General features: G+C 60.6%; 49 protein-coding genes, 1 other RNA gene and 1 riboswitch (1 of these 51 running past the window's edge). Of the genes, 13 read left to right on the forward strand and 37 right to left on the reverse strand.

Annotated elements, in window-relative coordinates; all coding sequences use genetic code 11:
- Positions 1-129: 129 nt before the first annotated feature.
- The 18 genes from lpxC to rsmI form a co-directional block, all read right to left on the reverse strand.
- The gene (lpxC, locus tag AC1RT4_RS27805; protein ID WP_007956752.1) at positions 130-1,041 is read right to left on the reverse strand and encodes a UDP-3-O-acyl-N-acetylglucosamine deacetylase; all 912 of its coding nucleotides are present in this window, start codon (positions 1,039-1,041) and stop codon (positions 130-132) included.
- 112 nt (positions 1,042-1,153) lie between these two features.
- The gene (gene ftsZ / locus AC1RT4_RS27810) at positions 1,154-2,350 is read right to left on the reverse strand and encodes a cell division protein FtsZ (protein ID WP_025109282.1); all 1,197 of its coding nucleotides are present in this window, start codon (positions 2,348-2,350) and stop codon (positions 1,154-1,156) included.
- Between the two features lie 67 nt (positions 2,351-2,417).
- Positions 2,418-3,677 carry a cell division protein FtsA gene (gene ftsA, locus AC1RT4_RS27815; RefSeq protein ID WP_127799830.1) on the reverse strand — a complete coding sequence of 420 codons (1,260 nt, stop codon included), beginning with the start codon at positions 3,675-3,677 and terminating at the stop codon, positions 2,418-2,420.
- Between the two features lie 15 nt (positions 3,678-3,692).
- The gene (locus AC1RT4_RS27820; RefSeq protein ID WP_007956757.1) at positions 3,693-4,559 is read right to left on the reverse strand and encodes a cell division protein FtsQ/DivIB; all 867 of its coding nucleotides are present in this window, start codon (positions 4,557-4,559) and stop codon (positions 3,693-3,695) included.
- Between the two features lie 4 nt (positions 4,560-4,563).
- The gene (locus AC1RT4_RS27825) at positions 4,564-5,538 is read right to left on the reverse strand and encodes a D-alanine--D-alanine ligase (RefSeq protein ID WP_493089311.1); all 975 of its coding nucleotides are present in this window, start codon (positions 5,536-5,538) and stop codon (positions 4,564-4,566) included.
- The gene (gene murC / locus AC1RT4_RS27830) at positions 5,535-6,995 is read right to left on the reverse strand and encodes a UDP-N-acetylmuramate--L-alanine ligase (RefSeq protein ID WP_085606920.1); all 1,461 of its coding nucleotides are present in this window, start codon (positions 6,993-6,995) and stop codon (positions 5,535-5,537) included. The genes AC1RT4_RS27825 and murC overlap by 4 nt, the downstream gene beginning before the upstream one ends.
- Entirely contained in the window at positions 6,988-8,058 is a 1,071-nt protein-coding gene (gene murG / locus AC1RT4_RS27835) for an undecaprenyldiphospho-muramoylpentapeptide beta-N-acetylglucosaminyltransferase (protein ID WP_011335863.1), read from the reverse strand. The genes murC and murG overlap by 8 nt, the downstream gene beginning before the upstream one ends.
- A complete protein-coding gene (ftsW, locus tag AC1RT4_RS27840) occupies positions 8,048-9,265 on the reverse strand; it encodes a putative lipid II flippase FtsW (RefSeq protein WP_007956765.1) in 1,218 nt (405 codons plus the stop codon). The genes murG and ftsW overlap by 11 nt, the downstream gene beginning before the upstream one ends.
- Positions 9,262-10,608, reverse strand: a complete 1,347-nt coding sequence (gene murD, locus AC1RT4_RS27845; protein WP_493089316.1) for a UDP-N-acetylmuramoyl-L-alanine--D-glutamate ligase — start codon at positions 10,606-10,608, stop codon at positions 9,262-9,264. Before murD ends, ftsW begins: the two co-directional genes overlap by 4 nt.
- A 5-nt stretch (positions 10,609-10,613) precedes the next feature.
- Positions 10,614-11,696 (reverse strand): phospho-N-acetylmuramoyl-pentapeptide-transferase, encoded by a 1,083-nt coding sequence (gene mraY / locus AC1RT4_RS27850; protein ID WP_007956769.1) that lies wholly within the window; start codon positions 11,694-11,696, stop codon positions 10,614-10,616.
- Positions 11,696-13,063, reverse strand: coding sequence for a UDP-N-acetylmuramoyl-tripeptide--D-alanyl-D-alanine ligase (locus AC1RT4_RS27855; protein ID WP_493089318.1), 1,368 nt, complete (start codon positions 13,061-13,063; stop codon positions 11,696-11,698). The genes mraY and AC1RT4_RS27855 overlap by 1 nt, the downstream gene beginning before the upstream one ends.
- Positions 13,056-14,519: a UDP-N-acetylmuramoyl-L-alanyl-D-glutamate--2,6-diaminopimelate ligase gene (locus AC1RT4_RS27860; RefSeq protein ID WP_085684701.1), complete on the reverse strand. Its 1,464-nt coding sequence runs from the start codon at positions 14,517-14,519 to the stop codon at positions 13,056-13,058. The genes AC1RT4_RS27855 and AC1RT4_RS27860 overlap by 8 nt, the downstream gene beginning before the upstream one ends.
- Positions 14,519-16,258 carry a peptidoglycan D,D-transpeptidase FtsI family protein gene (locus tag AC1RT4_RS27865; protein ID WP_493089428.1) on the reverse strand — a complete coding sequence of 580 codons (1,740 nt, stop codon included), beginning with the start codon at positions 16,256-16,258 and terminating at the stop codon, positions 14,519-14,521. Before AC1RT4_RS27865 ends, AC1RT4_RS27860 begins: the two co-directional genes overlap by 1 nt.
- A complete protein-coding gene (ftsL, locus tag AC1RT4_RS27870; RefSeq protein ID WP_007956777.1) occupies positions 16,258-16,551 on the reverse strand; it encodes a cell division protein FtsL in 294 nt (97 codons plus the stop codon). The genes AC1RT4_RS27865 and ftsL overlap by 1 nt, the downstream gene beginning before the upstream one ends.
- Complete coding sequence (rsmH, locus tag AC1RT4_RS27875) at positions 16,548-17,495, reverse strand: 16S rRNA (cytosine(1402)-N(4))-methyltransferase RsmH (protein ID WP_039766256.1); 948 nt, start codon at positions 17,493-17,495, stop codon at positions 16,548-16,550. The genes ftsL and rsmH overlap by 4 nt, the downstream gene beginning before the upstream one ends.
- Positions 17,492-17,947 (reverse strand): division/cell wall cluster transcriptional repressor MraZ, encoded by a 456-nt coding sequence (mraZ, locus tag AC1RT4_RS27880; RefSeq protein WP_007917012.1) that lies wholly within the window; start codon positions 17,945-17,947, stop codon positions 17,492-17,494. The genes rsmH and mraZ overlap by 4 nt, the downstream gene beginning before the upstream one ends.
- A gap of 402 nt (positions 17,948-18,349) precedes the next feature.
- Positions 18,350-18,703: RNase P RNA component class A (gene rnpB / locus AC1RT4_RS27885), an RNA gene on the reverse strand.
- A gap of 73 nt (positions 18,704-18,776) precedes the next feature.
- Complete coding sequence (gene rsmI, locus AC1RT4_RS27890) at positions 18,777-19,682, reverse strand: 16S rRNA (cytidine(1402)-2'-O)-methyltransferase (RefSeq protein ID WP_080511027.1); 906 nt, start codon at positions 19,680-19,682, stop codon at positions 18,777-18,779.
- A gap of 177 nt (positions 19,683-19,859) precedes the next feature.
- On the opposite strand from rsmI, the gene AC1RT4_RS27895 reads away from it, so the two are divergent.
- The 4 genes from AC1RT4_RS27895 to AC1RT4_RS27910 all read left to right on the forward strand — a co-directional run bounded on the left by AC1RT4_RS27895 (position 19,860) and on the right by AC1RT4_RS27910 (position 23,304).
- The gene (locus AC1RT4_RS27895) at positions 19,860-21,671 is read left to right on the forward strand and encodes a penicillin-binding protein activator (RefSeq protein ID WP_064599306.1); all 1,812 of its coding nucleotides are present in this window, start codon (positions 19,860-19,862) and stop codon (positions 21,669-21,671) included.
- Positions 21,671-22,033, forward strand: a complete 363-nt coding sequence (locus tag AC1RT4_RS27900) for a YraN family protein (RefSeq protein WP_493089322.1) — start codon at positions 21,671-21,673, stop codon at positions 22,031-22,033. The genes AC1RT4_RS27895 and AC1RT4_RS27900 overlap by 1 nt, the downstream gene beginning before the upstream one ends.
- Before the next feature lie 102 nt (positions 22,034-22,135).
- Positions 22,136-22,729 carry a phosphoheptose isomerase gene (locus tag AC1RT4_RS27905; RefSeq protein WP_007928463.1) on the forward strand — a complete coding sequence of 198 codons (594 nt, stop codon included), beginning with the start codon at positions 22,136-22,138 and terminating at the stop codon, positions 22,727-22,729.
- Positions 22,726-23,304 carry a BON domain-containing protein gene (locus AC1RT4_RS27910; RefSeq protein WP_007956785.1) on the forward strand — a complete coding sequence of 193 codons (579 nt, stop codon included), beginning with the start codon at positions 22,726-22,728 and terminating at the stop codon, positions 23,302-23,304. The genes AC1RT4_RS27905 and AC1RT4_RS27910 overlap by 4 nt, the downstream gene beginning before the upstream one ends.
- Positions 23,305-23,357: 53 nt before the next feature.
- Here AC1RT4_RS27910 and AC1RT4_RS27915 read toward each other — a convergent pair whose 3' ends face one another.
- From AC1RT4_RS27915 to rplM, 7 genes are all read right to left on the reverse strand, one after another.
- The gene (locus AC1RT4_RS27915; protein ID WP_493089325.1) at positions 23,358-23,771 is read right to left on the reverse strand and encodes a ClpXP protease specificity-enhancing factor; all 414 of its coding nucleotides are present in this window, start codon (positions 23,769-23,771) and stop codon (positions 23,358-23,360) included.
- A gap of 16 nt (positions 23,772-23,787) precedes the next feature.
- On the reverse strand, positions 23,788-24,405 hold the full coding sequence (locus AC1RT4_RS27920) for a glutathione S-transferase N-terminal domain-containing protein (RefSeq protein ID WP_011335872.1): 618 nt from the start codon (positions 24,403-24,405) through the stop codon (positions 23,788-23,790).
- Positions 24,406-24,553: 148 nt separating this feature from the next.
- The gene (locus tag AC1RT4_RS27925) at positions 24,554-25,336 is read right to left on the reverse strand and encodes a cytochrome c1 (protein ID WP_007956790.1); all 783 of its coding nucleotides are present in this window, start codon (positions 25,334-25,336) and stop codon (positions 24,554-24,556) included.
- Positions 25,336-26,547, reverse strand: coding sequence for a cytochrome b (locus AC1RT4_RS27930; protein ID WP_007956792.1), 1,212 nt, complete (start codon positions 26,545-26,547; stop codon positions 25,336-25,338). The genes AC1RT4_RS27925 and AC1RT4_RS27930 overlap by 1 nt, the downstream gene beginning before the upstream one ends.
- Positions 26,547-27,140: a ubiquinol-cytochrome c reductase iron-sulfur subunit gene (gene petA, locus AC1RT4_RS27935; protein WP_007917031.1), complete on the reverse strand. Its 594-nt coding sequence runs from the start codon at positions 27,138-27,140 to the stop codon at positions 26,547-26,549. The genes AC1RT4_RS27930 and petA overlap by 1 nt, the downstream gene beginning before the upstream one ends.
- 268 nt (positions 27,141-27,408) lie before the next feature.
- Positions 27,409-27,801, reverse strand: coding sequence for a 30S ribosomal protein S9 (rpsI, locus tag AC1RT4_RS27940; protein WP_007956794.1), 393 nt, complete (start codon positions 27,799-27,801; stop codon positions 27,409-27,411).
- A 14-nt stretch (positions 27,802-27,815) separates the two neighbouring features.
- Positions 27,816-28,244: a 50S ribosomal protein L13 gene (gene rplM, locus AC1RT4_RS27945; protein WP_003228062.1), complete on the reverse strand. Its 429-nt coding sequence runs from the start codon at positions 28,242-28,244 to the stop codon at positions 27,816-27,818.
- Between the two features lie 244 nt (positions 28,245-28,488).
- On the opposite strand from rplM, the gene AC1RT4_RS27950 reads away from it, so the two are divergent.
- Positions 28,489-29,529 (forward strand): NADP(H)-dependent aldo-keto reductase, encoded by a 1,041-nt coding sequence (locus AC1RT4_RS27950; protein ID WP_493089329.1) that lies wholly within the window; start codon positions 28,489-28,491, stop codon positions 29,527-29,529.
- A 57-nt stretch (positions 29,530-29,586) separates the two neighbouring features.
- On the opposite strand, the gene AC1RT4_RS27955 is transcribed toward AC1RT4_RS27950, so the two are convergent.
- A complete protein-coding gene (locus AC1RT4_RS27955; RefSeq protein WP_207983896.1) occupies positions 29,587-30,723 on the reverse strand; it encodes an acyl-CoA dehydrogenase family protein in 1,137 nt (378 codons plus the stop codon).
- Between the two features lie 246 nt (positions 30,724-30,969).
- Here AC1RT4_RS27955 and AC1RT4_RS27960 point away from each other — a divergent pair, with 246 nt between their 5' ends.
- Positions 30,970-31,866: a GlxA family transcriptional regulator gene (locus AC1RT4_RS27960; protein WP_170929381.1), complete on the forward strand. Its 897-nt coding sequence runs from the start codon at positions 30,970-30,972 to the stop codon at positions 31,864-31,866.
- A gap of 62 nt (positions 31,867-31,928) precedes the next feature.
- On the opposite strand, the gene zapE is transcribed toward AC1RT4_RS27960, so the two are convergent.
- From zapE to AC1RT4_RS27975, 3 genes are all read right to left on the reverse strand, one after another.
- Positions 31,929-33,023 (reverse strand): cell division protein ZapE, encoded by a 1,095-nt coding sequence (gene zapE, locus AC1RT4_RS27965; protein ID WP_085606932.1) that lies wholly within the window; start codon positions 33,021-33,023, stop codon positions 31,929-31,931.
- Positions 33,024-33,113: 90 nt separating this feature from the next.
- Positions 33,114-34,469, reverse strand: a complete 1,356-nt coding sequence (locus AC1RT4_RS27970; RefSeq protein WP_493089332.1) for a tryptophan--tRNA ligase — start codon at positions 34,467-34,469, stop codon at positions 33,114-33,116.
- Between the two features lie 24 nt (positions 34,470-34,493).
- Positions 34,494-35,123: an alpha/beta hydrolase gene (locus AC1RT4_RS27975; protein ID WP_493089431.1), complete on the reverse strand. Its 630-nt coding sequence runs from the start codon at positions 35,121-35,123 to the stop codon at positions 34,494-34,496.
- 144 nt (positions 35,124-35,267) lie between these two features.
- On the opposite strand from AC1RT4_RS27975, the gene AC1RT4_RS27980 reads away from it, so the two are divergent.
- Both AC1RT4_RS27980 and AC1RT4_RS27985 read left to right on the forward strand, forming a co-directional pair.
- On the forward strand, positions 35,268-35,702 hold the full coding sequence (locus AC1RT4_RS27980; RefSeq protein ID WP_007956803.1) for a Z-ring associated ZapG family protein: 435 nt from the start codon (positions 35,268-35,270) through the stop codon (positions 35,700-35,702).
- 377 nt (positions 35,703-36,079) lie between these two features.
- A complete protein-coding gene (locus tag AC1RT4_RS27985) occupies positions 36,080-37,093 on the forward strand; it encodes an acyltransferase family protein (protein WP_493089334.1) in 1,014 nt (337 codons plus the stop codon).
- Between the two features lie 103 nt (positions 37,094-37,196).
- On the opposite strand, the gene AC1RT4_RS27990 is transcribed toward AC1RT4_RS27985, so the two are convergent.
- Entirely contained in the window at positions 37,197-37,919 is a 723-nt protein-coding gene (locus tag AC1RT4_RS27990) for a YiaD family glycine zipper/OmpA-like lipoprotein (protein WP_085649201.1), read from the reverse strand.
- Between the two features lie 114 nt (positions 37,920-38,033).
- The gene (locus AC1RT4_RS27995) at positions 38,034-38,678 is read right to left on the reverse strand and encodes an MBL fold metallo-hydrolase (protein WP_493089337.1); all 645 of its coding nucleotides are present in this window, start codon (positions 38,676-38,678) and stop codon (positions 38,034-38,036) included.
- Between the two features lie 209 nt (positions 38,679-38,887).
- Between AC1RT4_RS27995 and AC1RT4_RS28000 the strand changes: the two genes are divergently transcribed.
- Entirely contained in the window at positions 38,888-43,672 is a 4,785-nt protein-coding gene (locus AC1RT4_RS28000; protein ID WP_493089339.1) for a M10 family metallopeptidase C-terminal domain-containing protein, read from the forward strand.
- 89 nt (positions 43,673-43,761) lie between these two features.
- Here the strand turns inward: AC1RT4_RS28000 and AC1RT4_RS28005 are convergent, their stop codons facing one another.
- The 5 genes from AC1RT4_RS28005 to AC1RT4_RS28025 form a co-directional block, all read right to left on the reverse strand.
- Positions 43,762-46,497, reverse strand: coding sequence for a winged helix-turn-helix domain-containing protein (locus tag AC1RT4_RS28005; RefSeq protein WP_493089341.1), 2,736 nt, complete (start codon positions 46,495-46,497; stop codon positions 43,762-43,764).
- Between the two features lie 187 nt (positions 46,498-46,684).
- Positions 46,685-48,049, reverse strand: coding sequence for a DUF1329 domain-containing protein (locus AC1RT4_RS28010; RefSeq protein ID WP_273898703.1), 1,365 nt, complete (start codon positions 48,047-48,049; stop codon positions 46,685-46,687).
- Between the two features lie 28 nt (positions 48,050-48,077).
- The gene (locus AC1RT4_RS28015; RefSeq protein WP_493089343.1) at positions 48,078-49,967 is read right to left on the reverse strand and encodes a DUF1302 domain-containing protein; all 1,890 of its coding nucleotides are present in this window, start codon (positions 49,965-49,967) and stop codon (positions 48,078-48,080) included.
- Positions 49,968-50,303: 336 nt separating this feature from the next.
- The gene (locus AC1RT4_RS28020) at positions 50,304-51,986 is read right to left on the reverse strand and encodes a fatty acid--CoA ligase (protein WP_493089345.1); all 1,683 of its coding nucleotides are present in this window, start codon (positions 51,984-51,986) and stop codon (positions 50,304-50,306) included.
- A 147-nt stretch (positions 51,987-52,133) separates the two neighbouring features.
- Positions 52,134-53,318 (reverse strand): MFS transporter, encoded by a 1,185-nt coding sequence (locus AC1RT4_RS28025; RefSeq protein ID WP_493089347.1) that lies wholly within the window; start codon positions 53,316-53,318, stop codon positions 52,134-52,136.
- Between the two features lie 84 nt (positions 53,319-53,402).
- Here AC1RT4_RS28025 and AC1RT4_RS28030 point away from each other — a divergent pair, with 84 nt between their 5' ends.
- Complete coding sequence (locus AC1RT4_RS28030; RefSeq protein WP_085606949.1) at positions 53,403-54,176, forward strand: AraC family transcriptional regulator; 774 nt, start codon at positions 53,403-53,405, stop codon at positions 54,174-54,176.
- On the opposite strand, the gene AC1RT4_RS28035 is transcribed toward AC1RT4_RS28030, so the two are convergent.
- On the reverse strand, positions 54,160-54,789 hold the full coding sequence (locus AC1RT4_RS28035) for a LysE family translocator (protein WP_074690992.1): 630 nt from the start codon (positions 54,787-54,789) through the stop codon (positions 54,160-54,162). The two genes, AC1RT4_RS28030 and AC1RT4_RS28035, sit on opposite strands and share 17 nt — an antisense overlap.
- 91 nt (positions 54,790-54,880) lie before the next feature.
- On the opposite strand from AC1RT4_RS28035, the gene AC1RT4_RS28040 reads away from it, so the two are divergent.
- From AC1RT4_RS28040 to AC1RT4_RS28050, 3 genes are all read left to right on the forward strand, one after another.
- Positions 54,881-55,846: a 2-hydroxyacid dehydrogenase gene (locus AC1RT4_RS28040; RefSeq protein WP_493089350.1), complete on the forward strand. Its 966-nt coding sequence runs from the start codon at positions 54,881-54,883 to the stop codon at positions 55,844-55,846.
- A gap of 33 nt (positions 55,847-55,879) precedes the next feature.
- Positions 55,880-56,878 carry a methyltransferase gene (locus AC1RT4_RS28045; protein WP_493089352.1) on the forward strand — a complete coding sequence of 333 codons (999 nt, stop codon included), beginning with the start codon at positions 55,880-55,882 and terminating at the stop codon, positions 56,876-56,878.
- Between the two features lie 39 nt (positions 56,879-56,917).
- Positions 56,918-57,042: riboswitch (yybP-ykoY riboswitch) on the forward strand.
- A gap of 87 nt (positions 57,043-57,129) precedes the next feature.
- Positions 57,130-57,671 carry the 5' portion of a TMEM165/GDT1 family protein gene (locus tag AC1RT4_RS28050; protein ID WP_007956837.1) on the forward strand. 43 nt of this gene lie beyond the right edge of the window, so the window shows 542 of its 585 coding nt (coding positions 1-542); it begins with the start codon at positions 57,130-57,132; the stop codon falls past the right edge of the window.

A 57,671-nucleotide genomic window follows, 5' to 3' on the forward strand; every position in this document is an offset into this window, starting at 1 on the left:
TGTGTTTGCTCGCACGAACATCATCAATCAAATCGGCGTTCTTGTTTCTGTGTTTCCCGGGATTCCGTGAAGAACCATAAAAAAAGGCCACCCAAAGGTGGCCTTCAAAAAACTAGAGAGGTTTTTTACTTACACCGCCGCAACCGGGCGCATGTAAGAGATTGGTGCAGTGCTGGCGTCTTCGAACGTCACGACTTCCCAGGCATCTTTCTGCTCAATCAACTTGCGCAGCAGCTGGTTGTTCAGTGCGTGGCCGGACTTGAAGCCCTTGAACTCACCAATCAGGCTGTTGCCCAGCAGGTACAGGTCGCCAATCGCATCGAGGATCTTGTGCTTCACGAATTCGTCTTCATAGCGAAGGCCGTCTTCGTTCAGTACGCCATCGGCATCGACCACGATCGCGTTTTCAACGCTGCCGCCGAGTGCGAGGTTGTGCTTGCGCAGGTACTCGATGTCACTCATGAAACCGAAAGTACGGGCGCGGCTGACTTCTTTTACGAACGAAGTGCTGGAAAAATCCACGCTTGCACTTTGGGTGCGGTCCCGGAAAACCGGGTGATCGAAATCGATCTCGAAGCTCACCTTGAACCCTTCGAAAGGGACGAAAGTGGCGCGCTTGTCGCCGTCTTCCACTGTCACTTCACGCAGGATGCGGATGAATTTCTTGGCGGCGTCCTGTTCTTCCAGGCCAGCCGATTGAATCAGGAATACGAAAGGTCCTGCGCTGCCATCCATGATCGGGACTTCAGACGCGGAGAGCTCGACGTAGGCGTTATCGATGCCCAGGCCAGCCATGGCCGAGAGCAGGTGCTCCACCGTGTCTACCTTCACGTCACCGTTGACCAGCGTCGTCGACATGGTTGTCTCGCCGACGTTGGCCGCGCGAGCCGGTATCTCGACAACCGGATCGAGATCGGCACGACGAAAGACGATCCCGGTGTCGACAGGTGCAGGCTTGAGGGTCAGGTAAACCTTCTCCCCGGAGTGCAGACCTACACCGGTGGCACGGATAATATTTTTCAGTGTGCGTTGTTTAATCATGGCATGGGCCGCTTCAGCGCAAATTGCGAACTGGTATCAACAAAGGCTGGCGATGATAGCAGACCGAGCCTTTGCTGAACACCAATCACCTGAATACCCCTGATACATTTCATCAATCGGCCTGACGACGCAGGAAAGCCGGGATGTCCAGGTAGTCCAGGTCATCTTGCGGATTCATCTTCGCGGCAGTCGCAGCACCGGCCTGAGCCTGGTTGCGCATGACGGTCGGACGGTCCAGGTCACGGTAGTTCACCGCGGGCGCTTCCTGACGAGCGGGTGCCGGTTGCTGCACTTGAGCAGCCGCCATCGAGGTGTGAACGGTGTTGTCGATGACCTTCACAGGCTTCTCGATTTTCGCGCCCAGACCGGTGGCAACCACGGTCACGTGCAGTTCGTCGCGCATGTCCGGATCGATAACGGTACCGACCTTGACCATCGCGTGCTCGGAAGCGAAGGCTTCGATGATCGAACCCACGTCGGAGTACTCACCCAGGGACAGGTCAGGACCGGCAGTGATGTTCACCAGGATGCCGCGTGCGCCTTGCAGGTTCACGTCTTCCAGCAGCGGGTTGCGGATGGCCGCTTCGGTCGCTTCACGTGCACGGTTCGGACCGCTGGCGCAGCCAGTGCCCATCATTGCCATGCCCATTTCGCTCATCACGGTGCGTACGTCGGCGAAGTCGACGTTGATCATGCCCGGACGCTTGATGATGTCGGAGATACCGCGAACGGCACCGGCCAGTACATCGTCAGCCTTGGCGAAAGCCGACAGCAGGCTTGCGTCCTTGCCGAGGATGGTCAGCAGTTTTTCGTTCGGAATGGTGATCAGCGAGTCGACGCTTTCCGAGAGCATGCGGATGCCTTCGTCGGCGATCTGCATACGCTTGCGGCCTTCGAACGGGAACGGACGGGTCACGACCGCAACGGTCAGGATGCCCATTTCCTTGGCCACTTCGGCGATGATCGGCGCAGCACCGGTACCGGTACCGCCGCCCATGCCGGTGGTGATGAACACCATGTTGGTGCCGGCCAGCACTTCAGCGATGCGCTCGCGATCTTCCAGCGCAGCCTGACGGCCGACTTCCGGGTTGGCGCCGGCGCCCAGGCCTTTGGTCACGCCGGTGCCCAGTTGCAGAATGGTGCGCGCGCCGATGTTTTTCAGCGCTTGAGCATCGGTGTTGGCGCAGATGAATTCCACGCCTTCGATGTTGCTCTTGACCATGTGGTTGACAGCGTTGCCGCCGCCACCGCCAACACCGATAACTTTGATTACCGGGCTTGCGGGGATGTTGTCTACGAGTTCGAACATTTTCCCTCTCCTTACATTCTCTAGTTTTTTCGCCTACTGCTGTTTGTTGCGGTGCTGCGGTAAAGCGTTAGAAGTTGCCTTGAACCCACTTCTTCAAACGGTCCAGCAACGGCGCCTGCGGCTCATCGTTGCTGTAGCTGTCGCGGCTGCCGATGCCCGAGAACGAGATCCCGTCGGACTGCTTCTGCAGGCCGTACATCAACAAGCCAACGCCAGTGGAATAAATCGGGTTGCGTACCACGTCATCCAGACCTTTCACGCCATGCGGCACGCCCAGGCGGACCGGCATGTGGAAGATTTCTTCGGCAAGTTCCGTGGCGCCTTCCATCTTCGAGGTACCACCGGTCAGCACGATGCCGGCCGGGATCAGGTCTTCGTAGCCGCTGCGACGCAGCTCGGCCTGGATCAGGGTGAACAGTTCGTCGTAACGCGGCTCGACCACTTCGGCCAGGGCCTGGCGGGACAGTTCGCGCGGCGGACGGTCACCGACGCTCGGCACCTTGATGGTCTCGCCGGCACCGGCCAGTTTGGCCAGGGCGCAGGCGTAGCGGATCTTGATCTCTTCGGCGTACTGGGTCGGGGTGCGCAACGCCATGGCGATGTCGTTGGTCACCTGATCGCCCGCGATCGGGATCACCGCCGTGTGGCGGATAGCGCCTTCGGTGAAGATCGCGATGTCGGTGGTGCCGCCGCCGATGTCGACCAGGCACACGCCCAGCTCTTTTTCGTCGTCGGTCAGAACCGAGTAGGCCGAGGCCAGTTGCTCGAGAATGATGTCGTCGATTTCCAGACCGCAGCGACGCACGCATTTTTCAATGTTCTGTGCGGCGTTGACGGCGCAGGTGACCACGTGAACCTTGGCTTCCAGACGTACGCCGGACATGCCCAGCGGCTCGCGCACGCCTTCCTGGTTATCGATCACGTAATCCTGCGGCAGGGTGTGCAGCACACGCTGGTCGGCCGGGATCGCCACCGCCTGGGCGGCGTCGAGCACGCGCTCCAGGTCCGCCGCGCTGACTTCGCGATCACGGATCGCGACGATGCCGTGGGAGTTCAGGCTGCGGATGTGATTGCCCGCCACGCCGACGAACGCCGAGTGAATGCGGCAGCCCGCCATCAGTTGGGCTTCCTCGATCGCGCGCTGGATCGACTGCACAGTGGACTCGATGTTGACCACCACGCCTTTTTTCAGGCCGCGGGACGGATGAGTGCCGATCCCGACGATATCGAGCGTGCCGTCGTCCGCAACCTCGCCGACCAGCGCCACCACTTTGGAGGTGCCGATATCGAGACCGACGATCATTTTGCCGCTTTGCACGTTTGCCATGGGTCCTGCCTCTTCTTAATTCTTTGCGACAGCGGGTTGGGCTGTCGTCGGCGCTACTGGTTCCCGCCAGCCAACAGCGAGGCCGTTGGCATAGCGCAGATCGATGCGCGCAATGTTCGTAATCTGTTCTTTGAGCGTCTTGTCATAGATGGCAATGAAGCGGCGCATCTTTTCCACCAGGTTGCCGCGTCCCAGCAGCAGCTCGATCCCGGGGCCGGAACTGCCGGCACCGGTGGTCAGGAACCAGCTGCCACGTTCACGCAGTTCGAGCCGCGCAATCGAGAAGCCCAATGGCCGGAGCATCTGGCTCAGCACCTGGTATTGCTGCATCACTTGCTGCTGGGCCCGCTGCGGACCGAACAGCTGTGGCAAGTGTTCGTAGTTCGCCAGTTCCTTGGGCGTAAACGCCTGGCCCTGGTTGTTGAGCAACGACTCGTCGCCCCAGCGGGCCACCGGCAGTTGCTCTTCGAGGCGGATCACCACCTGGTCCGGCCACACCCGACGTACTTCGGCGTGGGCGATCCACGGCATCTGTTCCAGCTCGGTGCGCATGCTCGCCAGGTCGATGGTGAAGAAGCTCGACGCCACGTACGGGGCGATCCGCTGCTGCACCGCTTGCTGGCTGATGTAACTCAGGTCGCCCTGCACCGCGATCTTGGTGATCGGCCGGTCGGCGTACGGCAGCAAACGCTGTGCGCCTTCGTAAGTGCCGAACCCCAGGGCCACCAGCAGCACCGGCCAGAACAGACCTTTCAAAAAGCCGAAGTTGGCTTTTGGCAGGCGCGCGGACATCGGCTCTTTGGCCACCATTCGGCTGGCACCCCGCGGCACCGGCTTGCGGCCGGGTGCGGGTGGCTGATGTCTGAGCTGTGCGCCTTGCATGGTCTTAACCTCGCGCCTCTTTCTTGCCGTCGGCATCGACACTGGCGGCCAGAATGGCCAGGACCAGTTGCTGGAAATCCAGACCGGCTGCTTTCGCCGCCATCGGTACCAGGCTGTGATCGGTCATGCCGGGAGCGGTGTTGACTTCCAGGAACCAGAATTTGCCGTCGGCGTCCTGCATCACGTCCGCCCTGCCCCAACCACCAATACCCAGCGCCTCGCAGGCTTGCGCCGTGAGGTCCATGAGTTCTTTTTCCTTGGCGGTATCGAGCCCGCACGGAATCCGATACTGGGTATCGTTGGCGATGTACTTGGCGTCGTAGTCGTAGAACGTGTGTGGCGTGCCCAGGGCGATAGGAGGCAACACCTGGTCACGCAGGGTGGCGATGGTGAACTCCGGACCGTGGATCCATTGCTCGACCAACACTTGCGAATCGTAGGTACTGGCCGCTTTCCATGCGTCGATCAACTCGGACGCAGAACTCACTTTGGCCATCCCGATACTTGAACCTTCATGCGCCGGTTTGACGATCAAAGGGAAGCCCAGTTCCGTCGCAGCCGAAATACAATCGGCCTCGCTGCGCAGCACGGCGTGACGCGGCGTCGGAATCCCGAGCGTGTGCCAGACCTGCTTGGTGCGCAGTTTGTCCATCGCCAGTGCCGAAGCCAGGATGCCGCTGCCGGTGTACGGAATGCCGGCCACTTCGAGCAGGCCCTGCATGCTGCCGTCTTCACCGCCACGACCGTGGAGGATGATGAACGCGCGGTCGATCTTTTCGCTCAGCAGGCGCTGCAGAATATCGGCGCCGACGTCGATGCCGAACGCGTCCACACCCGCGCTTTGCAGCGCAGTGAGCACGGCGTTGCCTGACTTCAGCGAAACTTCACGCTCGGCACTCAGACCACCGAACAGCACGGCCACACGGCCGAAATCCTTCGGGGCGATGGTGGAGAACAGATTGGCGTAGGCAGCAGTCATTTCAACTTCCCCTCGACCGATGCCGCCACGGCACCGGCGAACAACTCGCTTTTCAACAGTTTCGGTGCGAGACCGCCGATATCACCGGCGCCCTGGCACAGCAGAATGTCGCCGGCACGCAGCAGCGGCTTGACCACCGGCGCCAGGTCGACGCCGCGCTCGATGTAGATCGGGTCGAGCTGACCGCGCTGACGGATGCTGTTGCACAGTTTGCGGCTGTCGGCACCCGGGATCGGCTCTTCGCCGGCCGGATAGACCTCCATCAGCAGCAGCACGTTGGCGTCGGCCAGTACATTGACGAAATCGTCGTACAGGTCGCGGGTGCGGCTGTAGCGGTGCGGCTGGTAGACCATCACCAGACGGCGCTCAGGCCAGCCACCGCGCACGGCTTTGATCACGGCTGCGACTTCGGTCGGGTGGTGACCGTAGTCGTCGACCAGCATCACGCTGCCGCCGTCCACCGGCAGTTCGCCATAGACCTGGAAGCGTCGGCCGACACCCTGGAACCCGGAAAGGCCCTGGACGATGGCTTCATCGCTGACGCCTTCGTCGGTGGCGATGCAGATGGTTGCCAGCGCGTTGAGCACGTTGTGGTTGCCCGGCATGTTCACGGACACATCCAATGGCTCACGCTCGGGACGCAGCACGGTGAAGAAGGTCTGCATGCCTTGCTGGCGAACATTGATCGCACGCACGTCGGCTTCTTCGCTGAAGCCATAGGTGACGACCGGACGTTTGACCTGCGGCAGGATTTCACGCACTACCGGGTCGTCCAGGCACACCACTGCCAGACCGTAGAACGGCAGGTTGTGCAGGAACTCGACGAAGGTTTTCTTCAGTTTGTTGAAGTCGCCGTCGTAGGTCGCCATGTGGTCGGCGTCGATGTTGGTGACCACGGCCACCAGCGGTTGCAGGTGCAGGAAGCTTGCGTCGCTTTCATCGGCTTCGGCGATCAGGTAACGGCTGGTGCCGAGCTGGGCATTGGTGCCCGCGGCATTCAGACGGCCACCGATGACGAAGGTCGGATCCAGGCCACCGGCCGCGAACACCGAAGCGATCAGGCTGGTGGTGGTGGTCTTGCCGTGGGTACCGGCAACGGCGATGCCGTGGCGGTAGCGCATCAGTTCGGCGAGCATTTCGGCACGCGGCACCACCGGGATGCGGCGTTCCAGCGCGGTCGCCACTTCCGGATTGGAAGTATTGACGGCGCTCGACACCACCAGCACATCGGCGGCAGCGGCGTTTTCGGCACGGTGGCCGATGAAGATCTGTGCACCGAAGGATTCCAGGCGCTCGGTCACCGGCGAAGCTTTCAGGTCCGAACCGGACACTTCATAGCCCAGGTTCAGCAGCACTTCGGCGATGCCGCACATGCCCACGCCGCCGATCCCGACGAAGTGGATGCGACGGATGCGGCGCATTTCCGGTTGCGGCATGGCTTTCTGATTCTCAACCATGGGCCACCTCCAGACAGGTATCGACCACGCTTCGGGTGGCTTCGGGTTTCGCCAGACGGCGGGCCGCTTGGGCCATTTGTTCGAGTCGTTGCGGTTGCATCAAGACCTCTGTCAGGCGCGCGGCAAGGTCCGCGGCGCCAGTCGTTCTTTGCGGCATCAGGAAGGCAGCGCCTTCGCGGGCCAAATAATCGGCGTTGCGGGTCTGGTGATCGTCGATCGCGTGGGGCAAGGGCACCAGCATCGAGGGCAGACCGGCGGCGGCCAGTTCGCTGATGGTCAATGCGCCGGCGCGGCACACCACCAGGTCAGCCCAGCCATAGGCCTGGGCCATGTCTTTGATGAACGGCTGCACCTGCGCATCCACGCCGGCGGCGCGGTAGCGCTCTGCAGTCACTTCATCGTGGTTTCTGCCAGCCTGATGGAACACTTCCGGACGCAAGTCGGCAGCGACTTGTGCCAGGGCTTCAGGCAGCAACTTGTTCAACGGCTCTGCGCCCAGGCTTCCGCCCAGGATCAGCAAACGCGCCTTGCGTCCAGCCAGGGCCGGGCGCGGTGTTTCGAGGAACAGCTCGCTGCGCACCGGGTTACCGGTGGTACGGCGGCTGTCCGACAGGGTAAAGGTGTCGGGGAAGGCTTCACACACCCGGGCGGCGAACGGCACCAGCAACCGATTGGCGGTGCCGGCCACGGCGTTCTGCTCATGAACGATCACCGGCACGCCGGCCAGTTTGGCGGCAAGACCACCGGGACCGGTCACATAGCCGCCGAATCCGACCACGCACACCGGACGCAAGCGGCGAATGATCGCCCGCGCCTGCCACACCGATTTCAGCAGCATGAACGGTGCCTTGAGCAGCGACAGCTTGCCCTTGCCACGCAGGCCAGTGGCGTTGATGCGGTGCAACTCAAGACCCGCCGCCGGCACCAGATCGTTTTCGATCCCGCGCGGTGTGCCGAGCCAGTGCACGGTGTAGCCGCGCGCCTGGAATTCGCGGGCACAGGCCAGCGCCGGGAACACGTGGCCACCGGTACCGCCGGCCATGATCAATACGTTAGCGCCCATGGTTCGGCTCCTCGGCGAAGTCGCTCTCATGGAATTCCATCTCTTCACTGCCCAGGTGGGTCCGGCTCTCCCACTCGATCCTCAGCAACAGGCCAAGGCAGGCGCAGCAGATCACCAGGGAACTGCCGCCATAACTGAGGAACGGCAAGGTCAGGCCCTTGGTCGGCAACAGGCCGACGTTCACGCCGATGTTGATCAGGAACTGGCCGATCCACAGGAACGACAGGCCGTAGGCAACATAAGCGGCAAAAAACTGTTTGGCTTTCTCGGCCCACAGACCGATGTACATCCCGCGAATACACACGAACACGAACAGCGCCACGGTGCACAGCGAACCCACGGCGCCGAGTTCTTCTGCCAGGACCGAGAACACGAAGTCGGTGTGCGCTTCCGGCAGGTAGAACTGCTTCTGCACGCTGTTACCCAGGCCAACGCCCAGCCATTCACCGCGACCGAACGCGATCAAGGCTTGCGACAATTGATAACCGGCGCCGAACTGGTCGGCCCACGGGTCGGCGAAGTTGGTCAGACGCGCCATCCGGTACGGCTGCATCTGAATCAGCAACACCACCGCACCGACGGCCAGCACCACCATCAGCGAAAAGCGGAACAGCCCGACTCCGCCGAGGAACAGCATCGCCGCCGCCGCGCCCATCATCACGACGGTGGCACCGAAGTCCGGCTCCATCAGCAGCAGGCCTGCCATCGGCAGCAGCACGATGAACGGCTTGAAGAAGCCCATCCAGCTCTCGCGCACTTCTTTCTGACGACGCACCAGATAACCGGCGAGGTAGATCACCACGAACACCTTGGCGATCTCGGACGGCTGAACGTTGAAGAAGCTGAAACCGATCCAGCGCATCGAGCCGTTCACCTCACGGCCGATCCCCGGGATGATCACCATCACCAGCAGACCGAACGCGCCGATCAGCATCAGCCAGCCCAGCCGCTGCCAGGTGGCGATCGGGATCATCATGGTGACGACACACGCGCCCAGGCCCAGCACCACGTAGATCAGGTGACGGGTCATGTAATACAGAGCACTGCCCGACTGCGCCGCGCCGACTTCTGTCGATGCCGAGGCGATCATGATCAGGCCCAGGCCGAGCAGCGCCAGGCAACCGGCGAGCATCGGGAAGTCGAGGTCGATCCCGCGTCCGGTGATCAGCGGCGACGGGTATGGCTTGATGATGTTTCTCAAGCTCATGCCAGATCCTCCACGGCGCGGACGAACTGGTGACCACGGTCTTCGTAGTTCTTGAACATGTCGAAACTGGCGCAGGCTGGCGACAGCAGCACCACGTCACCCGGCTGGGCGACGGCGCGGCACTGGGCGACCGCGTCGACCAGCGTGGTCGCGCGAATCAGCGGCACGGCATCGCCGATCGCTTCGCCAATCTTGTCGGAGTCGCGGCCCATCAGAATCACGGCGCGGCAATGGGCCGCCACCGGATCGCGCAGGTCCTTGAATTCGGCACCCTTGCCGTCGCCACCGGCGATCAGCACGACCTTGCCGTCGATGTCCGCGCCCAGGCCTTCGATGGCCGCCAGTGCGGCGCCAACGTTGGTGGCTTTGGAATCGTTGTAGTAACCGACGCCGTCCAGATCACGTACCCACTGGCAACGGTGTTCGAGACCGGCGAAGGTGCGCAGCGCTGCCAGCATGGCGTCGAACGGCAGCCCGACCGCGTGGCCGAGCGCCAGCGCCGCCAGGGCGTTGGACTGGTTATGGGCGCCGCGAATCTTCAATTCGCGCACCGGCATCAGGTTCTGGAATTCGAAAGCCAGGTATTTCTCGCCATTCTCTTCGCGCAGGCCGAATGCCTTGAAATCGGGTTTGGTCAGACCGAAGGTCCAGCACGGCTGGCCCTCGCCCATCAGCGGACGGGTCAAGGCGTCCTGACGGTTGACCACAAACTGCTTGGCGCCACGGAAGATCCGGTGCTTGGCCAGGTGATAGGCCGGCAGACCGCTGTAGCGGTCCATGTGGTCTTCGCTGATGTTGAGCACGGTCGCCACTTCGGCGTTGAGCTGGTCGGTGGTTTCCAGCTGGAAACTCGACAGCTCCATCACGTACAGCTCGACGTCATCGCGGAGCAGATCCAGCGCCGGCGTACCGAGGTTGCCGCCCACGGCCACGCGCTTGCCGGCCGCAGCCGCCATCTCGCCGACCAGGGTGGTGACGGTGCTTTTCGCGTTGGAACCGCTGATGGCCACGATCGGCGCCTTCGCGTTACGCGCGAACAGCTCGATGTCGCCGGACAGCTTCACGCCACGGGCCGCGGCGGCTTGCAGGGCCGGGGTCGCCAGTGCCAGGCCGGGGCTCACGTAGAGCTCGTCGGCACGGCACAGGAACTCGACGTCCAGCTCGCCACAACGCACTTCCACGTGCGGATAGTCACGCTGGAGCGTGGCCAGTTCCGGTGGATTTTCCCGCGTGTCCGCCACGGCAAACGCCACGCCCCGGTTCGCCAGGAAGCGAACCAGGGACATGCCGCTCTTGCCGAGGCCGACAACGATGCGGAAGTGGTCAGAAGCGATCAGAGACACTCGTTCTACCTCAGCTTCAGGGTGGCAAGGCCGATCAGCACGAGAATCACGGTGATGATCCAGAAACGGACGATCACGCGCGGCTCGGGCCAGCCCTTGAGTTCAAAGTGGTGGTGAATCGGCGCCATGCGGAACACACGGCGACCGGTCAGCTTAAAGGACGCAACCTGAATGACGACTGACAGGGTTTCCATCACGAACACGCCGCCCATGATGAACAGAACGATTTCCTGACGGACGATCACCGCGATCGTGCCCAGGGCCGCGCCCAGCGCCAGTGCGCCGACGTCACCCATGAAGACTTGCGCCGGGTAGGTGTTGAACCACAGGAAGCCCAGGCCGGCACCGATCAATGCGCCGCAGAACACGATCAGCTCGCCTGCGCCCGGTACGTAAGGGATCAGCAGGTATTCAGCGAATTTCACGTTACCCGACAGGTAGCAGAAAATGCCCAGGCCACCGCCGACCATCACCGTTGGCATGATCGCCAGACCGTCGAGGCCGTCGGTCAGGTTGACCGCGTTGCTCGAACCGACGATCACGAAGTACGTCAGCACGATGAAGCCAGCGCCCAGCGGAATGCTGTAGTCCTTGAGCATCGGCAGGATCAGGGTGGTTTCCACCGGAGTGCTGGCAGTCATATAAAGGAAGATCGCCGCACCGAGGCCGAACACCGACTGCCAGAAATATTTCCAGCGGCTTGGCAGACCACGGGAGTTCTTCTCGATCACCTTGCGGTAGTCGTCGACCCAGCCGATGGCGCCGAACAGCAGGGTCACCAGCAACACGACCCACACATAACGGTTGCTCAGGTCAGCCCACAGCAAAGTGCTGACGCCGATCGAAGACAGAATCAGCGCGCCACCCATGGTCGGCGTACCGGATTTGGACAGGTGCGATTGCGGGCCGTCGTTACGAACGGACTGACCGATCTGACGGTTCTGCAGGGTGCGGATCATCCACGGGCCGTAGCACAGCGACAGGACCAGCGCGGTCAGCACACCGAGGATCCCGCGCAGGGTCAGGTACTGGAAGACCGCGAAGCCTTTGTAGAACTGTTGCAGATACTCCGCTAGCAGCAGCAGCATTAATGTTTCTCCAGACTGGACCCGCACAGGGCCGCAACGATGTTTTCCATCGCTGCGCTGCGCGAACCCTTGATCAAAATGGTGGTGTTTGTGTCCTGCTCGGCGCCGAGGGCCTGGATCAGTTCGGCTTGTGTGCCGAAGTGATGCGCCTCGTTACCGAATGCGTTCACGGCGTGGACCATGTTCGGCCCGACGGCGTAAAGCGCGGAAACCTTGCCCCGGGCGTATTCGCCCACGTCGCGGTGCCCCTGCTCCGCCCAGTCGCCCAACTCGCCGATATCCCCGAGCACCAGGACGGTGCGGCCGGAAAAGCCGGCGAGTATATCAACGGCCGCGCACATCGAGGTGGGGTTCGCGTTGTAAGTGTCATCGATCACGCGCATGCCGTTTTTCGCCAGTTGCGCGACGGTGCGACCCTTGACCGGTTGTACCGCGCCAAGCCCGGTGGCGATGCCGAACAGAGACACGCCCAAAGCGTGAGCGGCAGCGGCGGCGGCCATGGCGTTGGCGACGTTGTGGGTGCCGAGCAGGTTCAGTTGAACCCGTTCCACACCTTCAGGACTGTGCAGGTTGAACGCCGGGCAGCCACGGGCATCGGTGGCCAGGTCGCTGGCGTAAAAATCCGCCTGAGTGTTGCTCAGGGAAAACGTCAGCACCTTGCGCGCGCCGGCGCGGGTCTTCCAGATGCCAAACGCCTTGTCATCGAGGTTCAGCACGGCGACGCCGTCGGCCGCCAGCCCTTCGATGATTTCGCCCTTGGCTTCGACAATTTTCTCTGGCCCGCCGAACTCACCGACGTGGGCGGTCCCGGCGTTGTTGAGGATCGCCACGTGCGGCTTGGTCAAACCTACGGTGTAAGCGATTTCACCCAGACGCGAGGCACCCAGTTCGATCACTGCCGCGCTGTGTTCCGGGGCGAGTTCGAGCAGGGTCAGCGGTACGCCGAGGTCGTTGTTCAGGTTGCCACGGGTCGCGTGCACCGAGCCGCGCGTGCGCAGGATGCTCGCGAGCATTTCCTTGACCGTGGTCTTGCCGCTGGAACCGGTAACGGCCGCGACCGGTTTGGTGAATGCGGCACGGTTCAAGGCACCCAACTGGCCGAGGGCCTGGCGGGTGTCCTTGACCAGCAATTGCGGCAGCGTGCTGTCGGCGACTTCGCGCTCGACCAATGCCGCAACGGCGCCTTTGGCGGCGACTTCATTCAGATAGTCATGACCGTCGAAACGCGGGCCGGTCAGGGCAATAAACAGTTGGCCAGCCTTGATCGCGCGGCTGTCGATGCTCACGCCGTCAAAACTGGCGTCGGTGCTGATCAGACGGGCATCGAGCGCGTTGGTCAGTTCGCTGAGTTTCAGGGCCTTAAGCATGGGCCACCTCCCACGCGGTCAGGGCGTGATCCGCCTCGACCAGATCAGAGAATGCGTGACGCTCGCCGTTGATTTCCTGATAGTCCTCGTGACCTTTGCCGGCCAGAACGATCACGTCATCCGCCGAAGCGCCGGCAATCAATTGCGCGATGGCCTGGCCACGACCGGCCACGAACGTCACTTTGTCCACAGCCGTGAAACCGGCGCGGATGTCATCGAAAATCACCGCCGGGTCTTCGGTGCGCGGATTGTCGTCAGTGACCAGCACACGGTCGGCCAGACGCTCGACCACTTCGGCCATCAGCGGACGTTTGCCGCGATCGCGATCACCGCCGCAGCCGAACAGGCACAGCAGTTGACCTTTGACGTGCGGGCGTAACGCGGTCAGTACTTTTTCCAGCGCGTCCGGGGTGTGGGCGTAATCGACCACCACCAGCGGCTGGGTGCCACCGCCGAGACGCTGCATGCGTCCGGCCGGGCCTTCGAGCTTCGGCAACACCTTGAGAATTTCGTCGAGCGCGTAGTCGAGACCGAGCAAGGCGCCGACGGCGGCCAGTACGTTGCTCAGGTTGAAACGACCGAGCAGCGTGCTGCGCAGATGGTGCTCGCCCTGCGGCGTGACCAGCGTGGCGCGCACGCCATGGTCGTCGAACTGCGCTTCACGCACATAGAGATAGGCGCTGCTGTCGAGCAGGCTGTAAGTGATCAGCCGCGACTCGCGTTTTTCAGCGGCAAGCTGCCGGCCGAAATCGTCGTCGAGGTTGACCACGCGGCACTTCAGGTCATTCCAGGCGAACAGCCGGGCCTTGGCCTCGGCGTAAGCTTCCATGGTGCCGTGGTAATCGAGGTGATCGCGGGACAGGTTGGTCATCACCGCCACATCGAATGCCAGCGCGGTAACCCGGCCCTGATCCAGACCGTGGGACGAGACTTCCATGGCCACGGCTTTGGCGCCGGCCTTTTTCAGGTCGCCCAGGGTCGCTTGCATGGCAATCGGATTCGGCGTGGTGTGCAGGCCGCTTTGCAGCGCGCCATGGAAACCGGAGCCGAGGGTGCCGACGATGCCGCAATGCTGACCTAGCAGGTCCAGCGCCTGCGCCACCAGTTGGGTCACGCTGGTCTTGCCGTTGGTGCCGGTCACGCCGATCAGGTTCAGGTGATGACTCGGCTCACCGTAAAAACGCCCGGCGATGTCCGACAACTGCGCCGCCAGGCCCTTGACCGGAATCAGCGGCACTTCGGTGATCGGCAGCACGGTGGCGCCTTCCACTTCATAGGCCACGGCAGCAGCACCGCGCTGCAAGGCGTCAGCAATGTGCGCACGCCCGTCGAACTTGCCGCCCGGCACCGCGAGGAACAGGTCACCCGCGCGTACGTTGCGACTGTCGAGCGCCAGTTCACGGATCAACAGATCGTGGCCGGCGTGGGGGAAAATCTTGTTCAGACTCAGAGACATCAGCCGCGCCCTCCATTGGCTTTCAGCGGAACGGCCGGGGTGGCGTTGGCCTGTTGTGTGGTCGGCAGGTTGTCCGGGGTGACGTTCATCAGGCGCAGGGTGCCCGACATCACACGGCTGAACACCGGCGCCGAGACCAGACCACCGAAGTAACCGGCCTTGGTCGGTTCATCGATCACCACGACGATTGCATAACGTGGATCGCTCATCGGGCCGAAACCGGCGAACAGCGAGCGGTAAGAGTTTTCGGCGTAGCCCTTGGTGCCGACCGACGTTTTACGCGCGGTACCGGACTTGCCGCCCACGTGATACGCCGGCACCTGCGCACGGAACACGCCGCGCGGGGCTTCGATCACTTGTTGCAGCATGCCTTGCATGGTTTTGGCGACGGCTTCCGGCAGCACCTGGGTGGTCTGCGGCGCCTTGTCGGTTTTGATCAGGGTCAGCGGTGCGAGGCGACCGTTGTTGGCCAGCGCCGAGAACGCGTGCACCAGCTGGATCGCGGTCACCGAAATACCGTAGCCGTACGACAGCGTTGCGGTCTCGGCCTTGCGCCACTCGCGGTAGTTCGGCAGGTTGCCGACACGCTCGCCCGGGAAGCCGAGACCGGTGTCCTGGCCGAGGCCGACTTTCTGTGCGAGGCGGAAAATGGTTTCGCCGCCAATGTCGAACGCGACCTTACTCATGCCGACGTTACTGGAATTGATCAGAATGCCGGTCAGGTCGAGTACCGGACCTTCGGTCTTCGATACGTCCTTGATCGTGTATTTGCCGATCTGCAGGGAGCCCGGATACACCTCGACGGTGTCGCTCGGCTTCCAGCGGCCGGTTTCGATCGCGGCGCTCATCGAGATCGCCTTCATGGTCGAACCGGGTTCGAACACGTCGATCATCGCGCGGTTACGCATCATCGCCGGTTGCAGGTTGCGACGGTTGTTCGGGTTGTAGGTCGGCTGGTTGACCATCGCGAGAATCTCGCCGGTCTTCACGTCCATGATCACCAGACTGCCGGCCTTGGCGCCGTTCTCGATGATCGCGTTGCGCAGTTCGCGGTTGGCCAGATATTGCAGCCGCAGGTCAATCGACAACGCCAAGGGCTTGCCGGCCTTGGCGTTTTTGGTGACCTGGACATCCTTGATCAGCCGTCCGCGCCGATCCTTGATGACTTGCCGCTTGCCGGGCACGCCGGCCAGCCATTCATCGTAGGCCAGTTCGACGCCTTCACGACCGTGGTCATCGATGTCGGTGAACCCGACCATGTGCGCCGTCACTTCACCGGCCGGATAGAACCGGCGGAATTCTTCGATGCCGTAGACGCCCGGCACTTTCAGGTCGAGCACGGCCTGGCCCTGCTCGGGGGTCAACCCGCGCACCAGATAAATGAACTCTTTGTTGGCCTGGGCTTCGAGACGTTCGGCCAGGGCTTTCGGATCCTGCCCCAGCGCGGCGGCCAGTGCCGGCCACTTCTCTTTGGCGGCCTGCATTTCCTTGGCGTTCGCCCACAGCGTGGTGACCGGGGTACTCACGGCCAGAGGCTCGCCGTTACGGTCGGTGATCAGACCACGGTGAGCCGGAATCGGAATATGCCGAAGACTGCGCGCGTCGCCCTGGCCTTTGAGGAAGTCACGGTCAACCACTTGCAGGTCGATGATGCGCCAGCAGATCGCCGCGACCATCACGCCGAGCAGTGCCACCATCAGACGGAAACGCCACGGGAAGAGAGCCCCTTCGAGTTTCATCATGGCGCCACCATCTTCACGTCAGCCGCGCCAGGGATGTGCATCTTCAGCTGTTCGGTGGCCAGCACTTCGATCCGGCTGTGAGCGGTCCAGGTGCTTTGCTCCAGGATCAGACGCCCCCACTCGGCCTGCGCCTTGTCGCGCACGCTCAATTCGTTGTAAAGGGTGTTGAGCAACTGCCGGTTCCAGTGGGCGCTGTAAGACACGCCGATGGCCGACACGAGCACGCCGATGAACAACAGCAGCATGAAAAAGCTGCCGCCGGGCAGTGGCTTGGCGAAAAGCTTGCTCACCGCAGCTTCTCCGCCACGCGCATGACGGCGCTACGGGAACGTGGGTTGGCTTTGAGTTCGGCGTCGGAGGCCGTCTGCGCTTTGCCATGGACTTTGATTTTCGGTTCGAATGCAACGTGGCGAACCGGCAGGTTGCGCGGCAGGTTGTCGGCTTCGCCTTTCACCAGCTTGCGCATGAACAGTTTGACGATACGGTCTTCCAGCGAGTGGAAGCTGATCACGACCAGACGACCGCCCACTTCCAGGCATTCGAGCGCGGCTTCAAGACCCGCTTCCAGATCGCCCAGTTCGTTGTTGACGTGAATGCGCAGGCCCTGGAAAGCACGGGTTGCCGGGTTCTTGCCCTTTTCCCACGCCGGGTTGGCGACTTTCAGGACTTCGGCCAGATCGGCGGTGCGCTCGAACGGCGTGATGTCACGGCGCTCGGCCACGGCACGGGCCATGCGACCGGAGAAACGTTCTTCGCCGTATTCCTTGAAAACACGGGCGATTTCTTCCACCGGCGCGGTGTTGACGAACTCGGCGGCGCTGATGCCACGGGACGGATCCATGCGCATGTCCAGCGGGCCGTCGTTGAGGAAGCTGAAGCCACGTTCGGCGTCATCGAGCTGCGGCGAAGACACGCCCAGATCCAGCAGAATGCCGCTGACCTTGCCGGCCAGACCCTGTTCGGCAACCACCGAGCCGAGCTCGGCAAAGCTGCGCTGCACAACGACAAAGCGGCCGTCTTCGGCCGCTAGCGTTTGCCCGGTGGCAATCGCTTGAGGATCCTTGTCGAATCCGATGAGCCGACCATCCGGCCCGAGCTTGCTCAGGATCAACCGGCTGTGCCCGCCGCGCCCGAACGTGCCGTCCAGATAGCAGCCATCAGGACGTACGGCGAGAGCCTCGACGGCTTCGTCAAGCAGTACGGTGATGTGGTTAAAGCCGCTATCAATAGTCACAGGATCAGATCACGCAGTTCGTCAGGCATGGCGCCCGGTTGTTGTATGGCAGCCAGGTCAGCGGCAGAAACCGCATTCCAGGCATCTTCGTCCCACAGTTGGAACTTGTTCAGTTGGCCCACCAGCATCGCGCGCTTGTCGAGCTTCGCGTATTCGCGCAGGCGCGGCGGCACCAGAAAACGACCACTGCCGTCGAGCTCGAGGTCAACGGCATTACCAATCAATAAACGCTGCAGACGACGGTTCTCTTCGCGAAGCGAAGGAAGCGCGCGCAACTTGGTTTCAATAATTTCCCACTCATCGAGCGGGTAGACACACAAACATGGATCAACGGCATCAATGGTCACGATCAATTGGCCGGAACTGCGCGAATCGAGCTCGTCACGGTACCGGCTCGGCATGGCGAGACGGCCCTTTGCGTCGAGACTGATAGCGTTAGCTCCGCGAAACACGTCTGCGTTTCTCCAATTTTTATCGTTTTGAGCTCAAAAAACCCACTTCATGCCACTTTCCGCCACTTGCGCACACTATAGGAATGCGCCCACCACACCGTCAAGGCGCGGATTAAAGGAAAACCCTTACAGAACGGAGATTTAGGAGCATAAAAGGAGGAGCAACGAGAATCTGGCGGATGCTTTTATCCAATAACTTGAAGCAGCACTGAAAGCTGCGCTCGAAAGTTAAAGTAATTTGTTAAGAGTAAGATTTTTTCGGTATTACAAAAGCGCTTCTGCTGTTGATTGAAGCAAGGTGGGAAATGGCTATTACTGCGTTTGCCGCTGCCGGTTTCCAGCGCAGGCCTGCTGATAATAAACAGCCCTGTCGCCTTTAATTCAAGCAGGGAAAAGAAAAAGGTGGAGAGTCGATCTGTAAGCCGGGTTCTGTCTTGAACAGTCATTCGTCTACGATGGCCATCACTGGACATCTTTAGCAACCTACCCGGTCCCAGCGCGGGCCACGCCTTGGGACCCTATTTGGTCTTGCTCCAAGTGGGGTTTACCTAGCCACGAACTGTTGCCAGACGTGCGGTGCGCTCTTACCGCACCTTTTCACCCTTACCGGCGCCGAAGCGCTTAGGCGGTTATTTTCTGTGGCACTTTCCGTAGGCTCACGCCTCCCAGGCATTACCTGGCACTTCGCCCTATGGAGCCCGGACTTTCCTCCCCCCCCTAATTTTCATAGAGGGCAGCGACTGTCCGATCGACTCTCCGCCGCGCAGGTTAACGGCAGAGCGGCCGAAGAACAAGCGCTAATAGCCCGCAAACCGGTCTGCGCGACGGGTTACGCGTCTTTTTGCTGGTCCAGCGCCACCTGATACAGCACGTTTTTGCGCTCACCGGTGATTTGCGCCGCCAGAGCCGCCGCACGCTTGAGCGGCATCTCTTCCAGCAACAGATTGAGGATGCGCATCGCCTCGCTGCTGACGGCATCTTCAGATTCCGGCGCGGTCCAGCCCGCCACCACCACAACGCATTCGCCACGCTGCTGATTGCTGTCCGCCTCGACGAATGCCCGCAACTCGCTCAGCGGCAATCCCTTGAGTGTTTCAAAGGTCTTGGTGATTTCACGAGCGAGCAATGCAGGACGATCAGCGCCGAAAACCGCTTCCATATCCTGCAGGCATTCCAGAATGCGATGCGGCGCCTCATAGAAAATCAGCGTGCGCGGTTCTTCCTTGATAGCTTCCAGGCGCGCCTTGCGCCCTACGGCCTTGGCCGGCAAAAAGCCTTCGAAAATAAAACGGTCGGACGGCAGGCCTGCAGCCGACAACGCTGCGATCAACGCGCATGCACCCGGCACCGGCACCACATTGATCCCGGCGGCACGGGCCTGACGCACCAGGTGATAACCGGGGTCGGAAATCAGCGGTGTACCGGCATCGGAAATCAGTGCGACGTTGTCGCCCGCCAACAGGCGGGTAATGAAGCGACTGCCTTCATCCCGCTCGTTGTGTTCGTGACAGGCTGCCAGCGGCGTGGAGATGCCGAAGTGCTGCATCAGGCGCTGGGAGTGGCGCGTATCTTCGGCGGCGATCAGCGCCACCTCGCGCAGGATCTTCAACGCCCGGGCGCTGATGTCATCCAGGTTGCCGATGGGCGTCGCCACCACATAAAGCGAGCCCGCAGCGGAATTCAAAGGACCTGGAGCAGTCAAAGCGCACACCTCATGATCGGTAAAAACCGCCATTGTAGCGCGTCGTGCGCCGGACGATGCGTCCGGGTCGGACACGGTTTGTCGCACCATTGTGAGGCTGCGCACTCTTTGTATCAGCTAAATTGACGGTTTCACGCCAGTAACATCGCGCCCCGGCCAGTGCTTGGGTACAATTCGACGCTAATTTGATCGAGTATCAGGAACACTTACATGATCGCTTGCCTGCGGCTGTTCACTGCCCTCTGCCTCGCTGCCTTGCTGGCGGCTTGCGCCAGCTCCCCTTCCTCCAGCCTTGGCGAACTTCCACGGACTCCGGATGCCACCATCGAGCAACTGCTCGAACAGGCTGCCCAGGCCAAATCGCCGGACAAGGCTGCGCTGCTGCGCCTGAGTGCGGCAGACATGGCGTACCGCCAGGGCAATGCCGGACAGTCCGCGCAAATCCTGCAGCAAGTGCCGATGGAACAACTCCAGCCGGGCCAGCAGGCATTTGCCAGCACCCTGTCTGCCGAACTGGCCATGACCCGCAATCAGCCGAAAGCCGCGCTGACTGCCCTGAGCCACCCAAGCCTGCAACGCCTGAGCGAAATGTCCGTACCGCTGCAAGTTCGCGCCGGCACCGTTCACGCCCGCGCCCTTGAAGCCGACGGTCAGACCCTGGCCGCCGCCCGCGAGCGCATCTTCATTGCGCCGATGCTGGAAGGTGAAGCTGCCAGCAAGAACCACGAAGCGATCTGGACCCTGATTGCATCGCTGCCGGCCGATCAACTGCAAGCGAACACCACCGATGACCTCGGCGGCTGGATGAGCCTGGCCCTCGCGGTGAAAACCGCCGGCACCCTGGAGCAACAGCAAGCCGCCATCGACAACTGGCGCAACCAGCATCCAAAGCATCCAGCCGCAATCAACCTGCCGCTGCCCCTGACCAAACTCAAGGAACTGGCCAGCCAGCCCCTGAGCAAGATCGCCCTGCTCCTGCCACAGGATGGCCAACTGGCCTCGGTCGGCAAGGCCCTGCGTGACGGCTTCATGGCCGCGCACTATCAGGCTCAGCAAGCCGGCCAGAAACCACCGGCCATCGAGTTCTACGACAGCTCGAAACTGACCAACCTCGACGAGTTCTACCGCAAGGCCCAGGCCGATGGCGTGCAACTGGTCGTCGGTCCGCTGGAGAAGCCGCTGGTCAAACAGTTGAGCACTCGCCCGCAACTGCCGATCACCACCCTCGCCCTGAACTACAGCGAAGGCGATCAAGGCCCGGCGCAGCTGTTCCAGTTCGGTCTGGCCGCTGAAGACGAAGCCCGCGAAGTCTCCCGCCGCGCCCGTGCCGACGGCCTGCATCGCGCTGCCATCATGGTGCCGAAAGGCGAATGGGGCGACCGCGTCCTGCGCGCCTTCAGCCAGGACTGGCAAGCCAACGGCGGCAGCATTGTCGCCACCGAACGCGTCGACCAGCCGGTGCAACTGGCCCAGCAGATCGCCGACATGTTCCAGCTGCGTCAGAGCGAAGCCCGCGCCAAGAGCCTGCAGAATGCTGCCGGCACCAACGTAGCCGCCCAGCCTTCGCGTCGCCAGGACATCGAATTCATCTTCCTCGCCGCCACACCGCAGCAGGCGCAGCAGATCAAGCCGACCCTGAACTTCCAGTACGCCGGTGACGTGCCGGTCTATGCGACCTCCCACGTGTTCAGCGCCAGCGGCGACGTGAACCAGTACAACGACATGAACGGCGTGCGCTTCTGCGAAACCCCGTGGCTGCTGGAAACCAGCGATCCGCTGCGTCAGCAGGTCACCGCGCAATGGCCACAAGCCGCCGGCAGCCTCGGCCGTCTGTACGCGATGGGCGTCGACGCCTACCGCCTGGCGCCACGCCTGGATCAGCTCAAGGCATTGCCGGACAGCCGCATCGAAGGTCAGTCGGGCAGCCTGGGCATGACCCAGTCCCAGCGCGTCGTCCGTCAGTTGCCATGGGCGCAGTTCGTCAGCGGCCAGATCCAGCGCCTGCCGGACACTCCTCGCTGATGCCCGACAGGTCACACCTGCAAAGCGGTAAGGATGCCGAGCCCCAGGCGCTCGAGCATCTGCAACACCAGGGTCTGCGCCTGCTGGCGCAGAACTGGTTATGCAAACGCGGTGAGCTTGATCTGGTCATGCTTGATGGCGATACAGTAGTATTCGTCGAAGTCCGTTACCGAAAGAACACTCAATGGGGTGGCGCACTCGACAGCATCGATGGGCGCAAACGGCAGAAACTGATTTTCGCCGCACAGTATTTTCTTCAGCGCGAGTCGCGTTGGGCCAATTCCCCCTGCCGCTTCGACGTGGTGGCCATCGACAGCCACCAGGGTCAGCTGAACTGGTTGCAGAATGCGTTCGACAGTTGACCGCCTGCTCCGACCCGGACACTTTCACTCAACACTTTTGCTCTTTGCTTTGCGGGCTGCACATTCACGTGCCGGACAGCCGCGCTAATTAAGGTCACACAGATGGACATGCAATCCCGAATTCGCCAGCTTTTCCAGGCCAGCATCGACACCAAGCAACAGGCGATGGACGTACTTGCACCGCACATCGAGCAAGCCAGCCAGGTGATGGTCAACGCCCTGCTCAACGAGGGGAAAATGCTCTCTTGCGGTAACGGCGGCTCGGCCGGCGATGCCCAGCACTTCTCCTCGGAACTGCTCAACCGTTTCGAGCGTGAGCGCCCTAGCCTGCCGGCGATCGCGCTGACCACCGACAGCTCGACCATCACCTCGATCGCCAACGACTACAGCTACAACGAAGTGTTCTCCAAGCAGATCCGCGCACTCGGCCAGCCGGGTGACGTATTGCTGGCCATTTCGACCAGTGGCAACTCGGCGAACATTATTCAGGCGATCCAGGCCGCACATGATCGCGAAATGATTGTCGTAGCATTGACCGGACGCGATGGCGGCGGCATGGCTTCGCTGCTGCTGCCCGAAGACGTCGAGATTCGCGTACCGGCCAACGTCACCGCACGTATTCAGGAAGTCCACTTGCTGGCGATCCATTGCCTTTGTGATCTGATCGACAGCCAACTGTTCGGGAGTGAAGAATGACCCCTAATCGCCTTGGCCTTCTGGCCTTGACCCTGTGCCTCGGCATCAGCGGCTGCACCTCGGTGGTGAATGCCAGCCGTGAAGCGCCGATCGAAGACGACCGTGGCACCCGCACTTTCGGCAGCAAGATCGATGACTCGCTGATCGAAACCAAAGTCGGCGTCAACGTAGCCAAGGCCGATCCGGCCCTGGACAACGACTCGCACATCGTCGTCACCAGCTTCAATGGCGTCGTGCTACTGGCCGGCCAGACCCCGCGCGCAGACCTCAAGGAGAAGGCCGAGCAGGCCGCCGCCAACGTTCAGCGCGTGAAAAAGGTTCACAACGAACTGCAAGTGATCGCACCTTCTGGCTTCGTTGCCCGCCAGAACGACTCCTGGCTGACCACCAAGATCAAGACCCAGATGCTCGCCGATGCCAGCATTCCCGGCTCGCGCATCAAGGTCGTGACCGAGAACGGCATCGTCTATCTGCTGGGCCTGCTGACCAAACAGGAAGCCGCCCAGGCGACCAACCTGGTGCAGGGCGTTTCCGGCGTACAGAAGATTGTGAAGCTGTTCGAATACATCGACTGACCCGCAAAAACGCAGGCACAAAAAAGGCGATCCAACCGGATCGCCTTTTTTTATTACTTCACCACTTTCAGGCTTGGCCGGCCGCTTGGGCGCGGCGGCTCGCTGTCCGGTGGCGGAACATCGTCATCCTGTTCGATCTCGTCTTCGTCATCCATCGGCGACTCCAGATCGAACACCATGCCCTGACCGTTTTCCCGGGCATAGATCCCCAGGATTGCAGCAATCGGCACGTACAGACTGTGCGGGACGCCACCGAAGCGACCTTCGAAGGTCACAACGTCGTTGTCCATGTGAAAGTGCCGCACGGCACTCGGCGAAATGTTCAGGACAATCTGCCCGTCACTGGCAAATCCCTGTGGCACCTGCACCGCCGGGTATTCGGAATTGACCAGCATGTGCGGGGTGCAATCGTTATCCACAATCCACTCGTAGAGCGCGCGGACCAGATAAGGTCGACTGGAGTTCATAGCGGCTCCTTAAGCCTTAGCGCATGTCGCGTTCGACACCAGACAGACTCGCCTGGAATGCCTCACGCGCAAACTGACGCTCCATATAATCAAGCAGCGGCTTGGCCGGCCGCGGCAGTTCTATACCCAGAATCGGCAAACGCCAGAGTATTGGCAATAGGCAGCAATCCACCAGACTTTGTTCCTCACTGAGGAAAAACGGCTTGTCGGCAAACAGCGGCGACACGCCCGTCAGGCTTTCGCGCAATTCCTTGCGCGCCACGGCTCGGGCCGCTTCCTTGGTGCGCGAATCCAGAATCAGATCCACCAGACCACACCAGTCACGCTGAATGCGGTGAATCAGCAGACGGCTGTTGGCACGCGCCACCGGATACACAGGCATCAATGGCGGATGCGGGTAACGCTCATCCAGGTATTCCATCACCACGGTCGACTCCCACAACGCCAGGTCACGATCGACCAGCGTGGGCAGACTGCCGTAAGGGTTCACTTCAATCAGTTTAGGCGGCTGACGACCAGCCTCCACAAAAATGATTTCGGCGCTGACACCCTTCTCTGCAAGCACGATGCGCACTCGGTGGGAATAGTGGTCGGCGGGGTCGGAGTAACAGGCCAACCGATTGGTCACGCCCATGGCGATCCTCCTCGCTTGTTGAAATAGTCGGAGCCGGAAAAACGCGCGCGCCCAGAGGGCGCCTCCCGCAACAACTGGCGAACCAGGCGTTGCGTTTTCAGAGGCGCCCTTGGGCGCGCGCGATTAACAGCAATTGCTTGAAGCGTTATCAGTGCACGTCTTTCCAGTATTCACGCTTGAGCAGGTAGGCGAACACAAAGAAGAACGCCAGGTACAGCAAGACGTAAGTACCGATGCGCTGATGTTGCAGCTTAACCGGGTTAGCCGAGTAAGCCAGGAAGGTTACCAGATTCTTGACCTTCTCATCGAACTGCTCTTCGTTGAGGGTTCCGGTTTTCGGCACGATGGTCAGCTGATCGCACGCTTCATGAGTCAGAGGCGTACCGGTCAGCGGGTCATATTGCTTCTTGCCGTCTTCGACGATCTGTACCTGTTTGCAACCCACGACCTGACGACCTTGCAGGCCGACCAGCACGTTAGGCATGCCGACGTTCGGGAAGACCTTGTTGTTCACGCCCCATGGACGTGCAGGATCTTCGTAGAACGACTTCAGGTAACCGTAGAGCCAGTCGGTGCCGCGAACACGAGCCACCAGCGTCAGGTCCGGCGGCGCTGCGCCGAACCAGGTTTTGGCGTCGGCCGGCTGCATGCCGATGTTCATGTGATCGCCGATCTTGGCGCCGGTGAACACCAGTTTTTCCAGCATCAGTTCGTGCGGAACGCCGAGGTCATCGGCCACACGCTCGTAACGCTGGAACTTGGCACTGTGGCAACCCATGCAATAGTTGGCGAAAGTACGCGCACCATCCTGCAGGGCAGCCTTGTCGGAAACGTCGATGTCGACCTTTTCCAGTTCCGGACCACCGTGTTCGGCCGCGAAAGACAGCACTGGCAGAGCAGCAAAAATCAGAGCAAAAAATAACTTTTTCATCAGCCAGTCACCCTTTCCGGAACCGGTTTGGTCTTCTCGAGCCTGGTGTAGAACGGCATCAGAATGAAGTAGGCGAAGTACAGGAAGGTGCAGACCTGCGACAGCAGCGTACGGCCTGGCGTCGGGGCCAGAACGCCCAGAATGCCGAGAATCACGAACGAAATGCAGAACACCACCAGCCAGATCTTGCTCATCCAGCCTTTATAGCGCATCGACTTGACCGGGCTGCGGTCGAGCCACGGCAGGACGAACAGCACCGCAATCGCCGCACCCATGGCGATAACGCCCATGAGCTTGTCAGGGACCGCACGCAGGATTGCGTAGAACGGTGTGAAGTACCAGACCGGTGCAATGTGCTCAGGCGTCTTGAACGGGTTGGCCTGCTCGAAGTTAGGCTTTTCGAGGAAGTAGCCGCCCATTTCCGGGAAGAAGAACACAATGAAGCAGAAGATGAACAGGAACACCACGACGCCGACGATATCTTTCACGGTGTAGTACGGGTGGAAGGCGATGCCGTCCAGAGGGATACCGTTTTCGTCTTTGTGCTTCTTGATGTCCACGCCGTCCGGGTTGTTCGAACCCACTTCGTGCAGCGCCAGAATGTGCAGCACCACCAAGCCGAGAATCACGATCGGCAGCGCAACCACGTGCAGGGCGAAGAAGCGGTTCAGGGTGATCCCGGAAATCAGGTAGTCACCACGGATCCACTGGGTCAGGTCGTTGCCGATGACCGGGATCGCGCCGAACAGCGAGATGATCACCTGAGCACCCCAGTAGGACATCTGGCCCCACGGCAACAGGTAACCCATGAAGGCTTCGGCCATCAGCGCCAGGTAGATCAGCATGCCGAAGACCCACACCAGCTCACGCGGTTTCTGGTACGAACCGTAGAGCAGGCCACGGAACATGTGCAGATAGACCACGATGAAGAACGCCGAAGCGCCGGTGGAGTGCAGCAAACGCAGGATCGAACCGTACTCGACGTCGCGCATGATGTATTCGACGGAAGCGAACGCTTCTTCCGCCGACGGGGTGTAGCTCATGGTCAGCCAGACACCGGTGACGATCTGGTTGACCAGAACGAGCAGCGCCAGCGAGCCGAAGAAGTAGAAGAAGTTGAAGTTTTTTGGAGCGTAATACTTGCTGAGATGGTCTTCCCACATCTTGGTGGCGGGGAAGCGCGCATCAACCCAATCCATGAACTTGCTCATCACGCTTTCTCCGTATCGACGCCAATGACAATCAGGTCATCGGTCTCATAGGAATGCGGGGGTACTGGCAGGTTCAAAGGCGCAGGTTGCGACTTGTAGACGCGGCCAGCCAGATCGTAGTGGGAACCGTGGCAAGGGCAGAAATAGCCGCCTACCCAGTCTTTGCCCAGATCCGCGGGTGCCACTTCGGGACGGAAGGTCGGTGAGCAACCCAGGTGAGTGCAGATCCCGATCAGCAGGAGGATTTCCGGCTTGATCGAACGCACTTCAGGGTCGACATAAGTGGGTTGCGTGGAGTTTTTGGAGGTCGGATCGGAGAGCTGGCCCTCGATCTTCTTGAGATTCCCCAGGATTTCCTCGGTACGGCGGACAATGAACACCGGCTGGCCGCGCCATTCAGCAATCATCTGCTGCCCTGGCTCGATTTTGCTGACATTCACTTTCACCGGTGCTCCGGCAGCCTTCGCCTTGGCACTGGGAAACCATGACCCCACGAACGGGACCGCAGCCCCCACCGCTCCTGCAGCACCCACCACGGATGTGGCTGCTACCAAGAAGCGACGCCGGCCTGCATTCACGCCGTCATTGCTCATTCAGTCCTCTCCCATCAGCTTTGTGGCCTGTTAAATCAGGCGTCTACTAAATTGAAACTATGTACTTATAAAAATTTTGCCGAATGGTAATGAAAACCCCCAATTCTGACAAGGTAATTACCCGGAGGGCTGGCCCTCAAGCCTTGTAGTATAGGGGGTCTACGAATGTGGCAAGTTGTCACAGCGCAATTATTCAAGAAATCGCACGCATAAAAAAACGCCCGGTTCCGTGAGGAATCGGGCGTTCTTTTTGAACGTGGAAGCGAAATTAACGCTTCGAGTACTGCGGACGCTTACGCGCTTTACGCAGACCAACTTTCTTACGTTCAACTTCACGGGCGTCGCGAGTAACGAAGCCAGCTTTGCGCAGAGCGCTACGCAGGGTTTCGTCGTAGTCCATCAGAGCGCGAGTGATGCCGTGGCGGATTGCGCCAGCTTGACCACTTACACCACCACCGATGACGGTGACGTAGATGTCGAACTTCTCGACAGTCTCAGTCAGTTCCAGCGGCTGACGAACTACCATGCGGGCAGTTTCGCGACCGAAGAACGTGTCCAGGGAGCGGTTGTTGATGGAGATGTTACCAGTACCCGGACGCAGGAAAACGCGTGCGGTTGCGGTCTTGCGACGGCCAGTGCCGTAATTTTGAGTCGCCGACATAATGAACTATTCCGTTAAATCTTCAGTTCTTGGGGCTGCTGAGCAGTATGAGGGTGTGCAGCGCCCGCATAGACTTTCAGCTTACGGTACATGTCGCGACCCAGTGGGTTTTTAGGCAGCATGCCTTTAACCGCGGTCTCGATCACGCGCTCAGGGGCCTTGGCGATCAGCTTTTCAAAGTTGATCGACTTGATGCCGCCCGGGAAACCGGAGTGGGAGTAGTACATTTTGTCAGTGGTTTTAGCACCGGTAACACGGATCTGCTCAGCGTTGATTACGACGATGTAGTCGCCGGTGTCAACGTGAGGAGTGTACTCAGGCTTGTGCTTGCCACGCAGACGGCTCGCGATTTCGGTGGCCAGACGACCCAGGGTCTGACCAGCAGCGTCGACGACAAACCAGTCGCGCTTTACTGTTTCCGGTTTAGCAGTAAAAGTTTTCATTCTTTATAGCCTCAGGGGCCGCCTGTAAATAAGACGGCGGATCTTACTGAATAGTGCGTACTTTGACAAGTCAAAGGCAGCCGGATACAGACGCTTTCGGGGGCTCGGGTCGGCGCGTCCGTTCAACGGCAAGATTCTTCGGCGGCGGCGCATCACTTCCACTGCAGAAAGAGGTCGGCAATTATGCAGATTGCGAAAAAAATTTCAACCTGCTTTTATGCTTGTTTTGCCCAAGGAGCACCCGATGGACTATCGCCAGCTAGGCCGTACCGACCTGAACGTGAGTGCAATCTGCCTCGGCACCATGACCTGGGGCGAGCAAAACACTGAAGCTGAAGCCTTCGCCCAGATCGAGCGGGCAAAAGAGGCCGGGATCAATTTCCTCGACACCGCCGAGATGTACCCGGTGCCACCGAAAGCCGAAACCTACGCCACCACCGAGCGCTACATCGGCAATTACTTCAAGAGCCGTGGCGACCGCGCGGACTGGATCCTCGCCAGCAAGATCGCCGGCCCCGGCAACACCATCGACTACATCCGCGACAAGAACCTGCGCCACAACCGCCAGCACATCACCGAAGCCGTGGACGCCAGCCTCAAGCGCCTGCAGACCGACTACATCGATCTGTATCAATTGCACTGGCCGGAGCGCAGCACCAACTTTTTCGGACAGCTGGGCTACAAGCACCAGACCGAAGCCAACCTGACGCCCCTCGAAGACACCCTCGATGCACTTGATGAGCAAGTGAAGGCCGGAAAGATCCGCCACATCGGCCTGTCCAACGAGACCCCGTGGGGCACCATGCGCTTTCTCGCCCTGGCCGAAGCCCGTGGCTGGCCGCGCGCCGTGTCGATCCAGAACCCGTACAACCTGCTCAACCGCAGTTTCGAGATCGGCCTGGCGGAAATCGCCATCCGTGAACAATGCGGCCTGCTCGCCTATTCGCCGCTGGCGTTCGGTTTCCTGTCGGGCAAGTACGAAGGTGGGGCGCGTCCGCCAAAAGGTCGCCTGAGCCTCTACAGCCGCTTCAGCCGCTATTTCAACCCGCAATCGGAAGCGGCGTGCAGCCGTTACGTGGCACTGGCCCGTGAACACGGTCTGGATCCGGCACAAATGGCCCTGGCGTTTGTGAATCAGCAACCGTTCGTCACCAGCAACATCATCGGGGCGACGACGCTGGAGCAACTGGACAGCAACATCGCCAGCTACGAGCTGAAACTGTCGAGGGAAGTGCTGGAAGGGATCGAAGCGATTCACAAGGATCATCCGAACCCGGCGCCGTAATCCGAGACGATGATCGTTCCCACGTCGAACCGTCTGCGTGGGAACGATCACGCTGCATTACAGCGACCGCGCAATGATCTCCTTCATGATTTCATTGGTGCCGGCATAGATCCGCTGCACCCGCGCGTCCGCCCAGGCTCGCGCCACCGGGTATTCCCACATGAAACCGTAGCCGCCATGCAGCTGCACGCACTCGTCGAGCACCTTGCATTGCAGGTCGGTGCCCCAGTACTTGGCCATCGCCGCCGTCGGCACATCAAGCTTGCCTTGCAGATGCAACTCCAGGCAGCGGTCGACGAACACCCGGCCGATCTGAATCTCGGTGGCCATTTCCGCCAGTTTGAAGCGGGTATTCTGGAAGTCGGCAATCGACTTGCCGAACGCCTTGCGGTCGCGGGTGTAATCCAGCGTCCATTGCAGCGCCGCCTCGGCTGAGGCCAGACCGCCAATCGCCACGGTCAGACGCTCCTGCGGCAGCTCCTGCATCAGATAAGCAAACCCCGCCCCGGCCTGACCCAACAGGTTTTCCTTCGGAACGCGCACGTCCTGGAAGAACAATTCCGACGTGTCCTGAGCCTTCATTCCGACCTTTTCCAGGCGCTTGCCCTTGTCGAAGCCCGGCGTGTTCGCCTCCACCAGAAACAGGCTGGTGCCCTTGGCGCCGGCCTTGGGATCGGTCTTGGCGACGACGATCACCAGATCCGCCAGGAAGCCATTGGTGATAAAGGTTTTCGAACCGTTGATCACATATTCGTCGCCATCCAGCACCGCCGTGGTCTTGACTCCTTGCAGGTCGGAACCGGCGCCCGGTTCGGTCATGGCAATCGCGGTGACCATCTCGCCGGACACCAGCTTCGGCAGGTATTTCTGCTTCAGCGCCTCGCTCCCGTAATGCAGGATGTACGGCGCGACGATGTCCGAATGCAGCGAGAAGCCGATGCCAGTCAGACCCAGCCGCCCTACTTCTTCGATCACGACCGCGCTGTAAAGAAAGTCCGCCCCCAATCCGCCGTATTCCTCCGGCAGATGCGAGCAAAGCATCCCCGCCTCCCCCGCCTTGTTCCACAGTTTGCGGTCGATGTAGCCTTGTTTTTCCCATTGCCCATGGAACGGCACGGCCTCTTTTTCGAGGAATGTTCGTACGCTGTCGCGGAACAATTCGTGCTCGGAGCTGAACAAGGTTCTGGGAATCATGCGGCACCTTTTCTTTATTGTTGGAGGGATCAGACCTTCAGAGACTAAGCCTCGCTTCCGATACAGGACACTGGACACATCCGACAAAAAATAAGACGATCCAGCCGTCTGGTGACCACTTTCCCTTATAAAAACAAAAGTTGAATTATGTCCAAGCAAGTCTCCACGCCCTTGCGGCGCGTCAGCATCCTGGCGATCGACCGGGTTTTCGCTTCCACTCTCATGCAAGCCAAGGATTTCTTCCATCTGGCCAGCCTGCGTTACGGCAAACAACTGGGCCACGGCTTGACTCCGGCGTTCGAAACCCGGCTGGTCAGTCCCGACGGCAAACCGGTGAACAGTTTCAGTGACGTGGTCATGCCGGTGGACGGCGGCCTGGAAAACGCCGACGTCATCATCCTCCCGGCGTTCTGGGACGATTTCGATACGCTGTGCCAACGTTATCCACAGATCCTGCCGTGGCTGCGCGAACAGCACGCCCGGGGCGCCGTGCTCTGTGGCGAGGCCACCGGGGTGTTCTGGCTGGCCGAGGCCGGGTTGCTCAACGGCAAGGAAGCGACCACTTACTGGCGCTTCTTCAATGCCTTCGCCGAGCGCTTTCCGCAGGTCTATCTCAATCAGGACAAGCACCTGACCGACGCCGACAACCTGTATTGTGCCGGCGGCACCACCTCGGCCTGCGATCTCTACATTTACCTGATCGAGCGCTTCTGCGGCGCCAACGTGGCCCAGGCGGTGGCCCGCGACATTCTCTATGAAGTGCAACGCAGCTACGCCCCGGGACGCATTGGTTTCGGCGGCCAGAAACTGCACCAGGACGTGATCATCCTGCAGATCCAGCACTGGCTCGAAGAGCATTTCGCCGACAAGTTCCGCTTCGAAGACGTCGCCCGCGAGCACGGCATGAGCATCCGCAACTTCATGCGCCGCTTCCAGACCGCCACCGGCGACAAGCCGCTGCACTATCTGCAACGGCTGCGCATCGAGACCGCCAAGGGCTTGCTCTCCGGCAGTCGCAAGAGCATCAAGACCATCAGCTACGAAGTCGGCTACGACGATGCGAGCTTCTTCGCACGGCTGTTCCGCCAGCACACCGAACTGTCGCCGAACCAGTACCGGCAGCAGTTCCAGCAAGCTGCCTGACGATTCGACCAGACACAAAAAAGGGCCTGCATCTGCAGGCCCTTTTTGTTTGCCGAATCCGCTTAAGGCTTGTGTGCCCGGGACAGGAATTCGTGGGATTGCATCTCCAGCAGACGGCTGAGGGTACGCTGGAACTCGAACGTCAGGCGTCCGCCGGTGTACAGGTCTTTCAACTCGACTTCGGCAGAAATGATCAGCTTGACGTTACGGTCGTAGAACTCGTCGACCATGTTGATGAAGCGTCGGGCGATGTCGTCGGTGGTGACGCTCATCTGCTCCACGCCACTGAGCAGCACGGCGTGGAAGATCTTGCCCAGTTCGATGTAGTCGTTCTGGCTGCGCGGGCCGTCGCACAGTTCGCGGAAGTCGAACCAGGCCACGTCATCGCATGTGCGCAGAGCGCGGATTTCGCGGTTTTCGATGATCAGCACATCGTTTTCCACCGCCGCCGTGCATTCCGGCGTCAACGCGCGGAAGCTCTTGCGCAGGCTTTCGTGAGCGGCTTCGTCGAGCGGGAAGTGGAACAGCTCCGCTTGTTCGAGGTGGCGCAGACGGTAGTCGACGCCGCTGTCGACGTTGACGATCTCGGTGTTCTGCTTGATCAGCGCGATGGCCGGCAGAAAGCGCGCGCGTTGCAGGCCGTCCTTGTACAGGCCGTCCGGCACGATGTTCGAAGTAGCGACCAGGGTCACGCCGTTCTTGAACAGCTCTTCCATCAGCGTGCCGAGGATCATGGCGTCGGTGATGTCGGAAACGAAGAATTCATCGAAGCAGATGACCCGTGATTCCGTCGCGAAGCGCTTGGCGATGATGGTCAGCGGGTTTTTCTCGCCGCCGAGGGTTTTCATCTCTTCGTGCACGCGCTTCATGAAGCGGTGGAAGTGAGTGCGGGTCTTTTCCTTGAATGGCAGCGCTTCGAAGAAGGTGTCCACCAGGTAAGTCTTGCCGCGACCCACGCCGCCCCAGAAATACAGGCCCTTGACCGGCGTCTGATCCTTTTTGCCAAACAGCTTGCCCAGCAAACCCGGTTTGTTCTGCTCGGCCGCGATCAGATCGTCGTACAGGCGTTGCAGATGACGCACGGCAGTTTCCTGCGCCGCATCATGGAAGAAGTCCGGGCGTTTCAGATCAGCTTGATATCGTTCTAGGGGCGTCATAATTCGTTAGCAAGGCAACAAAAACGGGCCGTCACTGTAGCGATGGCCCGTGGGAATGGCAATCGGCCCTTGGTCGGGCCGGCCCGTTGATTATTCCGGAACCGGTGTCAGAGCGATCCGCAAGGCCTCGACCGCCGCATCCCGCGCTGCCACGTCGGCGAACGCCGGGCTGTCGCCGACGCACTCGCCTTCCAGCCAGACGCTGAAGCTCAGGTCTTCGCTGCGCACATCCAGCGCCTGACCCGACTGCAGCTGCTTGGTCACCTGACCGGCGGTTTTGCCGTCGGCGAAGTTGCGCGACAACAGCAATTGCTCGCCGTCGGCCGCCAGCAGACGGAAACGGAAGCTGCCGTCGCCTTCACGGAAGCTGACGAAACGTGCGGCTTTCGCGGCTTTCTTCTTGGTAGTCGCGGCCACCTGAACCTGATTGACGAAGGAACGCAGGCCAACCGCTTCGCGCAGCTCGTTGAGGAACGGCGTCGCCACCGCACGGGCCTTTTTGGCGCCGTGTTGCAGGATGTCTTCCAGATCTGCCGGGCGCTCGATCAACTGGTGATAACGCTCGCGGGACTCGCCCAGTTCGTTATCCAGCAATTGGAACAGACGGTTCTTCGCCTCGCCCCAACCCAGACCACCCAGCAGTTCGCTGCGGAACTCGTCGGCCTGCGCCGGCGTGGAGAACGCCTGGAACAGGGTGAACAGGTGCGAGTTGTCCGGATCCTTGGCTTCGCCCGGCGCGCGGGAGTCGGTGACGATCCGCGAGATTGCGTCCTTCATTTCCTTGGCGCTGGAGAACAACGGAATGGTGTTGTCGTAGCTCTTGGACATCTTGCGACCGTCCAGGCCCGGCAACGTGGCCACGCTTTCCTCGATCAGCGCTTCGGGCATGGTGAAGAACTCCTTGCCCTGGCCGAACAGGTGGTTGAAGCGCTGGCCGATGTCGCGGGCCATTTCCACGTGCTGGATCTGGTCGCGACCGACCGGCACCTTGTGCGCGTTGAACATCAGAATGTCCGCCGCCATCAGCACCGGATAGCTGTACAAGCCCATGGTGATGCCGGCATCCGGGTCTTCGCCGGTCTCGACGTTCTTGTCCACCGAGGCCTTGTAGGCGTGGGCGCGGTTGAGCAGGCCCTTGGCGGCAACGCAGGTCAGCAGCCAGGTCAGCTCGGGGATTTCCGGGATGTCGGACTGACGGTAGAAGGTCACGCGATCCACATCCAGGCCACCGGCCAGCCAGGTCGCGGCGATTTCCAGACGCGAGCGCTGAATGCGCAGCGGGTCATCGCACTTGATCAGGGCGTGATAGTCGGCCAGGAAGTAGAACGAGTCGGCATTGCTGTCGCGGCTGGCGAGAATCGCCGGGCGGATGGCGCCGGCGTAGTTGCCCAGGTGCGGGGTGCCGGTGGTGGTGATGCCGGTGAGGATGCGGGTACGGTTCGTCATGGGTAATCGCTTGTCAGACTGCAATCAATTCGAGAGACGCGGCAGGATCAGATCCTTGAGATCGGTCAGCTTGCCATGAAAAAAGTGTCCGCATTCTGCCACTTTCAGCAGCTCATGGGGGCGCTGGAGTTTGTCAGACCAGTCGTAGACCAGCTGCGGATCGATCACTTCGTCGGTTTCCGGCTGGATCACGGTCAACTCGCCCTGCTGCGGCAGTTGATCCTGATCGCCCAGACGCATCACCGCCGGCGCGACCATGAACAGATGCTTGAGCAGCACGCCTTGGGCTTCGAGACGGCCCCCGAGACTTGCTGCAACAAATCCGCCGAAGGAGAAACCGAACAGGGTCAGTGGCAGATCCGGGTGTTTTTCCAACAGCCAGGCGGCAGCGGCCTGTGCGTCATCGACCTCACCGGTGCCCATGTCATGGGAGCCTTCGCTGGCACCAACGCCACGATAGTTGAAGCGCAAGGTGATAAGACCCGCGTCGCGCGCGGTGCGCTGCAGGGTCGAGACGACCTTGTTGAGCATGGTGCCGCCCTGCACCGGGTTCGGGTGGCAGATCAATGCGATGCCGCGTGGCTGCTCATTGTCCAGATACAAAGACTCAAGTTGCCCCACCGGGCCATCAATCACTACAGGGGTTTCACGCATCAGCAAGGAAGGAACTCCGTGACCTCGAATCGGGTCGACTCGTCTAGCAAATTGTCTGTGCCAGTCTATTGCGAGTGAATCGCGGTATACAGCGCAGGTTCGAGCCGTTAACGTAAAGCAAAGCCGTTTATAGAGGAAGGACTCGTGGAACACTCGCTCTTAGTTTGGTTGTTACCGACTCTTGCCCTGGTTGTGGGTGTCGCCATTGGTTTCCTGATCGCTCGCGTTGCGCCGAACGCCGCGCCCAGCCGCACGCAGCGTCAACTGGATGATATTCAGGAACGTTTCGACAGTTATCAGAACGAAGTGGTGACCCACTTCAACAGCACCGCCAATCTGGTCAAGAAACTGACCCAGAGCTATCAGGAAGTGCAGGACCACCTCGCCGAGGGCGCCAACCGCCTGGCCCTGGACGAGCAGACCCGTCAACGCTTGCTCGCCTCGCTGCACGCCGACGCAGCACAGGCTCCGCGGGAACGCCTGACGCCACCACGGGATCAGGAACCGCCGCGTGACTACGCGCCGAAGACCCCGAACTCGCCGGGCATGCTTGATGAGCATTACGGCCTGAAGAAGTAATCGAGCAACACCACAAAACAAATTCGAACCGAAAAAAAAACCGACAAGCATTACGCTTGGCGGGTTTTTCGTTTTCAAGGGGGTGAGACCACTAAAATGCCGCCTCACCGCTCCACTATCGGACACGCAGCACATACCTGGATTACCTAACGCCGGGGTCCACACGCTATCATGCGCAAAAATTTGGATTCACCCTGAGACATGAATCCGATGCCTCGCCAATGCCACAGCCTCAGGGTGGCGCAGCAACCCGGGAATCACGCTCGCGACTGAGTTTTGCAATCAGTAACCATTTTTGAAGATGCTGCGGATATCGCTGGCAAGAAAGAAATATTCTCAATACGTCGCACACGGGTGCGCCAGAAAGGACAAGCAGAATGGCCGTGCCATCCCATCATAATAATTTCAATTTGCTGCGACTGGTGTTTGCAACGCTGGTTGTGTTTTCACACTCGTATGCCTTGCTGGGTTACGAGGAGCCGATTATATGGGGTCGGTCTCTTGGAAACCTTTCCGTTCATGGCTTTTTCGTCATTAGCGGATACCTGATTTGCCAGAGCTACCTGAGAAGCAACACTTTTGTTTCCTTTGCTGCAAACCGTGTGCTGCGCATATTGCCGGGACTGCTTGTCGCCATGTTTGCAACAGGGTTGATCGCCAGTCACTTCGGAGGGTTCAAAGAGAACCCCGTGCAGTACATTGCAAACGGCCCGGTCTGGACGCTGACCTGGGAAGTTGTATGTTATTTGATGCTTGCCGTACTCGGACTGCTGGGAACACTAAACCGTGACGGATTCTCGGTATTCTTCGCTGTGGCCTGGCTGCTCTATCTCTTGAACCTGTCCAGTGACAGTGCGCCTGTTCTGGTCATTGCCCCGCTGATCATGATGTTTCTGGCGGGAATGTTCATTGCGCTTGTTGAAGCCAGATTGAACTTCGGAAAACTCGCAGCGTGGTCTTGCGCCATTCTGGCCCTTCTCGCCTATCTGCCCCTGCCGCTGGCAATCTACGAATGGATTTCCAGCAACATTCCGTTTTTGTGGGGGCCAAAAGTATCCTTTGAGCAGTTTGTCCGGATTGGTTACATGGTGGCATTTCCCGCCTTCGTCATTTACCTCGGCAAACACACCAGACCTTTAATGAACTTGAAGAACGACATTTCCTATGGCGTTTACATTTATGGCTGGCCGATTGCACAGGCACTCGTTGCAATCGCAGCACAACACAGCGTCAAACTGAATGTTTTCAGCTACTTCCTGATTACGATGGTGGTTCTTGCCCCAGTGGCATTCGTGTCCTGGAAAGTCATTGAAAAACCATCCATGTCGCTGAAGAAGTGGTTTGATCGCCCACTGCCACAGGCAAAAAGCGTGGAAAAGACTTCGCCTTGAGAAGCACCGTGGACGCGCCTGCGTCATGATCCAATAGCTCTCACGCAGAGGCATTCAAAAAAAAACCGACAGCGAACTGTCGGTTTTTTTGTTCGGCCCTTTTTCAGTACTGCTGAACAGGCTGGCCCGGTTGTTGATACTGCTGGCCCGGGATCGCCTTGAGGTTGACCTCGACTCGGCGGTTCTGCGCCCGGCCGTTGACGTCACCGTTGCTGGCGATCGGGTTATCCGGGCCGGCACCGCGGGCGCTCAGGTTGGCACCGCTGACGCCTTGCGAAGTCAGGTAGGTCGCCACGCTCTGTGCACGACGCTGGGACAGGTCCATGTTGTGCTGGCGGCTGCCGGTGCTGTCGGTGTAACCGACGATCTCGATCTGGTTCTGGTTGAACTCTTTGAGCGAGTTGGCCAGGTTGTTCAGCGGCTGATAGAAGCTGGAAGCGATATTCGCCGAATCGGTGGCGAAGGTGATGTTGCCCGGCATGATCAGTTTGATCTGGTCGCCCTGACGCTGCACTTCAACCCCGGTGTTGGCCATGCTGGCCCGCAGTTTTTTCTCCTGCTGGTCAGCGTAGTAGCCGTAACCGGCGGCCGAGGCACCGACGACGGCTGCGCCGATCAGCGCACCCTTGCCGCGGTTGTTGTGGTCGATGGCGGCACCGGCCAGCGCGCCGGCCAGTGCACCGAGGCCACCGTACTTGGCGGTTTTGCTCATGCCCTGGGAGCCACCGTCGGCCTGACCCTGATTGTCATACGGGTTGGGCGAGGCGCAGCCGGACAATACGGCCACGGCAGTAGCGACAATAATCAAACGACGCGTGGTGAACATGGAGTGCTCCTACATTTTGCATTCTGTGGTGCAGCGGCCATTGGCAATTGGCCCGTGCGGGCGTTGGATCATGACAATGCACAAAAATTCCGCTGGGCACCCGTGACAAAATGTTTAGGCACGCACAAACGGGTTCTCGCGCATTTCATCCCCCAGACGCGTATCCGGACCATGCCCGGCCACAACGGTCGCGTCTTCATCCAGGGTGTACAGCCGCTGCTTGATCGATCGCACGATGGTCGCCTGATCGCCGCCCCACAAATCCGTGCGCCCTACCCCGCGACGAAACAGCGTGTCGCCGGCTATCAACAGCTTAGCCTCGGAAAACCAGAAGCTCATGGAACCTGGCGTATGCCCCGGCGTGTGCAGCGCAACGCCGCAGCCGCAGGCCAGCTCTTCATCGTCGCTCAACCAGCGATCCGGCGACGGCACCGGCGTGTACGGCACACCGAACATCTGGCATTGCATCTCGAGGTTGTCCCACAGGAACTGATCCTCTTTATGCAGGTGCAACGTGGCGCCGGTTTTCTCTTTCATCTGGCCGGAAGCCAGGAAGTGATCGAGGTGCGCGTGGGTGTGAATGATGCTGACCACTTTAAGACCGAGCGAATCGAGGCGAGCCATGATCAGGTCAGGATTACCGCCCGGATCGACAACGATGGCTTTTTTGGTGATCGGATCGCCGATGATCGTGCAGTTGCACTGCAGAGGACCGACAGGGAAGGTTTCGCGGATGAGCGTGGGAGCGGTGACGGTCATAAGAGATGAGGTTCCTGGACAAACGGCACTGAAACAGCCTCAGGATTCTACTGTAATCGCCGATACATTCCGCCAAGTCAGCAATTTGACGCCATTGATCCGAAAAATAGTGGCACAGTGATGTCAAACTCACTATGACTCGTGCAAAATCGCTTCTTTTTTGTAGCGGCCGCATCCAGGAAGGGCCGCAGAGCACTCAGGAAATCCGCATGCCCAGCCCGATTGGTTACTCCTATAGTTCGAATGTCGATCTCACCGGAAACGCGCAGATCGACAGTCTGTTGTTCGGTACCAAATGGATGAACAATCCGTTGAACCATACCGGCGCCATCACCAGCCTGACCTACAGCTTTCTTTCGATTGGCCAATCGAGTTTCGCTCGCAACTACAGCAGCAATAACGAATTCCTGAAGAGCTTTGAACTGACGGACGTACAAAAAACGGCCGTCCAGAGTGCCTTGAGCGCATGGAGCTCGGTCGCCAACGTCAAATTCATACAAGTCACCGAGACCTCCAGCAATGTCGGGGACCTGCGTTTTGGCGGCTATTCGAACATGCCAGATGGCACGGTGGCATGGGCGTACTTGCCCGACGATACTCCGCGCGCCGGAGACGTCTGGATCGGTCCGGAAACCGACAGTCTGGATCCGTCGAAAGGCTCCTACGACTACCTGACCTTCGTACACGAGATCGGTCACGCCCTTGGACTCAAGCATCCGTTCAGCATTGGCATCGGCAACTTCAACACCTTGCCCTATGCACTGGACGATGTTCGCTATACCGTCATGAGCTACAACGATGGTTATGCTTTCCAGCCCACCACGCCGATGATGCTGGACATTGCTGCCATGCAGACAATCTACGGCGCCAATACTCAATGGCAGGCAGGTAACAACACCTATAGCTGGGCGCCCGACCAATCTGTTTTCGAGACCATCTGGGATGCAGGCGGCAACGATACGATCGATGCCAGCAACCAGAAAACCGCCGTTATCCTGAACCTCAATGAAGGTCAGTTCAGCCAGATCGGCAAAGCGTTCCTCAAATACGACAACATGACCATGTTCAACCAGGGTCTGGCCATTGCTTATGGAACCCAGATCGAGAATGCGGTCGGCTCAGCGCAAAATGATGTACTTATCGGAAACGCGCTGGCCAACGTCCTTGACGGGCGTGGTGGGGCTGACACCATGAATGGCGGCGCCGGCAACGACACCTATGTTGTGGACAATATCGCCGACTCCGTCGTGGAAACCGGCAGCTCGCCCTGGGAGATCGACACAGTTCTCTCGTGGGTGGATTACAGCCTTGCAGCCAACGTTGAAAACCTGACGATGATGGGCACGGCCAACCTCACTGCCAATGGCAACGAGCTCAACAACGTTCTGACCGGCAACGCCGGGAATAACGTGCTGAATGGTGGTGCCGGCGCAGACGTGCTCATCGGTGGCCTGGGTAACGACACCTACCTGGTCGAAAATCCCGGTGACACCATCATCGAAACGAGCACCTCTCCAACGGAGATCGATACTGTCCTGTCGGCAGTAAGCTGGACGCTGGGGGCGAATCTCGAGAACCTTACCCTGCTCGGCGCCGCCCACCTGGCCGGTGTCGGCAACGCCCTCAACAACACCCTGATCGGCAACGCAGGCAACAACGTGCTCGATGGTCTGGGCGGTGCGGACACCCTGAGCGGCGGCGCGGGCAACGACACCTACATCGTCGATAACGCCGGTGATGTGGTGATCGAAAACAACGCTTCGCCAAGCGAAGTCGACACCGTGCTCTCCTGGATCAACTACAGCCTGGGCGCCAACGTCGAGAACCTGACTCTGCTGGGTGGCGACAACCTCAACGCCACCGGTAACGCCGGCAACAACGTGCTGACCGGCAACACCGGCAACAATGTGCTCAACGGTGGCCTCGGCGCGGACGTCATGAACGGCGGAGCCGGCAATGACACTTACGTCGTCGACAATGCCCTGGACGTGATCATTGAAACCGGCACCAGCGCCAGCGAAATCGACACCGTGCAGACCTCGGTCAGCTGGACGCTGGGCGCCAACCTGGAAAACCTCACCCTGCTCGGCAGCGCCAACCTGGCCGGTGTCGGAAACGCCCTCGGCAACACCCTGATCGGTAACGCCGGCGACAACGTGCTCGACGGTCTGGGCGGTGCGGACATCATGAACGGTGGTGCCGGCAACGACACTTACATCGTCGACAACGCCGCCGACACCATCATCGAAACCAATGCCTCGCCGACCGAGGTCGACACTGTCTGGTCGTGGATCAGCTATGGCCTGGGCAACAACGTCGAAAACCTGACCATGCTCGGCAGCGACAGCCTCAGCGCTGTCGGCAACGCCCTCAACAACACCCTGATCGGCAACGCCGGCAACAACGTGCTCGATGGTCTGGGCGGCGCCGACACCCTGAGCGGCGGCGCGGGCAATGACACCTACATCGTCGATAACGCCGGTGATGTGGTGATCGAAAACAACGCTTCGCCAAGCGAAGTCGACACCGTGCTCTCCTGGATCAACTACAGCCTGGGCGCCAACGTCGAGAACCTGACTCTGCTGGGTGGTGACAACCTCAACGCCACCGGTAACGCCGGCAACAACGTGCTGACCGGCAACACCGGCAACAATGTGCTCAACGGTGGCCTCGGCGCGGACGTCATGAACGGCGGCGCCGGCAATGACACTTACGTCGTCGACAATGCCCTGGACGTGATCATTGAAACCGGCACCAGCGCCAGCGAAATCGACACCGTGCAGACCTCGGTCAGCTGGACGCTGGGCGCCAACCTGGAAAACCTCACCCTGCTCGGCAGCGCCAACCTGGCCGGTGTCGGAAACGCCCTCGGCAACACCCTGATCGGTAACGCTGGCGACAACGTGCTCGACGGTCTGGGCGGTGCGGACATCATGAACGGTGGTGCCGGCAACGACACTTACATCGTCGACAACGCCGCCGACACCATCATCGAAACCAATGCCTCGCCGACCGAGGTCGACACTGTCTGGTCGTGGATCAGCTATGGCCTGGGCAACAACGTCGAAAACCTGACCATGCTCGGCAGCGACAGCCTCAGCGCTGTCGGCAACGCCCTCAACAACACCCTGATCGGCAACGCCGGCAACAACGTGCTCGATGGTCTGGGCGGCGCCGACACCCTGAGCGGCGGCGCGGGCAATGACACCTACATCGTCGATAACGCCGGTGATGTGGTGATCGAAAACAACGCTTCGCCAAGCGAAGTCGACACTGTGCTCTCCTGGATCAATTACAGCCTGGGCGCCAACGTCGAGAACCTGACTCTGCTGGGTGGCGATAACCTCAACGCCACCGGTAACGCCGGCAACAACGTGCTGACCGGCAACACCGGCAACAATGTGCTCAACGGTGGCCTCGGCGCGGACGTCATGAACGGCGGCGCCGGCAATGACACTTACATCGTCGACAACGCCCTGGACGTGGTCATTGAAGCCGGCACCAGCGCCAGCGAAATCGACACCGTACAGTCGTCGATCAGCTGGACACTGGGCGCCAACCTGGAAAACCTCACCCTGCTCGGCAGCGCCAACCTGGCCGGCGTCGGAAACGCCCTCGGCAACACCCTGATCGGTAACGCTGGCGACAACGTGCTCGATGGTCTGGGCGGTGCGGACATCATGAACGGTGGTGCCGGCAACGACACTTACATCGTCGACAACGCCGCCGACACCATCATCGAAACCAATGCCTCGCAGACCGAGATCGACACCGTCCTGTCCTGGATCAGCTATGGCCTGAGCAGCAACGTCGAAAACCTGACCATGCTCGGCAGCGACAGCCTCAGCGCCGTAGGCAACGCCCTCAACAACACCTTGATCGGCAACGCCGGCAATAACGTGCTCGATGGTCTGGGCGGCGCTGACACCCTGAGCGGCGGCGCCGGCAACGACACGTACATCGTGGACAACGTCGGTGACGTGGTGATCGAAAACAACGCTTCGCCAAGCGAAGTCGACACCGTGCTTTCCTGGATCAACTACAGCCTGGGCGCCAACGTCGAGAACCTGACCCTGCTGGGTGGCGACAACCTCAACGCCGCTGGCAACGCCTTGAATAACGTGTTGATCGGCAATGCCGGCAACAACGTGCTCAATGGTGGCCTCGGCGCGGACGTCATGAACGGCGGCGCCGGCAACGACACTTACATCGTCGACAACGCCCTGGACGTGGTCATTGAAGCCGGCACCAGCGCCAGCGAAGTCGACACCGTGCAGTCCTCGGTCAGCTGGACGCTGGGCGCCAATCTGGAAAATCTCATCCTGGTCGGTAGCGCCAACCTGGCCGGTGTCGGCAACGCCCTCGACAACACCTTGATCGGCAACGCCGGCGACAACGTGCTCGACGGTCTGGGCGGTGCGGACATCATGAACGGCGGTGCCGGCAACGACACTTACCTGGTAGACAATGTCGGTGACGTCGTGATCGAGACCGGTACTTCCGCCAATGAAATCGATACTGTCATGTCGTGGATCAGCTACAGCCTGAGTGCCAACGTAGAAAACCTGCTGTTGCTGGGCGGAGGCAATTTCAGCGGCACCGGCAATGCCCTCAAGAACAATCTGGTAGGGAATGCCGGCAATAACATCCTTGATGGCGGAGCCGGGGCCGACCTGTTGACCGGCGGAGCCGGCGCCGACACCTTCGTGTTCTCGGCAGTCAATGAGATGGGAATCGGTGCCAACCGTGATGTCATCACTGACTTCAGCAGCCTGCAGGGCGACAAGATCGACCTGAGCAAATTCGACGCCAACCTGCTGAGTGCCGGTTTCAACGGCTTCAGTTTCATCGGCGCGAATGACTTCACCGGCGCAGGTCAGTTACGCTTTGTCGATCACGTACTCTCGGGCAACGTCAGCGGCAATGCCGGCGCGGACTTTGAAATCCAGCTGGTGGGTGTGAACAGTTTCAGTGCCAATGATCTGGTGGCCTGATCTGCGAACATGACCTGAAACAGGTCAGCCCGTAAAACAAAACGCCCCGACTGGTTCGGGGCGTTTTGTTTGGTAGGTGACTGTACCGATCAATTCAAGACCCCCAGCTCCTTGGCACGTGCCACTGCCTGTGTACGTCGCTCGACTCCGAGCTTGCTGTTGATGTGGCTGGCATGGGTCTTCACGGTATGCAGGGAAATAAACAGTTGATCGCTGATTTCCTGGTTCGAGCAGCCTTGGGCAATCAAGCGCAATACGGCCAACTCACGGGAACTGAGCTGCTCGGCCGCAACGGGTTCCGTTTGCGAGCGGACGCACGCCGGGGGAAAGTGCTCCAGCAACTGCTGGCAAAACGCGTTCGCAGCGGTAGATTGCAATTGCCCGCGCAACCACTCCGAATGCTCTTTGAGCAAGGTCTCGAAAGGTTGCAGCACACCGCCAGCCGCCGCTTCCAGCGCCTGCCCCAAAGCCTTGCGAGCCTCGGGCTCGCGCCCGCCCGCCAGCAAAAGCACAACCTTTTGCGTCAACGCCATCACACTGAGCAGTTGCCGTCCGGTTTGCTGACCGTTTTCCAGCAAGACATTCAATCGCCCTTCGGCGAGCATGGGTTGTCCCTGAATGACATCCAGCAGCGCCTGCTGCAATTCGACGTGCAACGGCAATTGAGGGTGGAACTCCGGCGGGGCAGCCGCGCGCTCGCCGGTATAGGTCTGACCCAACCGCGCCAGCCAGGCCTCGGCCAGGTCAATGCGCCCCTGGGCCAGCCACAGTTCGCATTTGACCAGCGTGATCATCGCCAGGTAGTAGATTGGCGGAACGTCCCAGATGTGCATCAGGCGTTCGGCTTCTGCCAGCTCGGCGAAGGCCTTGGCAAAATCTCCGCTGCTGCCCTCGAGCCGGGCGATCACGCAGTGGCCGATCAATACGCTGATGTCACGACAGGCCCGTGCTTCGCTCAAGCCAGCCTGCAATCGCACCCGTGCCACTTGTGGCTGCAGACGCATGGCCAGCAGGAAACCTTCATACAGCGTCAGCCGGGCACGGACTGCGTACAAGCGTTGTGCCGACAGCCCCCGCAGACGTTCCAGTCCCTGGCGCACTTCATCGAGCGCACGCAGGATCTCGCCGCGAGCCTGCAGGACGCGGGCGCGATCGTAATGTGCCAACGCCTCGAACAGCGGATTGCCGACCCGCTGCGCCAGTTCCAGGGATTCGCGGTTCAAGCCTCGGGCACGCCACAGATCGCCGTCGGCAATCGCCAGGTTGGATAGAGTGGACAGGCACATCAGACGCTGGCCGTAACGCTTGGCCGGCAAGCTTTCCAGCGCTTCACTGCAATACTCGATGGTCTGCTGGCGGTGCCCTCGCCCACGGGCGATGATCCCCTTCAGCGCCAGCCATTGGGCGAGCATCGACTTCTGCGCTGTCGCCGAGGGTGCCGGCAGAAACCGGCTCAGATGACTGGCAAGTTCTTCGGCAGCATCGAGCTGACAGGCCAATCCCAACGCCCAGCTGTACAGCACGATCAGACGCGGGGTGCTGATCAACAGGCTGTCGGGCAAGTCCATCTTCCAGCGAAGCAGCATTCCGACGTTCTGCTCGGCGAGCAGTTGTTCTTCGGACAGGTTCTGGACCAGGTTTGCCGCCACGTCCAGATGCCCTGCTCGCAGGGCTTGCTCCACGGCTTCATCCAGCAGTCCCTGCGCATTGAACCAGCGACAGGCGCGCAAGTGCAGCGTGGCAGCCGGGACTATCGCCCCGGCGATCGGCCGACTGCGCAACAGATCGGAAAACAGATGGTGATAGCGATACCAGTGCCCGTGCTCGTCCAGGGGCACCAGAAACACTTGATGCGCCAGCAGGAAACGCAGGATTTCAGCACTGTCATGGGCTTCGCGCACGGCGTCGCACAGCTCGCTGCAAAAACGCTCCTGCGGCGCGGTGTCGTAGAGAAACCCCTGCACTTCGGCTGGCAGGCAATCGATGACTTCCTCCAGCAGGTAATCGCGGATCAGCCCTTCTCCGCCATTCAGCGCCTGGGGCAACACCGAGTCCCCACCGGCTTCGGACTCGGCCAGCAGCCAGAATCGCAGGCCGGCGACCCAGCCTTCACTGCGCTGTATCAGGTTTTCCAGCGCCTCGCCACGAAGGGAGCTGCGGTGCCGATCGAGTAATGCCGAGGCTTCGTCGTGGGTCAGGCGAAGGTCCTGTTCGTGCAGCTCCAGCAATTGCCGCGACAGGCGCAAGCGAGCCAGGTGCCAGTCCGGCCGTTGCCGGCTGGTGACCATGACCAGCAGACCGTCGGGCAAATGGTTGAGGAAGAATTGCAGGCAACGATCGAGTACCGGCCCTTGCGCGAGGTGATAGTCGTCCAGTACCAGCAACAGGGGCGAGGACGGTTCGAGATGCTGAGCCAGCTCATCGAGCAGGCCGTCGAGCCATTCCTCAAAGGCGAACGGCTGATGACGCTGGCGCATTTTCAGCAGCCCCAGTGCCCGACTGCCCAGTTGCGGAAAGTAATCCTGCAAACCTTCGAGCAGACGCTCGAGAAACCGCCCCGGGTCGTTGTCCCGCGGGCTCAGCCCCAGCCACAGGCTGTGCCAGTACGCCGGCAGGCTTTGACAGAACTCCACGGCCACCGAGCTTTTGCCAAACCCGGCCGGGGCGCTGACCAGCAACAGGCGTCCACCGAGCCCGGCCTGCAGGCGCTCGCACAGTCGTGGCCGCATGACGTAGCCGTCAGGCAGTGGCGGGCGAAAAAAACGCCCGTCCAGTGCCGCGATGGCAACGCTTGCAGGACCCGGAAGTGGGGACAGATCAGTCATGGCCGGCTCTTGTTTGTATGGCTGTTGGCGGCGTAGCAGATGCCCGCAGACTAGCCTTAAACGGAGCGGTTATGAAGGTCGTTGCTACAAATGGCTACAAAAAGGCTACTGAAAAAGCGACAGGCAAAAAAACGCCCCGAACCTGTCGGGGCGTTTTCACGAGGATGCGGCCTCGGTTTACAGGAGCTTAGCGAATACCGTCCTGGCGCAGGGCGGCCGGCGAGAAGTCGCTGATGGTGGCGGTGAAGCCAAAGTCATAAGCCCGGCTTTCTTCGTTCTTCATGCCCAGTGCCAGATAACGGCCGGACTGCAGATCGTAGAGGGTTTCCAGGGTGTACCACGGCACCTGCACGTTGTAGTAGTCCTGGGCGTGAGCTTCCGCCACGCGCCACAGTTGGTTACGACCGTCGTAGTGATCGATCACGGCCGCTTGCCAGGTGTCTTCGTCGATGAAGAAGTCACGCTTGGCGTAAATGTGACGCTGCCCTTCCTTCAGGGTCGCGGTCACGTGCCAGACGCGGCGCAGCTCATAGCGCGCCAGATCCTGGTTGATGTGCCCGGCCTTGATGATGTCGGCGTACTTGAGCTTCGGATCGTCGAGTTTGTAGCTGTCAGAGGCGATGTACATCTCTTGTTTGCCGACCAGTTTCCAGTCGTAACGATCCGGCGCACCGTTGAACATGTCCAGGTTGTCGGAAGTACGCAGGCCGTCCGCTGCGGTACCCGGGCCGTCATACGACACTTGCGGTGCGCGACGTACACGACGCTGACCGGCGTTGTAGACCCACGCCGAACGCGGTTCTTTCACCTGATCCAGCGTCTCGTGTACCAGCAGTACACCACCGGCCAGACGTGCCGGCGCGGTCACTTTCTGCTTGAAGTAGAACAGGATGTTGCCCGGGTTCGCCGGATCGTAATCCTTCATCCGGTCGCGGAACACGAACTGATCCTGGAAGTACACCAGGCTGAACGAGCCGTTCGGTTGCGGCGTGGCCTGGGTTACCAGACGGGTCACGCTGCCGCCGCGATAGCGGGTGATGTGGTTCCAGATCACTTCCACACCGGTTTTCGGAATCGGGAACGGCACGGCGGTATCGAAGTTTTCCAGGCCGTTGCCGCCTTGCACCAGATTCGTGGTGGTGGCGTTTTTCTTGATGGCGGCGAACACGGCATCCGGTACGGTGGCACCGCGATGGGACGGATAGACCGGCATCTTGAAGGTTTCAGGGTAGCGCTGGAACATCGCGTACTGACCCGGTGCAAGCTTGGCCTTGTACTGATCGACGTTCTGCTTGGTGATGGTGAACAGCGGTTTTTCGCTGGCATACGGATCGGACAGGAAGCCTTTGCTGTCGGCGGTGCCAGCATTTTTCGGCATCGGTTTCCAGGCCGGGATCGAGCCGTCGGCGTTACCGGCCATTTCGGCACCCATCGGGGTCAGGCTCTTGCCCAGCTTGTCCGCTTCGGCGGCAGGCACCGCCGCCATGACACCGGTCGCCAGCAGCGACAGGCCCAGAACACCGGCGTGGAACAGACTTTTTGTTATTTTCATAAATTCGTTCGTCCTGAAAATGCAGTGCTTAGAAGTTCACGCCGAAGCTGAGCGCCACGAAGTCGCGGTCATCCACGGTGGTGTACTTGCCGTCGAAGAAGTTGGTGTACGCCAGGCTTGCGGTGTAAGTGTTCTGGTACTCGGCATCGACGCCCAGGCTCACCGCCTTGCGACCTTCCTCGAAGTTGCCGCCAGGGCCTGGCGAGTAACCGCTGACGTCGTGGGACCAGGCCACGTTCGGCTTGAGGTTCACGCCGGCGAACACGTCGTTGTATTCCCAGATGGCGCGACCGCGATAACCCCACGAAGTCGATGTGGTGAAGCCTTCGTCGGTGCAGTTGCGGCTACGGTTGTTCTGCGGCGAACCGGCACCCGCACCGTTGATGGTGCTGGCGTTGAGGATGTTGGCGCAGGTGTTGGCGCCCCCCGTGGCCGGCAACTCGCCCGGACCGTAAACCGGGTCACGGCCGTAACGGACGTCGGAAGTGCTTTCCAGGCCGCCGACGTGAGTAACGCCCACTTCGCCCACCAGGGTCAGACGGCTGGCGCCCATGACCTGATCGAAGAAGTGCGTCAGGGTGGTCTGGAACTGGGTGATTTCCTTGCGGCGGTAGCCGTGCAGGTCCTGACCCGGAACACCGGTCAGCAGCGAGGCATTGCTCAATGCGCCGCCCAGCGGACGCACACCGGCGAACAGGATGTCGGTGGAGTTCAGTTGCACCGGCGCGTTCGGACGGTAGCTGATTTCACCGCTCCACGCCGTACCGGTAGGCAGGGTGGTGGAGAAGCTCAGACCATACAACCGGATGTCTTCTGGGTATTCGACGAAGTACTGCGAATTGCCGGCCACCAGCAGTGGTGCAAGCGCAGCGAACGGCCCCGGCAATCCTCTGGCAGTGTTGTAAACCGACTGTGGCGCCCCCGTAGCGCTGAAGATCGGCGCACGGCTGTGGTAGTTCATGAAGTACGCGCCGAACTCGGTGTCGAGTGGATCGAACATGTATTTGAAGGACGCGCCCCACTGGCCGCTGTCCCGTGCATCGCGATCGCCGCCGCGACGCACCAGTACGCCTTCCTGGTTGATGTCGACACCGTTGGCAGCCAGTGGGCCCAGGGCGATGGCAGGAATGGTCGAACGCTTGTTCAGCACGCGCAGGTTGCTGTCGCAACCGTCGGCAATGATGTCCGGCTGGGAGAAGAAGGTGCCGCAGTTGTCGACGACGGTCTGGTCCCACTCAAGCTGATAGAACGCTTCGGCGGACAGGTTTTCGGTCAGGCTCTGGGACACGTAGAACATGTTGACCGGGATCAGGCCTTCCTTGATCTCGGCGCCCGGACGACGGAACGCGGACACGTCGATCGGGTTGATCGAGTTGATGCCGCCGCCGATGAAGGTACTTTCACCCCAGCTCACCACCTGCTTGCCCAGACGCACGGAGCCCGGCTGATCGGCGATCGAGTAGTTGTGGTAGACGAAGGCGTCGAGGATCTGACCGCCGGCGGACTTGGCGCCTTCCTTGCGGTTGTTGTCGCTGATGTCCTTGAACTCGCGGCTCTCGTCCTTCAGTTCGAAGTCATACCAGTACTTGCCACGGACGAACACGCCGGTGTCGCCGTATTTCAGTTCAAGGTCATGGATGCCCTTGAAGATCTTCGAGAAGGTTTCGCCGCTCTTGAAGTTGGCGTGGCCGTCGTCGGAAGTCTGGGACAGACCGTGACCGCCGTTGTTGACGCCGATGAGGTTCTTGTTCGGGCTCTGGGTGGACCAGCTGGCACCGATCGACAGGGAGGAGTCGAACTGGCCTTCGATTTCACCGACGTTGAAACTGACGCCGAATGCGGGCCCGGCGAGCGAAGAAGCAAGACTGACGGCCAGAGGCAGCTTTGCCCGGCGCCAGAACTGGTTTACTGAGGTCATCGACGCTACTCCATGTGCATTATTGTTATGGCAGTGAGTACTTTTAAAAACGCCTGAAGGACCGGGCGCCAGAGGCTTCCCGAAATCGCTTCAATGTTGCATCGCCCCGTTTGTGCGTGTGCCCCGTTCTTAAAAATCCTTGAGCGGACTATAGCCAGCAGGTGGTACTGCTTGATCCCTCTAAAGTGTGATTTGCAGCTGCCGGCCACTCTGGAACAGTCCTTTCGCCAGTCCGACACATGTCGGCACGGCAAGGATGGCTGAAAATTCGGATTTCACAAGCCAAGCGCTTGCTTGGTGGGTCTGGCGCGCCGTTTTCGGCGCGCCAGGGGACGCTCAGAGCGTCGAGAGGAAGGTGCTGTTGTTGGCCTGCCATTCGGTGATGTCGAGGCGGATGCGCTTCTTGTCGAGCTTGCCGACACTGGTCTTGGGAATTTCAGTAACAAGCGCGATCTGGCTCGGGATGGCCCACTTGCTCAAGTGCCCCAGTTCAACGAACGGCTTGAGGTGTTCCTTGAGCTCGCGCGCCCCGATAACGTGCCCTTCACGGACCACCAGCAAGGCAAACGGGCGCTCGCCCCACTGTGGATCGGCGATGCCCACCACTGCTACTTCACGTACCGCGACGTGGCGGCTGATCAGGTCTTCGAGGTCCAGCGAGGAGATCCACTCGCCGCCGGTCTTGATCACGTCCTTGATCCGGTCGCGGATGTCGATCACGCCCATGCTGTCCAGCGTGGCGACGTCGCCGGTGTGCAGCCAGCCACCGGCCCACAGCTCGGCACCCTTCTGCGGCTCGTTGAAATAACCCTCGGTCAGCCATGGTGCGCGCAGCACCAGTTCGCCCTGGGTTTCACCGTCGGCCGGGAGGAAGTTGCCCTCGGTGTCGACGATGGCCGCTTCGACCAGTGGTCCCGGCACGCCGGCCTTGATCCGGTAGGTGGTGCGCTCGTCTTCGGTGCCGGCCATCAACTCATCGTTAAGATGCGCGCACGAAACCAGTGGCCCGGTTTCCGACATGCCATAGGCGGCCGTCAGTTGAATGCCCTTGCTCTTGGCCGTTTCATACAGCGTGCGATTGAGCGCGCTGCCGCCGATGACGATTTTCCAGCCGCCAAAATCGGTGCCTTGCGCGCCCTTGGCGTTGAGCACCATCTGCAGGATGGTCGGCACGCAATGGGAGAACGTGACCTTTTCCTTGCGCCACAGCTCGACCAGGAATTCCGGGTCGTAACGCCCCGGGTAAACCTGCTTGAGCCCGAGCATGGTCGCCACATACGGCAAACCCCACGCATGTACGTGGAACATCGGGGTGATCGGCATGTACACGTCGTTGGTGCCCAGCAGCCGCACGCTGTCGATGGCGCCCATGATGGTCGACACGCCCATGGTGTGCAGCACCAGTTGCCGATGGGTGAAGTACACGCCCTTCGGATTGCCGGTGGTGCCCGTGGTGTAGAACGTGGTGGCGACCGAGTTTTCGTCGAAATCCTGGAAGTCGTACTGCGGACTCGCGGCCGCCAGCAGTTGCTCGTACTCGCCGACCAGATTCGGCAGGTCGGCAGTTTTTTCCGGCAGATCGGTCAGCAGCAGGGTTTTCTCCACCGTGGTCAGCTGCGGCGCGATGGCCTGGTACAGCCCGACGAACTCGCTGTTGACCAGCACGAAGCGGTCCTCGGCGTGGTTCATGGTGTAGAGGATCTGCTCCGGCGACAGGCGCACGTTGATGGTGTGAATCACCGCGCCGATCATCGGAATCGCAAACATGCACTCCAGGTAGCGATGGCTGTCCCAGTCCATCACCGCCACGGTGTCACCGGCCTTTACGCCGGCCGCCGTCAGCACGTTGGCCAGCCGCGCGACCCGCTCGATCAGCGTCGGGTAGCTGTAGCGCAGTTGGTCACGGTAGATGATCTCGCGGGTTTTCTCGTAACGGGCGCCCGACATCAGCAGCCGTTTGATCAGCAGTGGATACTGGTACGCCCCTTCAGCGGGCGGAATAACGCGAGTCTGCAACATAAGAATCCCTTTTCTGACTGCACGGTGTTGGCTTTGGAGTTTCGTACTCTAGAACCCTTATACGTCAGCCAAATCAGCCAAAGGAATGATTTGCAGAGCCGTACAAATGCTAGCTTTGCGCCAGCATTTGCCGGTGTTCGTAACCGCTCAGGCCGTTTGCCCTACAGCCGCTTCAGAAGGCGTGCGTGGGAAAACCACTGCTGCGAGGAAAGTCAAAGCGCCAAAGCCCGCCAGAATCAGGTAAAGCCCCACAAAACCGTGGCGCGGTTCGACATAAGAAATCAGCGGAATCGCCGTCGCACTGGCACCGAACGATAAACAGTAACGCAAGGCAAATACCCGCGACTGCCATTGCGGCGCGACGAAGTTGGCGACCATCGAATCATTCACCGTCACCTGGCCGAACACCACGAACATGAACGCGGCACCAACGGCGATCACCGCCCAGCCATCGACATAAGCCAGCGCGAACAGCAACGGCGCCTGACACAAGGTCAGCGCGATAAACGGCCACTTCAGGCTGACGCGGTGCAACACCCGGCCGATGCTCAACTGGGCAATCGCACCAAAGGCATAGGCCAGGCTGACCACCACACCGAGGGTTTGCGGCGAGGCGAACAGGTCATGCAAGCGGTCCTGAAACAGTTTTGGGTAGGTCATGGTGGTGGCGTTGAACACCACCCCGCCAGTGGCCGTGGCCAGGGCCAGCACGCCGAACACCATGACCATCGAAATGCGCTGGCCGCCGGCGCCCTTGAGCGCGGTGTGCGGGCGCTTGGGGATCGGCTCCTCGCGCACTTGCAAGGCAAAACCGATCCCAAGCACGATCGCCACCACACCGGGGATCAGAAACGCCGAGCGCCAGCCGAACTGCGCCACCAGCAGCCCGGTGATCAATGCCGAGAACGCCACGCCGAGGTTGCCCCACATACCGTTGATGCCGATCTCGCGCCCGCGATTCTGCGCATAGGCCACCAGCATCGCCGTGCCGACCGGGTGGTAGACCGCAGCAAAAATGCCGATCAGGGTCAGACCGATGACCAGCATCGTCGGGCTGTTACTGAGACCGGTGAAGATCGCCGAGGCACCGATACCGAAGAAAAACACCAGCATCATCTGCCGCCGACTCCAGTGATCCCCCAGCCAGCCGGCCGGTAGCGAACACGCGCCGAACGCGATGAAGCCACCCAGCGACAGGCCGATCAGCGCGGCATAGTCGAGGGCGAAGGCCTGGGTCATGCCGAGCACGGCGGCGGGGAAAATAAGCATGAACATGTGATTGATCACATGGGCCGCGTTGATGTAGCGAATGACGTTTCTGGACTGGTTCATGACGGCACGCTTTACGTTGTAGTGAGCGCTCATGCTAAGTTGGCCGAAAAGCGCATTCCTGCCAACCAAGTCATCGAATCCGACATGTTGATCAGCCATTTCGAACACGGACCGGTCAGTGCCTATCCCCGGGATTATCTGGACGGCTCGCACCAGCCGCTGCACCTGCACCGCGAGGCGCAATTGCTGTATGCCGTGAGCGGGGTGATGCGCGTGGTCACGGCGCAAGGTGCCTGGGTGCTTCCGCCGAGTCGCGCGGTGTGGATTCCGCCCGAAGTCGCCCACGAGATTTTCATGTCCGGCGATGTGCAGATGCGTTCACTGTTCATCGCCCCCGAACTGGCGCCGGCCAGCCTGCGAAACTGCTGTGTGTTGGCGGTGACGCCATTGCTGCGCGAACTGATCCTGCGTGCGGTGCAGGGCCCGCCGCATGCCGACAATCCGCTGATCCAGCAACTGATGCTGGAAGAGCTCGCCAGCCTCGAAAACCTGCCGCTGCATATTCCGATGCCCAGCGACCGGCGCCTGCAAGGCATTTGCCTGGCGCTGCTGCGCACGCCGGATCATCCCAACACTTTGGAGGACTGGGCGCAGCAGGTCGGCGCCAGCTCACGCACGTTGGCGCGGCTGTTTCAGCAACAACTGAAGATGAATTTCAATGCCTGGCGCCAGCAATTGCGCCTGATGGAAGCCCTGCCCCGCCTGCTCGCCGGGGACAGCGTGCAGAGCGTGGCGCGGGATCTGGGTTACGGCAGCGCGCGGGCGTTCAGCGCGATGTTTCGCCGTTTGCTCGGGGACAATCCCCGGGAGTACCTCAACGCCCTGAATCAGCTTCGCTCGATCAATGCATCTCGGTGAACGCGAGTTTCACGCCAATCGCGATCAGTACAGCGCCCATGGTGCGGTCGAACCAGTGGCCCATGCGGGCGAAACCGGCGCGCACACGCTGCTGGCTGAACAACATGGCCACCAGGCAGAACCAGGTGGCGGTCGCGGCGGCGAGATAAATGCCGTAACCGGCCTGGACTGTCAGCGGTGTGTGCGGGTTGATCACCACAGTGAACAGCGACAGGAAGAACAGGGTGGCTTTCGGATTCAGGCCGTTGGTCACGAAACCCGAGGTGAAGGCGCCACGGGCGGTGCGCTCGCCGGCCTCTTTGTGCAGATCATCGGTCACGGTTTTCGCCGGTTGCGCGCGCAGGGCCTTGAAGCCGATGTACAGCAGGTACGCGGCCGCCGCCCATTTCAGGGCGTTGAACAGCACGATCGACTGGGAAACGATCAGGCCGATCCCCAGCAGCGAATAACCGACGTGCAGGAAAATCGCCGTGCCCACGCCCAACGCCGTCCAGGTCCCGGCGCGTCGACCATGGGTCACGCTTTCGCGCACCACCACGGCGAAATCAGGACCGGGGCTGGCGACGGCCAACAGGTGGATCAGGGCAACGGTCAAGAATTCGGTCCAGTACATGGGGGCTCCTTTCGGCCAAGCGTAACGAGTTGTTTCATCTGGTAGGCTCGGCAGATTACGCCTTCCCTTCAAAGCACAACAGGTACAGTTGATGACGAACGCCCACCGCGCCGTATTCCTCGATCACCCGTCGCTGGATCTTGGCGATCTCGATCTGAGCCCTTTGCGTGACTGCTTCAGCGATCTGCAACTGTTCGCCCAGACGTTGCCTGCGCAAGTGAGCGAACGCCTGCAAGGGGCGACCGTGGCGATCAGCAACAAGATCCTGATCGACGCAGCCGCCATGGCCGCCAACCCACAGCTGAAGCTGATCCTGATTACCGCCACCGGCACCAACAACGTCGATCTGGCCGCCGCCCGCGCCCACGGCATCACGGTGTGCAACTGTCAGGGTTACGGCACGCCGTCGGTGGCGCAGCACACGATCATGCTGCTGCTCAATCTCGCCACGCGCTTGGCCGATTATCAAAAAGCCGTAGGTGAAGGTCGCTGGCAGCAGGCGAAACAGTTCTGCCTGCTGGATTACCCGATCGTCGAACTGGAAGGCAAAACCCTTGGCTTGCTCGGGCACGGCGAGCTCGGCGGCGCGGTCGCGCGACTGGCCGAAGCCTTCGGCATGCGCGTGTTGCTGGGGCAGATTCCGGGGCGCCCGGCCCGTCCGGATCGATTGCCGCTGGAAGAACTGTTGCCACAGATCGACGCCCTCACCCTGCACTGCCCGCTCAACGAACACACCCGGCATTTCATCGGCGCCCGCGAACTCGCCTCGATGAAACCCGGCGCGTTCGTGGTCAACACCGCCCGTGGCGGGCTGATCGACGAACAGGCCCTGGCCGACGCCTTGCGCAGCGGTCATCTGGGCGGCGCAGCCACCGATGTATTGAGCATCGAGCCGCCGACAAACGGCAATCCGCTGCTCGCCGCCGACATCCCGCGCCTGATCGTCACCCCGCACAACGCCTGGGGCAGCCGCGAAGCGCGGCAGCGAATCGTCGGCCAACTGGTCGAAAACACCCAGGCGTTCTACAGCGGTAAGGCGCTGCGGGTCGTCAGTTGATAAACTGCGGCACTTTTTTTCACAGGAGCAGTTATGGATCCGCGCAGTGAAGTACTGCTTCGTCAGGCCGAGTTATTCCAGGGTTCGGTGTTGCTGGCCGGTTTGCCTGCCGATGATCTGCTGGGGCGTCTGCCCGATGCGTTTGGCTGGTGCTGGCACGCCGGCGATCAGGCCGCACTCGAAGCCCGCTTCGAAGGCCGCAGCCATTTTGGCGTGAACGTGCCGGAGCGCGAATTCACCAACGCCGTGGTATTCCTGCCCAAGGCCAAGGACCTGACCGATTACATCCTCAATGCCGTGGCTTCGCGCCTGGCCGGGCGTGAGGTGTATCTGGTCGGGGAAAAACGCAGCGGTATCGAAGGCGCGTCCAAACAGCTCAACCCGTTCGGCAAGCCACGCAAGCTCGACAGCGCGCGCCATTGCCAGCTGTGGCAAGTGACCGTGGCCAACGCCCCGGAAGTCAAACCACTGGAAAGCCTGGCACAGACCTACGAACTGCCGCTGGCCGAAGGCCCGCTGAAAGTCATCAGCCTGCCGGGCGTGTTCAGCCATGGCCGACTGGACCGTGGCAGTGCCCTGCTGCTGGAACATCTGGACAAACTGCCGAGCGGTCATCTGCTGGACTTCGGTTGCGGTGCTGGCGTGCTCGGTGCGGCGGTCAAGCGTCGTTACCCGCACAATCAGGTCACGTTGCTCGACGTTGATGCCTTCGCTGCCGCCAGCAGCCGGCTGACCCTCGCGGCCAACGGTCTGGAAGCCGAAGTATTGACCGGTGACGGCATCGACGCCGCGCCGATGGGTTTGAACGCGATTCTGAGCAACCCGCCGTTCCATGTCGGCGTGCACACCGATTATTTCGCCACCGAGAACTTGCTGCGAAAAGCAGCCAAACATCTGAAAAACGGCGGCGAACTTCGCCTGGTTGCCAACAGCTTCCTGAAGTATCAACCGTTGATCGAAGAGCATCTCGGGGTCTGCGCGATCAAGGCCGAAGGCAATGGTTTCCGGATTTACCGGGCCAAGCGCGGCTGAAAATTAGCACTTGCCGAATGGATTCTGCCTAGGCAGAATCCGCTCCGTCCTAGGGGAGTAGTCTCCCACGAGCGCCAAGCTCGTCCGGCATACGTCAACATACTTGATCCTCAGATCATGGCGTATGCGACCCAAGCGTCCGCAGCAGACGGATCGCAGGGTTTGACAAGACCTATGACACGCACACCTTACCCGGGGCGGGAAGGCTGTACGTGTCATAGCCGTGTCGACCCGCCCCTTAGGAAATCCTGATGTTGGACTCGTTACTCGTTCCCACCGCAATCGTTGCCTTGGCCGAAATCGGCGACAAGACGCAACTGCTCGCGCTGATTCTCGCCGCTCGCTTTCGCAAACCCTGGCCGATCATCGCCGGTATCGTCGCTGCGACCCTGGCCAACCACGCGGCAGCCGGTGCGGTCGGCGCCTGGTTCGGCAGTTTCTTCTCCGATTCGGTCCTGCACTGGATTCTCGCCGCGAGCTTCGCCGCCACCGCCCTGTGGACGCTGGTGCCAGACAAGATGGATGACGATGAAGCCAGCACCGCCCGCAAGTTCGGGCCATTCCTGACCACGCTGATTGCGTTCTTCCTCGCGGAAATCGGTGACAAGACCCAGATCGCTACCGTGATGCTGGCGGCGCAATACCCGGAGCTGTGGCTGGTGATCATCGGCACCACGGCGGGCATGCTGATCGCCAACGTGCCGGTGGTACTGGCGGGGAATTTTGCGGCGGAGAAACTGCCGCTGACCCTGATCCGTCGACTGGCCGCCTCGGCATTCCTGATCCTGGCGAT

The organism is Pseudomonas sp. GW821-FHT11D10, from assembly GCF_058808435.1.

What these genes read in the sequence shown, in the direction of transcription:
- lpxC (WP_007956752.1), bottom strand. Translation starts at nt 1,041, where the DNA reads ATGATTAAACAACGCACACTGAAAAATATTATCCGTGCCACCGGTGTA.
- ftsZ (WP_025109282.1), bottom strand. Translation starts at nt 2,350, where the DNA reads ATGTTCGAACTCGTAGACAACATCCCCGCAAGCCCGGTAATCAAAGTT.
- ftsA (WP_127799830.1), bottom strand. Translation starts at nt 3,677, where the DNA reads ATGGCAAACGTGCAAAGCGGCAAAATGATCGTCGGTCTCGATATCGGC.
- AC1RT4_RS27820 (WP_007956757.1), bottom strand. Translation starts at nt 4,559, where the DNA reads ATGCAAGGCGCACAGCTCAGACATCAGCCACCCGCACCCGGCCGCAAG.
- AC1RT4_RS27825 (WP_493089311.1), bottom strand. Translation starts at nt 5,538, where the DNA reads ATGACTGCTGCCTACGCCAATCTGTTCTCCACCATCGCCCCGAAGGAT.
- murC (WP_085606920.1), bottom strand. Translation starts at nt 6,995, where the DNA reads ATGGTTGAGAATCAGAAAGCCATGCCGCAACCGGAAATGCGCCGCATC.
- murG (WP_011335863.1), bottom strand. Translation starts at nt 8,058, where the DNA reads ATGGGCGCTAACGTATTGATCATGGCCGGCGGTACCGGTGGCCACGTG.
- ftsW (WP_007956765.1), bottom strand. Translation starts at nt 9,265, where the DNA reads ATGAGCTTGAGAAACATCATCAAGCCATACCCGTCGCCGCTGATCACC.
- mraY (WP_007956769.1), bottom strand. Translation starts at nt 11,696, where the DNA reads ATGCTGCTGCTGCTAGCGGAGTATCTGCAACAGTTCTACAAAGGCTTC.
- AC1RT4_RS27855 (WP_493089318.1), bottom strand. Translation starts at nt 13,063, where the DNA reads ATGCTTAAGGCCCTGAAACTCAGCGAACTGACCAACGCGCTCGATGCC.
- AC1RT4_RS27860 (WP_085684701.1), bottom strand. Translation starts at nt 14,519, where the DNA reads ATGTCTCTGAGTCTGAACAAGATTTTCCCCCACGCCGGCCACGATCTG.
- AC1RT4_RS27865 (WP_493089428.1), bottom strand. Translation starts at nt 16,258, where the DNA reads ATGAAACTCGAAGGGGCTCTCTTCCCGTGGCGTTTCCGTCTGATGGTG.
- rsmI (WP_080511027.1), bottom strand. Translation starts at nt 19,682, where the DNA reads ATGGCGGTTTTTACCGATCATGAGGTGTGCGCTTTGACTGCTCCAGGT.
- AC1RT4_RS27895 (WP_064599306.1), top strand. Translation starts at nt 19,860, where the DNA reads ATGATCGCTTGCCTGCGGCTGTTCACTGCCCTCTGCCTCGCTGCCTTG.
- AC1RT4_RS27900 (WP_493089322.1), top strand. Translation starts at nt 21,671, where the DNA reads ATGCCCGACAGGTCACACCTGCAAAGCGGTAAGGATGCCGAGCCCCAG.
- AC1RT4_RS27905 (WP_007928463.1), top strand. Translation starts at nt 22,136, where the DNA reads ATGGACATGCAATCCCGAATTCGCCAGCTTTTCCAGGCCAGCATCGAC.
- AC1RT4_RS27910 (WP_007956785.1), top strand. Translation starts at nt 22,726, where the DNA reads ATGACCCCTAATCGCCTTGGCCTTCTGGCCTTGACCCTGTGCCTCGGC.
- AC1RT4_RS27915 (WP_493089325.1), bottom strand. Translation starts at nt 23,771, where the DNA reads ATGAACTCCAGTCGACCTTATCTGGTCCGCGCGCTCTACGAGTGGATT.
- AC1RT4_RS27920 (WP_011335872.1), bottom strand. Translation starts at nt 24,405, where the DNA reads ATGGGCGTGACCAATCGGTTGGCCTGTTACTCCGACCCCGCCGACCAC.
- AC1RT4_RS27925 (WP_007956790.1), bottom strand. Translation starts at nt 25,336, where the DNA reads ATGAAAAAGTTATTTTTTGCTCTGATTTTTGCTGCTCTGCCAGTGCTG.
- AC1RT4_RS27930 (WP_007956792.1), bottom strand. Translation starts at nt 26,547, where the DNA reads ATGAGCAAGTTCATGGATTGGGTTGATGCGCGCTTCCCCGCCACCAAG.
- petA (WP_007917031.1), bottom strand. Translation starts at nt 27,140, where the DNA reads ATGAGCAATGACGGCGTGAATGCAGGCCGGCGTCGCTTCTTGGTAGCA.
- rpsI (WP_007956794.1), bottom strand. Translation starts at nt 27,801, where the DNA reads ATGTCGGCGACTCAAAATTACGGCACTGGCCGTCGCAAGACCGCAACC.
- rplM (WP_003228062.1), bottom strand. Translation starts at nt 28,244, where the DNA reads ATGAAAACTTTTACTGCTAAACCGGAAACAGTAAAGCGCGACTGGTTT.
- AC1RT4_RS27950 (WP_493089329.1), top strand. Translation starts at nt 28,489, where the DNA reads ATGGACTATCGCCAGCTAGGCCGTACCGACCTGAACGTGAGTGCAATC.
- AC1RT4_RS27955 (WP_207983896.1), bottom strand. Translation starts at nt 30,723, where the DNA reads ATGATTCCCAGAACCTTGTTCAGCTCCGAGCACGAATTGTTCCGCGAC.
- zapE (WP_085606932.1), bottom strand. Translation starts at nt 33,023, where the DNA reads ATGACGCCCCTAGAACGATATCAAGCTGATCTGAAACGCCCGGACTTC.
- AC1RT4_RS27970 (WP_493089332.1), bottom strand. Translation starts at nt 34,469, where the DNA reads ATGACGAACCGTACCCGCATCCTCACCGGCATCACCACCACCGGCACC.
- AC1RT4_RS27975 (WP_493089431.1), bottom strand. Translation starts at nt 35,123, where the DNA reads ATGCGTGAAACCCCTGTAGTGATTGATGGCCCGGTGGGGCAACTTGAG.
- AC1RT4_RS27985 (WP_493089334.1), top strand. Translation starts at nt 36,080, where the DNA reads ATGGCCGTGCCATCCCATCATAATAATTTCAATTTGCTGCGACTGGTG.
- AC1RT4_RS27990 (WP_085649201.1), bottom strand. Translation starts at nt 37,919, where the DNA reads ATGTTCACCACGCGTCGTTTGATTATTGTCGCTACTGCCGTGGCCGTA.
- AC1RT4_RS27995 (WP_493089337.1), bottom strand. Translation starts at nt 38,678, where the DNA reads ATGACCGTCACCGCTCCCACGCTCATCCGCGAAACCTTCCCTGTCGGT.
- AC1RT4_RS28000 (WP_493089339.1), top strand. Translation starts at nt 38,888, where the DNA reads ATGCCCAGCCCGATTGGTTACTCCTATAGTTCGAATGTCGATCTCACC.
- AC1RT4_RS28005 (WP_493089341.1), bottom strand. Translation starts at nt 46,497, where the DNA reads ATGACTGATCTGTCCCCACTTCCGGGTCCTGCAAGCGTTGCCATCGCG.
- AC1RT4_RS28010 (WP_273898703.1), bottom strand. Translation starts at nt 48,049, where the DNA reads ATGAAAATAACAAAAAGTCTGTTCCACGCCGGTGTTCTGGGCCTGTCG.
- AC1RT4_RS28015 (WP_493089343.1), bottom strand. Translation starts at nt 49,967, where the DNA reads ATGACCTCAGTAAACCAGTTCTGGCGCCGGGCAAAGCTGCCTCTGGCC.
- AC1RT4_RS28020 (WP_493089345.1), bottom strand. Translation starts at nt 51,986, where the DNA reads ATGTTGCAGACTCGCGTTATTCCGCCCGCTGAAGGGGCGTACCAGTAT.
- AC1RT4_RS28025 (WP_493089347.1), bottom strand. Translation starts at nt 53,318, where the DNA reads ATGAACCAGTCCAGAAACGTCATTCGCTACATCAACGCGGCCCATGTG.
- AC1RT4_RS28030 (WP_085606949.1), top strand. Translation starts at nt 53,403, where the DNA reads ATGTTGATCAGCCATTTCGAACACGGACCGGTCAGTGCCTATCCCCGG.
- AC1RT4_RS28035 (WP_074690992.1), bottom strand. Translation starts at nt 54,789, where the DNA reads ATGTACTGGACCGAATTCTTGACCGTTGCCCTGATCCACCTGTTGGCC.
- AC1RT4_RS28040 (WP_493089350.1), top strand. Translation starts at nt 54,881, where the DNA reads ATGACGAACGCCCACCGCGCCGTATTCCTCGATCACCCGTCGCTGGAT.
- AC1RT4_RS28045 (WP_493089352.1), top strand. Translation starts at nt 55,880, where the DNA reads ATGGATCCGCGCAGTGAAGTACTGCTTCGTCAGGCCGAGTTATTCCAG.